Origin of the sequence: Solirubrobacter deserti, assembly GCF_027587175.1 — a bacterium.
GTDB lineage: Bacteria > Actinomycetota > Thermoleophilia > Solirubrobacterales > Solirubrobacteraceae > Solirubrobacter > Solirubrobacter deserti.
In genome coordinates, this window is record NZ_JAPCID010000019.1 from 57,672 (window position 1) to 110,970 (window position 53,299).

Below are 53,299 nucleotides of genomic sequence, written 5' to 3' on the forward strand. Positions count from 1 at the left end.
CGACCAGCTCATGTGCATCCGCGGCTCTTTGGTCTTGTACTCGATCGCCACCCGGACCTCGTCGTCCATCGCGGCGACCGCCGAGACGCCCTCCAAGCCGAGCCGCCAGACCTCGCGGTAGTCGACCTGCAACGGCAGGTCGAACCCGTCCTGGCCCGGCCACAGCTTCACCGTCGGCGCACCCAGCGCCTTCGCGACGCCGACCGCCTCCTCGCACAGCGCGAGCGCCTGCGCGCGGACCTTCGGGTCAGGGTTGCTGAACGCGCCGGCCCGGAAGTCCCGCGTGTAGATGTGCGGCGTGATGCACCACGCGTCGATGCCGTTCGCGCTCAGCGCGTGACGCACCTCGTCCACCGTCACGCCCTCGGTGAACGGGAAGTTGATGTCGAGCACCTCGATGTCGCCGACCCGGCCGGCGGCCTCGATCGCCTCGAGCGTACCTACAGCCGGCCCGTACGCGTCGGTCGCGTACCGGTCCACGAACTGCCCGAACAGCCAGATGCCCGCTCCGAACCGCATGGTCTCTCCTCCTGCGCTGCATAGATATTCAAGTACGAATGCAGCGTCCACGCATTTATATGCGGCAGTGGCGGGTGTGTCAAATACCAGGCCCGGTCACTCACGGGGCCCGGTCCGATCGCCTACCGCTGATCCATCCCCAGACCGCGGCGGCCCGTGGCGTTGAGGCGCTCGGGCCGGAAGCGGTCCGGCCACGTGCGCTCGTAGTGCTCCTCGGGGAAGTCGCTCGGGCTCTCCCCGGCCAGGAAGGCCTCACGGACCTTCGCTGCGTACCGCTCGTTGCGAGGGCACCACGGCGCCGCCGGGATGTACATGACGTTGCCCCAGCCCTGCTGGTCGGTGACCGGCGCGACGCTGTGGATCATGTCGCAGTGCCACCACACCGAGTCGCCGGCCTGCACGTCGGGGATGCCGACGAGCGCGCGCATCAGCAGCGGATGCCACCGCTCGATCGCCGGGAAGACCTGGTTGACGGTCGTCCCGCACATGTCGTCGTCGGCGACGTCGTCCAGCAACGGGCGCAGCATCAGGTAGGCCATCGCCTCCGGGATCGGGACGGTGTGCAGCACGCCCTGGTCACGCGCCATGTCCGACAGCGCCGTCCACCCCTGAAACGTGCGGAAGACCGAGCACATCGTCGTGCCCGGGTACTGCGGGCCCGCCGTGCGATAGGACGCGTCCCAGGGGTCGTACTGCTCGACGGAGCCGTCGAACAGGTGCCGGAACGCCTGCTGGTAGGCCTCCGTCATCCAGAGGTCGAGCGTGCCCGGATCGAGGTGGGCGCCGAGACCGCCCGAGTTCGCGCCGGGCGGACGGCGGCGGATGCGGTCCGGGTAGAGGCTGTCGCGGTCGGGGTCGAACCACTGCACGCCCTCGGACGCGTAGGTCCACAGGTGGTTGAGGAACGACTGCACGTTCGCCATCCGGTCGCTCTGACGCGCCTGCATCTGCGCGGATGACCAGTAGACGGGGAAGATCTCAGGCTTGGAGCCGACGCTGCCGAAGAAGTCGTCGCCCGGGCCGCGGTAGTGCTCGAAGAACCGGTTGCGCTCGACATAGTCGACGATGTCCTGATCCCACCGCAGCGCCTGCTCGCGGGGGAAGTGACCGCGGACGACGAGGCAGCCGCGCTGCTTGAGGTACGCGAGCTGCTCCGGCGTGACCGTGCCGTTCGCGATGTCGGCGTACTCGATCACCGGCCACACGTTCTCGCCGCGCGCGGTGGCCGCCTCGATCCCCTCGACGGCGACGGTGAGCCGCGCCGTGACCGCGTCCCAGACCGCTTCGACCGTCCTGCCGGACGCCTCGATGCGAGCGCGGATCGCCGCCTTGACCTCGCGCGTGGCCGCCTTCAGGTCGTCGGGCGGGGACTCCCAGTGGGGGGGCGATTGGACGGTCGCGGACACTTGTCTCTCCTTTGGAAAGGACTACTTACTAGAACTGCAAGGTAGCATCGTCGAAGCATTTAGGCAAGAGTCCTTCCTAGAATGGGGGTCGTGGAGACGACGAAACCGTCCCTGGAGCTGCTGCGGTCGCTGTCGGACGAGCACGTCCTGCGCACGCTGATGCGCGAGCGGCGGGCGACGAGGGCGGAGATCGCCGCCGCCACCGGGCTGTCGAAACCGACGATCTCCGAGAGCGTGAAGCGACTGAGCGCGTCCGGCGCGGTGGTCGACACGGGCGAGCGCACGACGGGGCGCGGCCGCGTCGGGACCTACTACGCGCTGCCCGCGTCGGGCCGGGCGCTGGTCGCGAGCCTCGCGTCGACGGGCGTCGTGGCGGAAGCGGTTGACGTGTACGGCGAGATCGTCGCCCGCGCCACCGCGCCGGGCGCGGACGAGCTGCACGGCGCCGCGCAGGAGGTCGCCGACGGGCCGTTCCGGCTCGCCGTCGTGAGCGCCGCCGATCCGGTCGACCGCCACACGGGCCGGCTGGTCGCGCTGCCCGACGCCCCGCTGGAGCTCGGAGCGCTCGACGTGCCGGCCGCACTCGCGCCGCTGGTCGACGGGCCGATCACCGTCGACAACGACGTCAATTGGGCGGCCCGGGCCGAGCCGCTGCGCGACTTCGCCTACCTGTTCCTCGGCGAGGGCCTCGGCTGCGCCGTGGTCAGCGACGGCGAGGTGCGGCGCGGGCACACCGGGGTGGCAGGCGAGATCGCGCACGTGGTCACCGTCGGACCGGACGGCGCCGCGATGCGGTTCACCGACGTGTTCGGCGCGCTCGGCCTGCGGCGCGCGCGATCCACCGCCATCGACGTGCCGAAGCTGCTCGCGTCCGACGCACACGAGACGCTGGCCGGTGCCGTCGCGGGCGTGCTGTCGGCGATCGTCGCGCTCGCCGACCCCGAAGTCGTGGTCGTCGGCGGGCCGTGGGGACGCGCATGGCTCGAGCCGATCGCCCACGCGTTCGCGCAGGCGCCACGCCACGTGCCGTTGCGCCCCGCCACGGTCGGCGACGAGCTGGTCGCCGCGCGCGCGACCGCGCTCGAGCAGCTCCGGGACGCGGTGGTCTCAGCTGCGACGCAGCGCTGAGACGTCGAAGCCCTCCGGCAGCTCGAGGTCGTGCGCGGCGAGCAGCTCGACGTCCGCGAGCAGGTCCAGGCACGGGCCGTCGGCGACGATCCGGCCGGCGGAGAGGATCACCGCGCGCGGGCACAGGCGGGCGGCGAGCGGAAGGTCGTGGGTGACGATCACCAGCGTTCGGTCGAGCTCCTGGAGCAGCTCCATCAGCTCGCGACGGGTGCGGGGATCGAGGTTCGCGGAGGGCTCGTCGAGCACGAGCACGCTCGGGTCCATGGCCAGGACGGTCGCGATCGCCACCCGGCGCTTCTGACCGAGGCTGAGCTGGTGCGGCGCGCGATCGGCGACGTCGCGCATGCGCACGGCGGCGAGGGCGGCGTCGACGCGGTCGTGCACGTCCGGCAGCTTGAGGTTGAGCGGGCCGAAGGCGACGTCCTCACGCACGGTCGGCATGAACAGCTGATCGTCCGGGTCCTGGAAGACGAGCCCCACGGCGCGGCGCAGCGAGTCCGCGCCGTCCACCGTGACCTCGCCGCCGCCGCCGCGCAGCAGCCCGTTGAGGTGGAGCATCAGCGTCGTCTTGCCGGCGCCGTTGGGACCGAGCACGGCGAGCCGTTCCCCGGCCGCGACGTCAAGGGTCACGCCGTCGAGCCCGACGACGCCATTCGGGTAGGTGAAGCGCAGGTCGCGGGCGCGGATCACGCCAGCAGCCGGACTGCGAGCAGGGGCACCAGCGCGCACGCGAACAGCGCGTCGGCCCGCGTGAAGGCCAGCGCTCCCAGGCGGGGCATCCGCTGCTCGAACCCGCGCGCGAGCATCGCCAGGTGCACGCGCTCACCGCGCTCGTAAGAGCGCAGGAACAGCGAGGTGGCGACGCGCCCCAGCGCCGCCGCCTGAAGCGCGTGGCGCGGCGCGTAGCCGCGGGCGAGCAGCGCGGCGCGCATGCGCCTCACCTCGCCCACGATCACGAACAGGTAGCGGTACATGAACGCGGCGATCAGGATCAGCACGCGCGGCACGCGCAATCGCTCGAGCGCGTGCAGCACGTCCGGGAAGCTCGTGGTGGCGCCGAGCAGCACCGCGGACACCGTGCCGAGCACGGCCTTCACGCCCGCGCTGGGCGTGAACAGCGCCACGAGCGCCACCGGCACGACGACGATCAACGCGCGCCGAGCGACCACGCCCGGCGGGACGCGGGCGACCACGGCGACGAGCAGGAGCGCCACCGCGCAGGCGGCCCACGCCGGCCAGGTCCGCGCCGTCACCGCGACGAGCGTGATCAGCGCGAAGCCGAGGACCTTCGTGCGCGGGTCCAGGCGGTGGATCGGGCTGCGCGCGTCCCCGGCGACGCTCGCCGCGTCCAGCGGGCGCTTCACGCCACCGCGCGCCGGCGCGCGAGCCGCGCGACCCCGTACCCGGCGCCGAACACGAGCAGCGTGCCGGTGAAGCCGGCCAAGCCGGTCGCGATCCGCTCGTCGGAGACCTCCGGGAACGCGTAGTCCGGGATCGGCGCGTCCTGTTGGATCGCGGCGAGCCGGCCGTCTTCGATGAACCCCTCATCCTGCGCGACCCGCTCGAGCCCGTCGGGGTGGCTGGACGCGAACGGGGACGCGGCCGTCGCCAGGCCGACGGCCACGGCGAGGGCGAGGACGGCGAACGCGCGCCGCAGCGCGATCGGGCGCAGACCGGGAGCCGCCGCGATCAGGTCCGGGCGCGTGGTCAGCACGGCGCTCACCGCGGCGACGGTCACCACCGCCTCCCCCACGCCGATCAGCGTGTGCACGCCGAGCATCGCCGGCATGACGGTGCCGAGCGGGACCGTGCCCGAGAGCGCGAGCTGCGCGGCCGTCGCCGCCGCGCCGGCCATCACGGCCAGCCACGCGCCGGCGCCGCTCACGGCCAGCAGCGTCGTCCGCCCTTCGCCGAACAGCCGGCGGGCGCCGTGCATCAGGCCGCCGACGAGCAGCGCGCCGATCACGCCCATGTTGAGCGCGTTCGCGCCGAGCGCGGTGATCCCCCCGTCGGCGAACAGCAGCGCCTGCACGCCCAGGACGACCGCCAGCACGAGGCAGGCGAGCCACGGGCCGAGCAGGATCGCCGCGAGCGCGGCGCCCATGAAGTGCCCGCTGGTCCCGCCCGCGACCGGGAAGTTGAGCATCTGCGCGGCGAACACGAACGCGGCGGTGACGCCGAGCAGCGGGACGCGGCGCTCCTCGAGGTCGGCGTCGGCGCGCCTGAGGGCCACGCCGACCGCGGCCGCCCCGGGCAGCGCGCACGCGACGGCGACCTCCGTGGTGAGAAAGCCGTCAGGGATGTGCACGACGCCCCGATCTCCAGCTACTGAGAGTGACTTGCAAGAGCGGGATTCTTGCAGCACTCGTACGATGGGCGCGTGACCCTCGCACCGCCCAGCGAGCCACTGCCGTTCCGCGACCTCGAGGACGTCGCCGCCGCGCTCCGGCGCGCGGGCAGCCGCCTCACCACGCCGCGCCGGATGGTGCTCGAGGCGCTGTTCGCCGCCGACGAGCTGCTCACCGCCGAGCAGATCGCCGACGGCAAGCTCGACCTCACCTCGGTCTACCGCAACCTCGAGAAGCTCGAGGAGCTCGGCGTCGTCCGCCACGTGCACATCGGGCACGGCCCGAGCGTGTACGGCCTGCTCGGCGACGGCGAGCGCGAGTTCCTCGTCTGCGAGCGCTGCGGCAAGGTGGTGGTGGCCGGCACGGACCAGCTGGACCGCGTCCGCGCCGTGATCCGGGAGCAGTTCGGCTACGAGGCGCGCTTCACGCACTTCCCCCTACACGGCCGCTGCCCCGACTGCATCAGGCGTTGAGCAGCTTGCGGGCCGCCTCGGCGTCGTCGACGAGCGGCAGGAATTCGCTCGCTCCCGCGAGCTCGAAGGCACGGCACACGCCCTTCTTGGACGGGCGCAGCATGATCAATCGGGTCTGCGCCACGCGCGCCTCCTGAGCGACGCCCGCGAGGGCGCGCAGGCCGGTGGAATCGCAGAACTGCAGCGGGGCGAGGTCGACGACGACCCCCTGATTGCACGCCTCGAGGCACTCCTCGATGCGGGAACAAAGCTCTGGGGCCGTCCACAGATCCAGCTCACCACCGACCTCGAGCACGGGGACCTCCCCGAGCTGGTGACGGGTGATCGCCACGCGGGTGGCGACCAGATGGTTCGACGTTGCGGACATGGGGTTCGCGTACCCGACCCACCGCCCGCGGATTGCGGCGCGTCAGCGCTCATACGAACCGTCGACCCAAGGTGACACCCCGCGGTCGCTTCCGGGGGTTCCCCCATGGTTGGCGGGCGCTCGCTCCAGGACCGTGCGCGGTGAGACCTCTCTCCCCCATCACACCGGAGGTGTGGCATGCAGCATCGCATCGTTCTCGCGGCCCTCGTGACGTCACTGTCGCTGGCCGTCGCCGTGCCCGCACAGGCCCAGGCCCAGGAGTTGCCCGAGTGGCCGCCGTGTGGCCCCGTCCAGGTCGTGATCAACGGCGACGGCCTGCCCAACAGCATCCCCGGCTTCGGGTCCAACGACCTGATCAACGGCTGGGACAACGACGACGAGCTGTGGGGCGCCGGCGGCAACGACATCCTCAACGGCGGGCGCGGCGACGACCTCCTCCACGGCAACGCCGACAACGACTGCCTCAACGGCGAGGAGGGCCACGACAAGCTCGAGGGCGGCGAGGGCCACGACCGGCTCAACGGCGGCGTCGGCAGCGACTCGCTGTCCGGCGGCAACGGCAACGACCGGCTCGCGGGCGGGCCGGGCGCCGACTTCATCGACGGCGGCCCGGGCTTCGACGTCTGCGACGTGGACGCCGCCGACGTCTGGGTCAACTGCGAAGTGCTGATCTAGCCGTACGCCGGCGCCGCGCGCGCTCGGGCGGTCGTGCTCCCGCGAGCCGCCCGAGCCGCGCGGCGCTCTGCGAGCCCGGCTCGGGGTGGAAGACCACGAGCGTCAGGCCGTCGGCGCCGTCGATCTCCAGCTTGGAGACGCCGAGGGTGAGCTCGCCGACCCGCGGATGGTCGATGCGGACGGGCTCGCTGCGCGGCGGGCGCACGTCGTGACGCGCCCACGCCGCGCGGAAGGCCTCGCTGGCACTCGAGAGCTCATCGACGAGCTCGGCGGCACGGGGATCGTCGACGAACCGGTCACGCAGCGCGGCGACGCAGTCATCCGTCCAGCGCGTCCAGTCGGGATGCAACGCCTGGTCGGCGGGATCGAGGAAGATCGACCGCAGCCGGTTCTCCCCCACCCGGACGGTCGGGATCAGCGCGGTCACGAGCGCGTTGACGGCGAGCACGTCGAGGCAGCGACCGGCGACGAACGCGGGCAGCCCGATCGTCTCGAGCAGCTGGAGCGTCGCGGGGGGGACCGCCTCGGGCGACGGCGGACGCCGGCGTCGCGGCTGCGGCCGGGCCAGCCGGTGCAGGTAGGCCGTGGCCGTGTCGTCGAGCTGTAGCACGCGGGCCAGCGAGTCCAGCACCGGCGGCGACGGGTTGCGATCGCGGCCCTGCTCGAGCCGCAGGTAGTAGTTCGCGCTGACTCCGGCGAGCAGCGCCACCTCTTCGCGACGCAGCCCAGGCACGCGCCGCCGCCCGCCGGCCGGCAGGCCGACGACCTCGGGTTGCACCACCTGCCGGCGCGCTCGCAGGTACTCGCCGAGCCGGTTGCCGTCGTCCATCCCCCGAGCGTAGAGGGCGCCGGGCCGCCGTCGGTGACCCTGTCACTCCCACCCTGCGCACGGTCCTTGAGGGCCGGCCGCGGGCGGCCCACGGTGCGGGCATGACGAACCTTGCAGGCGGCACCTGGACCATGGGCGATCTGACGGTCACGCGCTTCGGGTACGGCGCGATGCAGCTGGCCGGGCCGGGCGTGATGGGCCCGCCGGCCGACCGGGAGGAGGCGATCGCCGTGCTGCGCGAGGCGGTCGCGCTCGGCATCACCCACATCGACACCGCGGACGCGTACGGGCCCGAGCTCACCAACCGGCTCATCCGCGAGGCGCTCTCGCCCTACCCCGACGCGCTGCACATCGTGACCAAGGTCGGCGCGCACCGCGACGCGCAGGGCGGCTGGCCGCCCGCCCGCGAGCCGGCGCAGCTGCGCGCGGCCGTCGAGGCCAACCTCGCGCACCTCGGCCTCGACGTCCTCGACGTCGTCAACCTCCGGCTCGGCGACGCGTCCGGGCCGCAGCCGGGGTCGCTCGCGCGGGCGTTCGAGACGCTGGCGGAGCTCCAGCAGCAGGGCCTGATCCGGCACCTCGGCGTGAGCAACGCGACGCCCGAGCAGGTCGCCGAGGCGCAGTCGATCGCGCCGATCGTGTGCGTGCAGAACCGCTACAACCTCGCCTACCGTCACGACGACGACCTGATCGACGCGCTCGCCGGGCAGGGGCTCGCGTACGTCCCCTTCTTCCCGCTCGGCGGCTTCACCCCGCTGCAGTCCGAGACGCTGGCCGCGGTCGCCGCCCGCCTGGACGCGACGCCGCGGGCGGTCGCCCTCGCGTGGCTGCTGCGGCGGTCGCCGAACGTCCTGCTGATCCCCGGGACGGCGTCGGTCGCCCACCTGCGCGAGAACGTCGCCGGCGCCGGGCTCGTCCTCTCTGACGCCGACCTCGCCGAACTCGACTCGATCACCGGTGTCAGTGCCTAAGCTGGTGAGGTGGCCACTGAAGATCCGCGCCCGCTGACCGGCGAACCGCTTCCGCTCGACCTGCTCAACACGACCTGGATGACCGGCGACGGCCTGCGCGACCTGCTGGCCGAAGAGGCCGGCACGCGGCTCTGGCTCGACGGCCACGGCTTCACGGACGCGCCGGCCGACGCCGGCCCGCTGCGCGAGACGCGCGAGGCGCTGCGCGCGCTGCTGCTCGACCGGGGCGCGGTCGCCGGCGTGAACGCGGTGCTCGCGCGCGGTGGCGAGCGGCCGGTGCTGCGCGCGGGCGGCGCGGTCGAGCGCGCCGTCGACGCCGCGCCGGAGTGGCGCGTGCCGTGGGCGTGCGCGGCGCAGCTGGTCGGGCTGCTCGAGTCGCACGGGAGCCGCGTGCGGCCCTGCGCGAACGACGAGTGCGTGCTGTGGTTCCTCGACACCTCGCGCCCGGGCACCCGCCGCTGGTGCTCGATGGCGGCGTGCGGCAACCGGGACAAGGCGATGCGCCACGGGCGCGTTCGTCACCGTTAATTCGGGTGATACCGGTTAATTCGTGTATGGTGGTGAGCATGACCGCTCTCGCCACCACGTTCGCCACCGGCCACGTCGGCCTCAACGTCACCGACCTCGACCGCAGCGTCGGCTTCTACCGCCGCGTGTTCGGCTGGACCGAACGCGGGCGCGGCGACGGGTACGCCTTCCTCGGCGACGACGCGCGGCTGATCGTCACGCTCTGGCAGCAGTCGGCGGGCGAGTTCTCGGCGGCCGCGCCCGGGCTGCACCATCTGTCCTTCCAGGTCGACTCGGTCGAGGACGTGCAGGCCGTCGAGGCGCGGGTGCGCGAGGCCGGGCTGCACCTCTACCACGACGGGATCGTCCCGCACGCCGAGGGCGCGTCCAGCGGCGGCATCTTCTTCGAGGACCCCGACGGGATCCGCCTGGAGGTCTTCACCGGCGCCGGCGTGCACGGCGAAGCGCCGGCCGGCGAAGCGCCGACCTGCGGCTTCTTCTAGGCCGTGGGCTACCACGCCGGGGAGCTCGCCGTCCAGGCGCGCGCCGGGGTGATCGACCGGCCCTTCGGCGCCGAGCCGGCGATGCCGGAGGTCGCGCGCACGTTCCTGTCCGCCCAGCCGTGGATCGCGCTGGGCGCCGAGGACGCCGGCGGGCGCGTGTGGGCGAGCCTGCTCTACGGCGCGCCGGGTTTCGTCACCTCGCCCACGCCGGACGTCGTCCACGTGGCCGCGACGCCGCTCGCCGGCGACCCGCTCGCCGGGGCGCTGGACGGACCGGTCGGCGGGCTGGCGCTGGAGCCGAGCACGCGGCGCCGGATGCGCCTCAACGGCGAGGCTTCGAGCAGCGCCGACGGGACGACGATCCGGCTCGAGCAGGTCTACTCGAACTGCCCGAAGTACATCGCCACGCGCGAGGTCGAGGCGATCGTGCCCAACGCGGCGCCGGCCCGGGCCGCGAGCACCGCGCTCGACGCGCGCGCCACCGCGCGGCTCGCGGCCGCGGATACGGCGTTCGTGGCCACGCGCGGCCCGGACGGGTTCGACGTCTCCCACCGGGGCGGCCGCCCCGGCTTCCTGGCGGTGGATGACGAGCGCACGGTCAGTTGGCCCGACTATCAGGGCAACCGCATGTTCAACACGCTCGGCAACATCGCGGCCGACGGCGCCTGCGGCCTGACCGTCGTCGATCCGGAGGACGGGACGACGCTGTACGTGAGCGGGCACGCCGAGATCCTGTGGGAGCGGGCGCGAACCGTCCGGCTGACGGTCGCCGCCGTGGTCCGGCTCGAGCATGCGGCGCCGCTGCGCTGGCGGCTCGAGCGCCCCGCGCGCAATCCTCCGGTCGGCGCGGCATAGACCTCGGTCGGGGTGCGGCGGCCGGGGCGCGTGCTTCCCTGGCCGCCGTGCCCGCGACCGCCCTCGAAGACCGCGCGCTCGGCCCCGACCTCGCGCGCGGGCTGATGCTGTGGTGCATCGCGCTCGCGAACGCGCACCACTTCCTCGACGCGCCGCGCGTACTCGGCGGCTACCCGGTGCGCAAGAGCCCGGTCGACGAGGCGGTCACGTGGGTCATCGCGACGTTCGTGGACGGGCGCGCGTTCCCGCTGTTCGGGCTGCTGTTCGGCTACGGCGTCGCGCAGGTCGTGCGGCGCCACCCGCTGCGCGCGCGCAACGTGCTGTTCCGGCGCGCGCTGACGCTGATCGCGATCGGCTTCGCGCACGCAATCCTGCTCTACATCGGCGACATCGTCGCGGCCTACGGAATGCTGCTGGCGTTCGGCGCGTGGGTCGTGTTCTGGCGCGACCGCTGGCTGCTGCTGTGGGCGGCGGTCTTCTTCGTGCTCACGGCGCTGCCGGCCGGCGGCGCGCTCGAGTCCGCGCTGGAGGGACCGTCGGCCGCCGAGCTCCCGCCCGACGTCCCGACGCTGCTCGTCGAGCGCCTCCCCGCCCAGCTGGTGATCATGTTCCTCGGCCCGATCGGGTTCGCGTGCCCGTTCCTGATCGGCCTGTGGGCCGGCCGCCGGCGGTGGCTCGAGCGGCCGCCGCGCGCGCTCTGGGTCGTCGCGCTGGTCGGAATCGCCGCGGGTGTCCTCGGCGCGCAGCCGCTGGCGCTCGTCCTCGCCGGGTTCGAGCCAGTTCCGTCCGCGGGCGACTACGGCCTCATCGCGGCGCTGCACACGCTCACCGGGACGCTCGCCGGCGCGGGCTACGCCGCGGCCATCGCGCTGCTCGCGACGCGCGTGCGGCGCGGCCCGGTGATCGGCGCGCTCGCGGCCACGGGCCAGCGTTCGCTCACCGCCTACCTCGCGCAGTCGGTGGTGTGGGCGCTTGTGTTCACGCCGTTCCTGCTCGGCCTCGCGAGCGAGCTGTCGGTCGCCGCCACCGCACTGCTCGCGACGCTCACCTGGCTCGCCACCGTCGCGCTCTGCGTCCGGCTCACGCGCGCCGGCCGGCGCGGCCCGTTCGAGACGCTGGTGCGCCGGGCGACCTATGGTCGTGAGCATGACGCTGCGCGACCGCATGAAGGCGTACGAGCATGAGCACCGCACGGCGCTCCCGTCGCGCACCTGGACGGTCGTGCGGCTCGACGGCCGCGCGTTCAGCACCTGGACGGCCGGGCTCCCGCTCCCGTATTCGACGCGCCTGATCGGCGCGATGGGCCGCGGGATGGCCGAGCTCTGCCGGGAGCTGGCGGGCGCCGTGATCGGCTTCGCGCAGTCCGACGAGATCTCGCTGGTGCTCTCGGACTTCGCCCGGCCGGGCACACAGGCGATGTTCGGCGGCGGCGTGCAGAAGCTCGTGTCGGTGTCGGCGTCCATCCTCACCGCGCACTTCGCGCGCAGCTTCGGCGACCGCGAACCCGCCACGTTCGACGCGCGCGTGTTCACGCTCCCCGACCGCGACGAGGTCCGCAACTATCTGCTGTGGCGCCAGGCGGACGGGCGCAACAACGCGCGGCTGATGCTCGGGCAGCGCGGCGGGGACGTGCGCACCGCCGATCCGCGGTTCCTGCACGGGCAGGTGTGCCGGCGCGAGGAGGCGGGCTGGACCGTGCGCCCGGCGCCGACGCTCGACTGTCAGCCCGGCACGTTTCTCGACTCGGTCATACCTTCTGACCCGGTCGTGGCGTAGGGTCCCGCCGCGTGCGCAAACGCGACCTCAAGGACCGGGCGACGATCGAGGCGGCGGTGCAGCGCGTCGCCGACGAGTACCTCAAGGACCCGAACATCACGTCGGTCGGCGTCGGCTACAAGGTGGTCGACGGCCGGCCGACCGACGAGCTGGCGCTGCAGTTCACGGTCTCGACCAAGTTCGAGCCGCAGAGCCTGGAGGGCGCGACGACGCGGCCGATCCCGGAGACGCTGACCGTCAACGGGATCCGCTTTCCCACGGACGTCGTCGAGCGGCGCTACACGCCCAACCCGGTCGCGGTGGGCGCACAGGAGAAGACGGACCGCAAGCGGCGGCTGGACCCGATCGTGCCCGGCGTCAGCATCGGCGCGGAGAGGGTGAGCGCCGGGACGCTCGCGTGCCTCGTGCGCGAGACCGCGACCGGCGAGACGCGGATGCTGTCGAACTGGCACGTGCTGCACGGCGTCGGCGGCGAGCTCGGCCAGCGGATCGTGCAGCCGGGCGCGTTCGACGACAACCGCGTCGCCGACAACGGCTGCGGCCGGCTCGTGCGCTCGTTCCTCGGGCTCGCCGGCGACTGCGCGATCGCGAGCATCGAGGGCCGCGGCGCCGAGGAGCCGATCCTCGAGCTCGGCGTGCCCGTGCGGCGGCTCGGTGATCCGGAGCTCGGCGACCGTGTCGTCAAGTCCGGCCGCACGACGGCCGTGACGTACGGCGTCGTCACGCGGCTGCACACGATCACGCGACTGACCTACGGCGAGGGCGTGGAGGAACGGATCGGCGGCTTCGAGATCGGCCCGGACCCGGAGCAGCCGGCGGTCGGCGGCGAGATCTCGATGGGCGGCGACTCGGGCTCGGCGTGGATGGCGCTCGACGACGCCGGCAAGCCGACGGACATGATGCTCGGCCTGCACTTCGCCGGTGAGCCCGACAGCGACCCGGGCGAGCACGCGCTCGCCTGCTACGCGTCTTCGGTGTTCGGCAAGCTCGAGATCTCGCCGCTGGAGGCGCCCAAGGGCGATCCGGACGTGCGCGGCTTCTTCACCGTGCACGCGTCCGGCAGCGGCTACGACGCCGCGTTCCTCCCGGGGCATGCCGTGCCGGTGCCGGTCGCCACCGCGGACGTGGAGAAGGACTACGCGCCCGTGCAGGAGGGCGGCGAGGGCCCGGTGCGCCACCTCACGCACTTCTCGCTCGCGATGAGCGCCTCGCGGCGCTTCTGCCGCTGGGTGGCGTGGAACGTGGACGGCAACGCGCTCCAGCAGCTCTCGCGCACCGGCATCGACTTCAAGCGCGACCCCGCGTTCCGCGCCGAGCATCAGGTCGACGACGACCTCTACAGCCACAATCGCCTGGACCGCGGCCACATCGCGCGCCGCCGCGACCTGCTGTGGGGCACGCGCGAGGAGGCCACGCGGGCCAACGCCGACTCGTTCTTCTTCACCAACATCGCGCCCCAGCTCGACGACTTCAACCAGTCCGCCAAGCACGGCATCTGGGGCCAGCTCGAGGACGCCGTCTACGAGGACGTGTCGGTCGACGACCTGCGCCTGGCCGTCCTCGGCGGGCCGATCTTCAAGCGCAACGACCTCGAGTACCGCGGCGTGCTGGTGCCCCGCTCGTACTGGAAGCTGATCGCCTACGCCGAGGACGGCGCGCTCAAGGCCAAGGCGTACGTGCTCACGCAGGACGACCTCGAGGGCAAGCTCGAGTCGCTCGGCCTGGAGCCGTTCAACCTCTACCAGGTGGTCGTGCGCGAGCTGAGCGGCCTGACCGGCCTGGACTTCGGCCCGCTGACCGCGGCCGACACGATGGCCCCGCCGCCGGGCGGCACCGCCCAGGCCGTCACCGCGCGGCCGATCGGCGGGCGCTCAGAGATCGTGCGCTAGTTCGCGCGTGTCGTCGAGCACGCGGCAGAGCGCGTCGACGACGTCCGGGTCGAACTGCGCGCCCGCGTGGCAGCGCAGCTCGGCCAGCGCGAACTCGCGCCCGGGGGCGCGGCGGTACGGGCGGTCGGAGGTCATCGCCTCGAAGGAGTCGGCGACGAGGATGATGCGCGACTCGAGCGGGATCTCCTCGCCGGCCAGCCCGTCCGGGTAGCCGCGGCCGTCGATGCGCTCGTGGTGGTGGCGGACCCAGCGCGCCTGCTCGGGCAGGCCCGCGGACTCGACGATCTCGGCGCCCAGCACGGCGTGCTGCTTCATCACCTCGTACTCGGCTTCGGTGAGCGCGGCGCGCTTGTTGAGGATCGCGTCGGGGACGCCGATCTTGCCGACGTCGTGCAGCAGGCCGGCGAGGCGCATCCGCGCGAGGCGCTCGCCCTCGAATCCGAGCGCCTCGGCGATCAGCGCGCTCAGCTGCGACACGGTCTGGCAGTGACTGCGCGTGTAGGAGTCCTTGGCGTCGACGGCGTGCGCGAGCGCGGCCGCGAGCGTCTGCGTGTGGTGGTCGTCGACCGTGGGCGTGACCGTGCCGGGGTCCAGCTCCTGCGTGTAGACGAGCGCGCGCTGATGGGTGCGCTTGGCGGTCAGCAGCGCCATGTCGGCGTCGTGGATGAGCGCGTCGCGCGCGACCAGCGTCGTGGTCGCAGCGATGCCCGCCGTCGCGCCCGGGAAGGCCTGGTGCAGCCGCTGCGTGAACTCCAGCGCGCCCCACGTGTGCGCGTCCGGGAGCAGGACCGCGAACTCGTCACCGCCGATGCGGTAGGCGGTGTCCGTCGCGCGCAGCGTCTCGCGCAGCGCGTCGGCGAGCTCGCGGATCCGGCGGTCGCCCGCCTGGTGGCCGTGCGTGTCGTTGAGCGTCTTCAGGTTGTCCAGGTCGAGCAGGACGAGCGCGAGCGACGAGCCCGTCCGGCCCGCGCGCTGCAGCTCCCGCGCCAGGTCCTCGTGGAAGACCCGGTGGTTGCGCAGCCCGGTCAACGGGTCGCTCGACGCCATCTCGCTCAGGCGCTTGAGCTCCTGCCGCCGTGCCTCCTCGAGCCGGCGCCGGTGCTGGCGCAGCAACCACCACAGCGCGCCGAACACGAAGCAGGCGAGCACGATGATCTGCCGCCCGCCGTCCACCACGCGCTTCTCGCCGGCGTAGGCGCGGATGCCCAGCTGGTGCGCGCGCACGCCGGCGGCCGCGCTGCCCGCTTCCAGCGCGTGCTGGATGGAGCCCGCGAACGCCGCGGTGGGCTGCGCCTCATACGCTGCGTGCAGCTTCTGGATCCGCTCGACGCGCGCACGTTCCGCGGGATCGAGCGCGGCCGCCGCAACGAGCGCCTCACGCACCGCATCGGCCTTGGACGCCCGCAGCGCCGCCTGCGCCTGCTCGTAGACGGCGTTCACCTTCGCCGTGTCGAGCGCCTGCTTGGACGTCTCGGCGGCCCGGTTGAGCTCGACCACCAGCATGACCGCCCACGCCAGCACGACGAGGACGCCGGACCAGACGAAGAGCGACAGCGGGGAAAGGCGGCGAAGCACAGCCTCCGGGGAGATCGCCTGACCGGTCGGGATGCTGAGCGTCGAGGACCGAATGCTGACAACGGCGTCAGCGCACGTGCGGCAGCTCGTCGAGCTCGGGCAGCGTGACCACGCTCTCCTGCTCGTTCGGGTCCGTACGCGCGATCACGGCCTCCAGGGTCTCGTCGCTCCGATTCATGGGGAGGTGGGGCACGCCCGCCGGGATGTGGATGAAGTCGCCGGCCTCGACCACCGCGTGGTGCTCGAGGCGCTCGCCCCACCAGAACTCGCCACGCCCGCTGATGACGTAGATCGCCGACTCGTGGTCCTGGTGCAGGTGCGCGACGGCGCGCGCACCCGCGGGCATGCTCAACCGATGCAGGCACAACGCCTGCGCGGCCGTGTTCTCGTTGGAGATGCCGGCGCCGTACTCGAGGCCCTGGCGGCCGGCGTAGTCGCGCCGGGGCGCACCACGCTGCACTCGCTCGTGTCAACGGTCATGTCCGACCAGACGTCGCTCGGCGCGTGGGCATTCCTCAGGCTCGACGCAAGCTCAGTGGTCCTTCTTGCGCAGGTGCAGGACGGTGACGACGATCGCGCCGACGATGATGCCGAGGATCGCGGAGGCGATCGTGTTGGTCAGCCACCCGGCGACGCCGCCGAACGCGCCGAGGGCGTCGTGGACGTCCTCCTCGAGGTGGTGGACGAAGTCGTAGAGGAAGTGGACGCCGAGCTCGTCCAGGCCGACGAGCAGGATGTGGCCGCCGACCCAGAGCATCGCGATGATGCCGACCTTCGACAGCACCGAGAGGACGATCGGCATCGCCTTGACGAGCCCGCGGCCGAGCGACTCGGTGCCGCCGCCGCGCTGGGCGAGCTTGAGGCCGACGTCGTCCATCTTGACGATCAGCGCGACGACGCCGTAGACGCCGACCGTGATCGCGATCGCGACGAAGACCAGGATCAGCGCGCGCGAGACGAACGGCTCGTTCTCGACCTCGTTGAGCGCGATGACCATGATCTCGGCGGAGAGGATGAAGTCCGTCCGGATCGCACCGCCGACGAGCTTCTTCTCCTCCTCGGGGCCGACCTCGGCGGCCGGCGCGTCCTCCTCGTGCCCGTGCTCGTGCGGGTGCACCAGCTCCCACAGCTTCTCGGCGCCCTCGAAGCACAGATAGGTGCCGCCGATCATCAGGATCGGCGTCAGCAGCCACGGCAGGAACTGGCTGAGCAGCAGCGCCGCGGGCAGGATGAACAGGAGCTTGTTGCGCAGCGAGCCGACCGCGATCTTGCGGATCACCGGCAGCTCGCGGTTGGGCTTGAAGCCCTGCACGTAACGCGGGGTGACGGCGGCGTCGTCGACGATCACGCCGGCGGCCTTCATGCTCGCGCGGCCGGCGCCGGCGGCGACGTCATCGACGGAGGCCGCCGCGAGGCGGGCGATCATGGCAACGTCATCAAGGAGGGCAGCAAGTCCGGCGCTCATCGCGCTGCACCGTACCCGGTGGACCCCGCGGATGACTCACAGATCCCTCATCCGCCGCGTTGTCTGGGCATGGATCTGCAACTGAACGGCCAAGTCGCCGTCGTCACCGGCGCCTCGAAGGGCATCGGGCTCGCGATCACGCGGACGCTGCTCGCCGAGGGCATGCGCGTCGTCGCGGCTTCCCGCGGCGACTGTCCCGAGCCCGACGCGCTGCACGTGGCGGTCGATCTCACCGAGCCCGAAGCGCCCGCCCAGCTCGTCGCCGCGGCGCTGGACACCTACGGGCGCCTCGACGCGGTCGTCAACAACGCGGGCGGCCCGGTCCCCGGCAGCCCGCTCCCGCACGCCGGCTTCCTGAGCCGCGGCGACGACGACTGGCACGGCATCTTCGAGCTCAACCTGCACGCGGTCGTCCGACTCTGCCGCGCCGCGCTCCCGGTGCTGGTCGAGACCGGCGGCGCGATCGTCAACGTCTCCTCGGCCAACGCGCGTCAGCCGTCGCCGTTCAACGTCGAGTACTCGGCGGCCAAGGCGGCGCTCACGAACCTGAGCACGGCGCTGAGCGAGGAGTTCGCACCACAGGGCGTGCGCGTGAACACGGTCTCCCCCGGCCCCGTGCTCACGCCGTGGTGGACGGCGCCCGGCGGCGCGGCGGAGCGCTTCGGCGCGATGGTGGGCGCCGACGCCGAAGCGGTCCTGAGCACCGTCGGGCCGCAGATGATGTCGATCTCGACCGGCCGGCTCGCGGACCCGCAGGAGATCGCGGACGCCGTCGCCTACCTCGTCTCGCCGCGTTCGGCGAGCACCACCGGCACCGATCTCGTGGTCGACGGCGGCCTGCTCAAGACGGCATAGGTTCCCAGTAGGCCTCGACGATGTAGCCGTCGGGGTCACGGCACTTGACGCTGACGTAGTCGGGCTCGTCGAACGCCTCGACGAGCTCGACGCCGTCCGCTTCCAGCCGCGTCCGGTGCGCGAGGACCGCCGCGCGGCTGTCCAGCGCGACGCCGAAGTGCATCCACGTGGGCGGCTCGATCGGCCCTTCGCTCGGCCCGAGCGCGAGCGCGAACCCGTCGGCCGTGTAGAGCATCAGCACGCTGTCGTCGTACAGGCGCGCGGGGCGGGCGCCGAACCCGAAGTAGGCCTCGTAGAACCGTTGCGAGCGCGCCTGGTCGCGGACCGGGATCGCGAGGTGGTTCATGGCCGCAACGCTAACCGATCAGCGTCGAGCGTCGGAGCAGCGCGACCGCCGCACCCACCGCCGCCGCGGTGCCCGCCACGAGCGCGGCGGCCTCGAACGACGCGCTCTCGACCAGCGCCCCGCCGAGCGCGTTGCCGACCGCCATCCCGGCGACGATCCCCATCACCATCGCCGCGAACGCCTCGGTCACCGTGCCGGCGGGCGCGACGGTGTCCAGCAGCGTCGAGCCCACCACGGTCGTCGGCGCCATCAGCAGCCCGCACACGAGCAGCACCGCTGCCAGCACCACGTTCGAGTCCGCCACCGCGAGCAGCGCGAAGCCCCCTCCGAGCCCGAGCAGCAGCGCCGGGAAGCGGGCCGGCAGCGCGCCCGGCCACGTGCGCGCGCCGTAGATCAGCCCGCCCACGAGCGCGCCGGCCGACAGCGCCGCGAGCAGCACACCGCCCGTCTCCGCCGCCCCGCGCGCGTCCGCGTAGGCCGGCACGGCGACCTGCACGATCCCGACCGCCATCCCGAACGCGACCAGCACCGCGAACACGGTCCGCATCCCGGGCGCGCCGAGCGGGCCGAGCCACCCCACGTCGTGCGGCGTCCCGCGCCACCCCCGCGAAGCGCCCGTGCCAGTGAACGCGAGCGACGAGCCGACGCCCAGCCCGCCCGCCACCAGCACCGCGACTTCCGGCGAAGCGACCGCGGAGATCCCCGCCGCGACCGCGGGCGCCGTCACCACGGCCACCTCGAACACGACCGCGACCAGCGCGTACGCCGACGCCCGCAGCTCCGGGTCGGCCACCAGCATGTTCCACAGCGAGCGCATAGCGGCCGGCAGCTGCGGGAGCGTCGCGCCGCCGGACAGCGCCAGCAGCGCCAGCAGCCACACGGGCGCGCCCGCCGTGGCTGCGAGGACCAGCGCAGCCAGCGCCGGCAGATGCCCGGCCGCCGCCACCCGCAGCACGCCCGTCTGCCCGAAGCGGTCCATGAGCCGTCCCTGCGCGACGGCGCCGAACGCGTTGGCCAGGCTGAACGCGCCCACCACGAGCCCGGCCGCGCCGTACGAGCTGCCGGAGTCGCGCACGAGCAGCAGGATCGCCAGCCCGTACATGCCGATCGGGACCGAGCCCAGCGTGGAGGCCAGCAGCGGCGCGCGCACGCCGCGGATCGCGATCAGGGTCCGGTACCGGTTCAAGCGCCTTAGGATGGGACCTCATGCGGCGGCGCGTCATCACGTGGCTCGGCGCGCTCGCCGTGAGCGCGTGCATCGCGGCGTGCGGTGAGGAGCCCGCGCCCACCGACTCGTCCGCCCAGGCGCCGCCCGCCGACGCCGGCCCGGTCCACATCCACGGCCTGGGCGTAAACCCCGCCGACGGTTCCACACTGATCGCCACCCACACGGGCCTGTTCAGCGTCGCGCCGGACGCCGACCGCGCACAGCGGATCGGCGACTCCTCCCAGGACACGATGGGGTTCGCGATCGTCGGGCCGGACCACTTCCTCGGCTCCGGCCACCCAGACCCGTCGGACACCGACCTTCCGCCGTACCTCGGCCTGATCGAGTCCAAGGACGCCGGCCGCAGCTGGCAGCCGGTGTCCCTGCACGGCGAAGTCGACTTCCACGTGCTCGAGTCCGCGGGCGAGCGGATCTACGGCTTCGGGTCCGACTTCGCCACCCGTGAGCCGCGCTTTCTCACCAGCGCCGACGGCGGCCGCAGCTGGGACCCGCTGACCGCGCCGGAGCCGCTGATCTCACTCGCGCTCGCCCCGGACGACCCGCAACGGCTGATCGCCTCCGGCGAACGGGGCCTACACCGCTCCGGCGACGGCGGTCGCACGTGGGAGCCGGTCGAGGCGCCTGGCCCCGGCCACCTGGCCTGGACCGAGGACGGCGTGACGCTGCTCGACCTCGAAGGCCAGGTCCACCACGAGCGAACGGAGAACCGCTGGCGCCCGGCGGGCAACATCGGCGGCCAGCCCGCCGCGTTCGATCAGGGCGCACCGGGGGAGCTGCTCGCCGCGCTGCACGACGGCGTGGTCATGCACTCCCGCGACCGGGGCCAGACCTGGGTCGTGCGTTCGCGGCCCTGAGCGCCTCGAACGCCGCCTTGCGCTCCCACCCGTCCGCCATCACCTTCACCATCCCGAAGCCCGCCATGTCGAGGTCGCGCACCGGGTCCGGGTCATGCGGGAACTCCGGCATCACGAACGTGAAGACGAAGCTTCCGTGCACGCCGCTCGCGTCGAAGACGTCGAGCAGGTCGCGCAGATAGCGCGCCTGCACCTGCTCATCGCGGACGAGCCCGGCCTTCACCCGCGGCGGGGACCGGAACCAGTTGACGACCTGGAAGGAGCCGGGTCCGGCGAGCTCGGCGCCGCGGAAGCAGCCGCAGCCGAACTCCGTGATCACGACCGGCTTCTCCGAGCGCGCGACGAGCGCCCGTACGCGCGCGGCGTAGGCCTCCGCGTCCGGACCGATCCGGTACAGGTTGACCGCGACCACGTCGAACTCGGTCCAGTCCACGTGCTCCCACAGCGCGGCGGCGTAGGTCACCGGACCGCCGAAGGCCGCCCGCGCGACCGTTCGCGCCGCCGCGAGCCGCCGTCCCAGCCGGCGCGTGATCCGGCGCCGCAGCAGCGGTCCCGCGCGCAGGATGAGCCACAACCGTGCGAGCGTGAACGACCCGGGGACGATCCCGCGCGTGAGCAGTGAGTACTCGTTGCCGACGAGGAGCGTCACGCGCCCCGGATAGTGCACGCGCAGCCGCTCGGCTCCGACCGCCACCCGCTCGAGGTGCTCCAGGCCGTCGCGCTGGTTCTCCTGCTGGGCCTCGATCCACACGTCGAGCCCGAGCTCCAGCGCCACCGCGGCGGCCGCGAGCTGACGGTCGGCGTCGTTGGCCTTCAGCGACACCGCGTCGCAGAGCAGCTCTTCGCGGATCACGGTCAGGTCCCGGCGCACGTCCGCCTCGCGCACCTGGTCGGCGAGATAGGAGATGCCCCTCACAGGCGCAGTCTTGCAATCCGCTCCCGGTCGCTGAGCCCGTCGATGGCGACGATCCGGCCGGCGCGGATCGTGAACGCGAGCACCGCGACGGGCACGCCGTCCTCGGTGGCGACGAAGCCCGCGGCGCCGTCGACGATCGCGGGGTGCGCCTCGCGCGTGCCCGCGAAGAACGTCGCGCTCTCGGCGACCGCGTGCGCGCCCTCGAGCATGCGCAGCGCGCCGACGCCATCGTCCGCGCGCAGGACGACCTGGGGATCGAGCAGCTCCAGCAGCGCCGCGAAGTCGCCGTCGTGCGCCGCGGCCAGGAACGCCTCGACGATCTCCCGGTCGGCGGTCGGCGCGTCCGGGTCGGCGCCGTGCACGCGCCGCCGCGCCCGGGACGCGAGCTGCCGCGCCGCCGCCGGGGAGCGGTCCACGATCGGCGCGATGTCCTCGAACGGCACCGCGAACAGGTCGTGCAGGACGAACGCCAGCCGCTCCGCGGGCTGCAGCGTCTCCAGCACCACGAGCAGCGCCGCCCCGACCGCATCCGCGGCCAGCGCCACGCTCTCCGGGTCCGGCGCGCGTGTGATCACCGGGTCCGGCAGCCGCCCTTCCTCCAGCGCCTCCTCCCGCCGCCGCTTGCGCGAGTCGAGCATCGTCAGGCACACGCGCGAGACGACCGTCGTGAGCCAGCCGCCCACGTTGTCGATGCCGTCCGTGCCCGCCCGGTCGACGCGCAGCCACGCCTCCTGCAGCGCGTCGTCGGCCTCCGCCGGCGAGCCCAGCATGCGCGTCGCCAGGGCGTGCAGGCGCGGCCGGTGCGCTTCGAATTCGTCCATCTCGTCACATCCTCGCGATTCGGTCGGTCAAGGCCATGACCGAGCCCAACCCCACGATGTGACCAAGGAGCTCCCCATGCTGCTCACCGCCCGCATGATCAACCCGGCGTTCGCCGTCGAAGGCGCGATGGAAGGCCTGCAGGCCGTCTCGAAGGCGATCGACCGCGCCCGCCTGCCGATCAACCGCGAGCTCGTCCACCTGCGCGCGAGCCAGATCAACGGCTGCAGCGTGTGCGTGGACATGCACGCCAAGGCGCTGCGCAAGGCCGGCGAGAGCGAGGAGCGCGTGTGGTCGGTCGGCGCCTGGCGCGAGACCCGCGTGTTCAGCGACGCCGAGCGCGCCGCGCTGGCGCTGACCGAGTCGCTGACGCGCATGGCCGACAAGGCCGACCCGGTCCCGGACGAGGTCTGGGACGCCGCCGCCGAGCATTTCGACGAGACCCAGCTCGGCGCGCTCGTGCTCGACATCGCCTCGATCAACGTCTGGAACCGGCTCAACGTCGCAACGCGGCAGATCGTCGGCGACCAGAGCTGGTGAGCCTTGCGGGCCCGGCCTCGATCCGCGAGGCCGGGCCCGAAGCCTCGTCTAGAGCCTGGCCGCGGCGGCCTTGACCGCCTTGCGCGCGGACTTGCCGCCCATCGTGGTCCACTCCTCGCAGTTCTGGCCGTCGGACGTGCACACGAAGCCGGTCTCGAACGGCAGGCCGGCGCGGCTGATGCGCACGAGCCAGGTGTTGTCGCCGCGGCGCGAGTAGGTGGTCTTCGACCGGCCGTACTTGGACTGGGTCGTCACGTCGGCGCGGACGCCGTCCGCCTTCTCGATCTCGCGGAACGCGGTCTGCGGATCGCCGTTGAAGCGGATGCACTTCATGTCCTCCGGCTGCGGGTCCGTCCACTCGCAGGAGAGGGTCTTGACGGCGGTGCTGTCGGCGTCCGAGATGACGATCTCGGTCTGAACGGGCGAGTAGCTCGGCTCACGGGCGTCCGCGACGCCGGCCGAAGCGAGCAGAGCGGTGGCCGCGACGGCGGCAAGCGTGTGGATTCGCATGGCCCCCAGGTCGCCGCCCGATCGACGGCGGGTCGCGGGTTCAGAACATTTTCGAAGACGTGACACGTTGCGGCCGGCCGTGCGTCCTCCGGGTGGATGTCAGAGGACCATCGACACGACCGCAAGCTCGCGGCGCGGGCGGGCGCGGGCGATGAGCAGGCGTTCGCCGAGCTCGTGGCCCGCCACCAGGACCACCTGCGGCACTACGTGGCGCAACGCTTCCGGCCGCAGCTGGCCGAGGACGCGGTGCAGGAGGCCTTGCTGTCCGCGCACCGCGCGCTGGTCGGCGGCACGCGCCCGGCCGATGTGCGCGCGTGGCTGACGACGATCGCGTGGCGGCGCGCGTCCGACCTCACGCGCCGCGAGCGTCACGCCGTCCCGCTCGACGCGGCGGTCGCCGGCCGGCCGGGTGACGACCCCGCGGCGCGTGTGCTGCAGGCGCACGAGCTCGGCCGCGTGGTGAGGGCGATGCGCGAACTGCCCGAGCGCCAGCGCCAGGCGCTCAAGCTGAGCGTGCTCGAGGGCCGCTCGGCCGCGGAGATCGGCTCGGTGCTCGACGTGCCCGCCGACGTCGCCCGCACGATCGTCGCCCGCTCGCGGCGCTCGCTGCACCATCGGCTCGCGGCGGTGGACCTCGCCTGCGACGACGCGCGGGTCGAGATGGAGGCGGCGGCCGCGCGCGGCGTGCGCCTCTCCGGGCTGGTGACGCTGCACCTGAAGTCCTGTCGCCCGTGCGCGAAGCTGCACAGCTCGATCCGGCGCCACCGGCGCGTCGCGGTGTTGCTGCCGGTCGGCTTGATCATCCGCACCGCCGCGCTGCGCGACAAGCTGCGCGACCTGATCGCGTTCAACCCGGCGTGGGAGGCGCAGATCGGCGCGGCGAAGATGTGCGCCGCGGCCTGCATGACCCTCGGCGCGGGCGCGACGGCGAGCGCGCCGGTCATCACGGCCGCGCTGCCCTCGCTCGTCCCGACCGCGACGGCCACCCCGACGCCGACCGCGACCCCGCCCGCCAAGCGGGAGAAGCCGCGCAAGGCCTCCAAGCCGCGCAAACCGGAGCCCACGCCCACCGCCACGGTCGTCGCGCGGCTCACGCCCACGGGGACCGCCACGCCAGTGTGGACCGCCACGCCGTCACCGTCGGCCAAGCGCAAGCAGCAGCCGCGCGCGGAGATCTCTGACCTGGACGTACACGGGCACGGCGCGACCCCGGGTTACCTGTACGCGCCGATCATCCCCAAGAGCCAGCGGCAAGGCAGTGCCTCGCCGACGCCGACACCCACGCCGTCGCCGACCGTCGTCCCGCAGGGGTGAGCCTCAACCGCTGACGGCGACGGTCGCGCATACGAGATAGTCCGTGCCGTCCCGGAACGGCCACTGCCAGACGGCGCGGTCGACGACCTGCGCGCCCGCCGCCGCGAGCGCCGCCCGCCCGTCGCACCCGCGCGGCTGGCGGCCTCGTTCCATCAGCCCCAGCGGTTCCGGCGCAGCCAGCACCTCCTCGAGCGTGAACGGCTGGACGTGGCCTTCCCACCAGCCCAGCACGTCCTCGATCAGGACCACCAGCGCGCCGGCGATCAGCAGGTCGCGCACCACCGCGTTGGTCAGCGACTGGCCGTGCGCACGCAGCGCCGCGGCCTGGAAGCGACGGCTCAGCTGCGAGTCCGACAGCGCCGGATAGAGCAGCTGGCTCAGGAACTGGTCGGCGATCACGACGTCGTACGGCGGGCGTCCGATCGTCTGCGGCGCCGGCGGCACCCGCACCGACCGGCCCCCGACGACGGCGCGGACGATCGCCTCGGCCGCGCCGCCCGTCACGTCCTGCGTGATCGTCCGGGCGCGCACGCCGGTGAGCAACAGCCGGCGCTGGGTGCCGCGCAGCGCCGCGGCGTCCAGGTCGATCAGATCCAGGCGCCCCGCGCGGCGGCCGAGCCGGCGCAGCGGCAGGTCGTGCCCGTTGCCCGCGCCCACGACGGCCACCGTGGCGCCGCGGGCGACGTGGCGGTCGAGCAGCGTCCACGCGGCGTCGCGCGCCGAGCGCCAGCGCCACAGCCGGCGCAGCCCGCCGTTCGCGTTCCGGCGCGCGTTGGCGGCGAGCGTGCGATCCATGGGCGGCACATCCTCGCAGCGCCGTAAGGCGACGGGCGCGGCGTGCGTCTTGGGTCATGACCACCCGGCGAGAGGACCACCGTGAGGGCAGACCCCTGGCGCGCCGAGCGCGCGCGTGACGAGCAGCAGGAAGGGCGGACCGCGCCGCGGGGCGAGACGGCCGTGCTGGACCCGGTGCGCCCGGGGCTGGCGCCGCACTCGCTGCTCGCCCTCCAGCAGGGCGCGGGCAACGCGGCGGTGAGCCGGATGCTGGCGCGCTTCAAGGCGCCCGACGCCACGGCCAGCGTCGGCGGCGACGGCCGCGACGTGACCTACCTGCCCGGGCCCGCCGCCGCGGAGAACGACACGCTCGCGCCCGGCGACAAGGGCTGGACGCTGCAGATGCTGGAGGCGGTGCCCGCCGCCTCCGGCCGGTCGCTGGCCTACTACCAGGACTCCCATCTCTCGACCGTGCGTCCGCACGTGGCCACGCTGGACGCGCAGATCCGCACGCGTTCCGGCCACGAGCAGCAGGCGCGCGAGGAAGCCGGCGACGCCACGTTCCCGCACTTCACGCAGGTGTGGACCGAGCGCGCCACGGACTGCGGCAAGCACGTCGAGCAGCTGATCGGCGACCGCGCGACCGAGCAGCGCTTGTGCGAGCGGTTCAACGCCGGCGTGCCGCGCGCGAACCAGATGTTCGTCTCGCTGGCCCGGCTGGAGGCGATGCAGGAGATGCTCGGCGTCAGCTCGCCCGAAGCGATGAGCACGGCCGTGATCGACAGCCTCAAGGAGGCGCAGGCGGTCGCGGAGAAGACGCAGCTCAAGGGCAGCGCGGGCGCGCTCAGCGTGCCCGCGGCCGACCAGCAGGTCGCGGACGCGACCGGCGAGCTGACGGTGGCGCAGACCACAATGGCGGCCGCCTGGACGGGCGTGCAGCGCACGCTCGTGCTCGATCGCGCCGCCGAGGTCCAGCAGGAGGGTGCAGCGGACGCGCAGCGCCAGAGCCAGATCGAGACGAACATCGGTACCTGGAAGCAGGTCGGGCAGGCCATCGACGTGTCGATGGCCGTGATGGGCGTCGGGGTGACGGGCGCGACCGAGGGCGGCGGGTTGCGCGGCGCGATGGACGGCGTGGGCGCGCCCGGCGTCTCGCGCGACCCGCTGACCTTCTCGCTGACGGTCGGCGAGGGCGGCGTCCCGGCGGGCGCGCAGGAGGCGTACGCCGCGGCCTCCGGTGCGACCGGCCTGAGCGTCCCGACGAGTGCCGGCGACGTGATGGAGACCGCCGCGCAGATCTACTACTTCGACGAGCTCAAGAAGATCCGCAGGCACCTCCAGACGCTGGAGAACGAGGTCGCCGGCCACCGGGCCGTGGCGGAGTCGCTCGGCGTGTCGCAGGCGCTGCAGACATTCAGCGCCGCGGTCGACGCGTTCGAGCACCACGCCCGCGCGCTCAAGAACCGTCTGCACGCGCGCCAGGGCGCGTACCTGCTGCTCGGCCAGCAGCTCGACGAGGCCGCACAGCGCGACCCCAAGGCGGCGAGGTCGGCGCCCGGCAAGGGCAAGGAGCGGTTCGCCACCGTGATGACCGTGACCTCGGCCGTGCGCGAAGTGCTGGCGATGGGCAACGGCGCGCGAGCCGGCTTCGGGACCGACGCCGCGGGCCTGCAGCAGCAGGTCGCGCAGATCGTCGCCCACCGCGAGCGGCCGGTGCACGGCTACCAGCGGTTCCGGTTCCCGGACGAGGAGGCCGAGCCGCTCGTGAGCGCGATCGAGCAGCTCAGGACCTTCGAGGGCAACTTCGCGGCGCTGGAAGCCGCCCTGGGCGGGATCGAGACCCAGGCGCGGACGATGATGACCGCGCTGGGCCGCGGCGAGGAGTCAGCTGCCGCCTACTAGCGCCGGAGCTTGAGCGACTTGGTGACCGCTTCGCCGGTGGACGGCTTCAGCTGCACGGACACGGTCTGCGAGCGGCGCGAGCCCAGCGCTCGCCCGCCGCGCCGTGACGGCTTGACCGTGACCGTGCCGGACCTGCCGCCGGCGACGCGGTAGGCGCGCGAGCCGACGGTCGTCTTGCCGCGCTTGATGCGGAGCGTGCCGCGGCAGGTCGCGGTGCCCGTGCAGGCGACGCGCACGGCGATCTTCCCACCCCGGTAGCGCAGCGAGCTCGAGCGCAGCGCCGGCCCCACGACGGTCCGCGCCCCACCCCAGTGCGGGTAGGAGCCGGCCGCCAGCACGCGCTCGGTGCCCGCGCCGGTCAGGTCCTTGATCACGATCTGGCCGTCGCGGTCGAACGCGACGCGGTCGCCCTCGGGCGAGAACACGGGCGTCGTGTCCGTCGTGCCGGCGGTGACGTCGCCCATCGCCGCGCCGTTCGCGAGCGAGTAGCGGACGATCCTGCCCTTGATGCCGGTCCCCTCCCCCGGCGTGAGCACGGCCACGAGCTCGGTGCCGGCAGCGTTCGCGCCCGGGAAGCCGACGCCGCCGCGCGTGTCGGCCGCGATTGGCGCCACGCACGTGCCGGAGACCTGCGGCGCCTCGGCCGGGCTCGCCATCGTGCACACCTTCGACGGCTCGCCGGGGCGCGTGTCCGCGGGCAGCGCACCGATCGCGGTGTTGCCGAGCCAGCCGTGCGAGATCACGCAGTACGAGCAGAAGCCGACGCCCTCGCTCTCGGCCGCGCCGACCGTGAGCCGGCGCACCCACACCGCGTTGAGCCCGCCGAACCCGTCGGGGCCGTTGTACCACCAGAGGTAGCGCGAGCCGTCCGGGGACATCAGCGGCTGGTTGACCACCGATCCGTTGAAGCCGATCGGCGCGGGCGCGCCGCCCGCCACCGGCGCCTTGACGAGCGCGCCGGAGGGATCCACCCAGGACGCCGTCACACCGTCGCGCGTGACGCCCGCGACGCGGCCCGCGGGCGCGAGCTGGCGCGGCTTCTCACCCGTGTCCGGGTCGACGGCGCACACCGCCTCCGCGCACTGGAAGACGACGGTGGACGCGCTCGCGGGCGTGTGCCCGAGCGCGAACAGGCATGCGCCGCTCACCGCGGCGATCAGGATCGAACGGCCGCCCATGCCGCTCGAAGATAGCCGGGGGTGATGTCGGTGGACGCCCGCTGGGGTACGTGGGCGCCCACCGACATCGGTTACGGCGTCGTGGTCGAGAGCGTGAAGACCACGCGCTTGGCGTAGGCGCCGGCGCGCAGCGGGTCCTCGGCCGCGACGGGCTGGCGGAGGCTGATCGTCACCTGGTCGCCCGCGACCTGGGTCGGGTAGTGCAGCAGCGCCACCGGGCTTGCGCCGAGCGGGGCGAACGCGCCGCCGGGCTGCGCCGCGTTGGCCGCCTTGACCTCCAGCGGTTTGGGCAGCCGGTTGGCGCCGTTGGTGAGCTTGCCGCTGCCGTCTGACCCGTCGGCGACCGAGAGCGTCGCCTCACCCGCGGTGCTCGTGACGGTCGCCATGATCGACGCCTCGTACACGTTGCTCACGCCCGGGACGATCGCGCCGAGGTTGGCCGTCGTCGTCTTGAGGTCGAGCGAGAGGACGGTCGGGACCGTCGCGGTGAACGTGTGGTCGACCTCGGGGCCCGGCGTGGCCGTCGGGGTGACCGTCGGCGTGGCCGTCGGGACGACTGTGGGCGTGGCGGTGGGCGTGGCCGTCGGGGTCGCCGTGGGCGTCGCGGTCGGTGTCGCGGTCGGCGTCGGGGTGGGCGTGGCCGTCGGGGTCGCCGTGGGCGTCGCGGTCGGCGTCACTGTGGGCGTCGCGGTCGGCGTCGGCGTCGGCGTCGTCCCGGTCGTCACCACGACCGAGCCGACCATGCCGCCGTGCGCCGGGCAGAAGAACCGGTACGTGCCCTCGGCGGGAAACGTGCAGTAGCCCTCCCAGCCTGCCGGCTGCGGGAAGCCCGGCATCGGCGGCGCGCCGTCGGTGTCGAGCGGGACGAACTGCGCGATCACGGGATCGGCGGTCTTGACCGTCTGGTTGCACACCGACGGCTTCGGGCTTTCGGGATAGAAGTCGACGCTGTGCCCCTGGAGGTTGTTCGGGGCGACGGGCGAGCGCCACGTCACGGACTGCCCGGCGGCGATGTTGACGACGGTGTCGCCCGTCCCGCCCGCGGCGTCCTGGAAGAAGTCGTCGCCGAGCGTGAACGTCGCCGACGGCGTCGGGCCCGTCTGCGCGAAGGCGGGAGCCGGGAGGGCGACGAGCAACGCGCCGACCAGCCACGGCAAGTACTGCGGTCTCAAGTACGTCTCCTGTCGAAAAGTCGAGCGGGAGCCCCGCGCCCCGGCGGCAAGCCGGGACGCGGGGTTCACCGGGCTGCTACGGGGTGGTCGTCGACAACGTGAAGGTCAGCGTCTTCCCGTAGGTGCCGGCCCGCAGCGGGTCGGTCTCCAGGATCGACTGCTTCACGGTCACCGGCACGTCCTCGATCGAGGTCGGCGCGGTCCAGCTCTTGAGCAGGACCGGCGAGCCGCTGATCGGGCTGAAGGCCCCGCCCGCGGCGCTCACCTCGAGCGGCCGCGGCAGCGCCACGGACCCGTTGACCATGCGGCCGGCGTTCTCGCTCGCGCGATCGACGACCGACAGCGCGGCGTCGCCCGTGGTCACGGTCACCCGCGCCTTGGTCTCCGTCGCGTAGTCCTTGGTCACGCCCGGCGTGAACGCGCCGAGCGTCGTCGGCGCCGACAACGTCAGGCCGAGCACGGTCGGGACCGTGGCCGTGACGTTGCCCTCCACGTCGACCGGGTGGATGATGCTGAACGCGATCGTCTTGACCGCGCTGCGGTTGCCCGCCTTGTCGATCGCGCGGTACTCGATCCTGTACGCGCCCTGGCCCTCGATGCGCGCCGAGCCGGCGAACGTGTTGCCGCCCGCGGCGTTCGAGAGCGTCGTCCAATCGCCGGCGACGCCGTCCTTGACGCTGCGGTACTCGATGCCGGCGAGGCCGGAGACCGGGTTGGCGTCACCCTCGGCGGCGGCGTCCGTCGCGTTGAGCTTGACCGTGACCGGGCCCGGATAGGCGCGGCCCTCACCCGGCAGAGCCGGGTCGAGCTCGGCCGTGGCGCTCGGCGCCGTCGTCTCGTCGTAGACGTTGAACGAGATCTTCACGATCTGCGTCGGGATCGTGTTGTTGTTGCGGCAGCAGCCGACGGCGTAGCGGGACATGTACAGCGCGCCGTCGGCACCGAACTGCGTGCCGATCACCATGCTGTTGAGGCTGGCCGTGTCCGAGCCGGCCGCGTTGGGCGGCAGCCAGTCGTTGACGCGCAGCATCTGGTTGTTGTCCTGCCGCAGGCGGACTTCCTTCCAGAAGCCGTCGTTGGTGCCGCGGTTGTTGATCAGCCACGCGCCGTCGTAGTAGCGCGGGAACGCGCCGGCGGACGCCGAGGAGGCGTCGTAGCGGTAGATCGGGCCGGCGATCGGCTGCATGCCGCCCTTGCCGAGGTCACCGAAGTCGGCGGGGTTCTGCTTGCCGGCCGTGGCCTCGTCGTACTTCTTCCAGATCGTCGCCTTCTCGGGCTTGGGGATCTGGTGACGGCCCTGGAACGTGGCCGGCGCCGGAGCCTGGCCCTCGGGCGCCCAGTTGATGTCGGACGGGATCTGGTCGAGCGAGCAGTCGTACTTCTGGCCCGTCGAGCGCGCGTTCTGGTAGTCCCAGCGCGTCGCCGTGTTCGGGGCCGAGTTGTCGCCGGCGCAGAACGGCCAGCCGTGGTTCGCGGGCTTGTCCACCAGGTTCCACTCGCAGACGCCGGCGAAGCCGCGATCCTCGCGGTCGGTACGAGCGTCGTTGCAGTACTCGCCCACGCCCACCAGGCCCGGGTTCGCCGGGTCCGTGTGCAGCGTGAACGGCTGGCGGAAGCCCATCGCGTAGATCTCGGGCCGCGCGTTCGCCGAGCCGACCGGGAACAGGTTGCCCTCCGGCACGTCGTAGGTGGCGCCCAGCTCGGGCGCCGCGTCCGCCGCGATCTCGCCCATCTTCGGCGCGATGCGGAGCACCTTGCCGCGGAGGTCCGCGGTGTTGGCGGAGGTCTTGCGGGCGTCCCAGCGCTCGGCCGAGCGGTAGTCCATCGGCTGGAAGCGGTCGTGGCCCGTGGCGTTCGGGGACACGTCGTCACCGATGCCCAGGTACAGGTTGCCCGCCGAGTCGAAGTCCAGGCCGGCGCCGCCGACGTGGCCGGGGCCGCCGTTGGTCGGGCCGCCCGGGTGGCCGGACGGCGCGCCGACGATCTTGGCCTTGGGGACGCGCAGGATCACGCGCTCGGAGCCCGGCATGACCGCCGAGCCGTCCTCGGTGAGGGTGAAGCGGCTGATCTGGTTGTAGCCGACGACCTGGACGTTGCCCTCCATGGGCCATGCCGGGTTGCGCGGGGAGTAGTAGACGAAGACGTGCCGCTTGTCCGGCTTGGTGAGGTCGAAGCCGGGCTGCAGGGACATGCCGAGGACACCGTCCTCGGAGGAGCCGTGGTCGGCGCGCGTCGGGATCGAGGCGACCGTGGTCTTGTTGTTCGGCTCGCCCTTCGGGTCGTGCATCTTGATGTAGCCGGTGGACTCCAGGCCCATGGGCTGGCCGATCTCGGACCAGTAGACCTTGCCGTCCGGGGCCACGTCGATGCCGATCGGATTGATGGCGTCGGAGACGAGCACCTGGCGCGAGAAGCTCGACCACACGGTGCCCGAGCAGTCGGACTTGCGGCCCTCGCCGGCGACCCAGCGGATGCCGCCGACCATCATCTTGACCATGTCGTTGTTGCCGTCGTTCTCGGTGTACCGGATGCCGTTGTGGCCCATGCCGGTGACCCAGGTGCGACCGTCACGGTACGCGCGCGTGGTCGCCGTGCCGTCGTTGACGTTGCTGCCGTCGTAGAGCTTGCAGTACGTGATCGGGTGGTCCTGCCCACGGGCGTTGACGCCCGGGTCATACGTGCGCTCGTCGAGCGTGGCGAGCACGTGGTGTCCACCGCGGACGTTGTTGAGGTAGTTGTAGTGCTCGTCGCCGATCTGCCATGTGTCAGGCAGATCGCGCGTCGAGAGGTGGTTGTTGTCGGCCGTCTGCACCGTGGCGAGGTTCGTCGTGGTGCTGTTGCGTGAGTGACCGGGCATCGTGGTGCCGATCACCGAGTTCGGGCCGCCGTCCCACCAGTCCCACACCGATTTGCCGGCACCGGCGTCGGTCGCGTTGTGGATGGAGGCGATGCCACCGCCGTTCTGCACGAAGCCGATCAGCGCGTTCTTCTGCGCGTCCTGGTCGAGCAGCGGGCCGGGGTTGTTGGTGTTCCACGACCATGACATGTTCAAGAACACGATGGCGTCGTAGCGCGCGAGGTTCTCGGCGCTGAAGATGCGCGGGTTCTTCTGCGCGTGGTTGCAGTTGTTGGCCGTGGGCTCGACGCCCGCCGCCGACCGCGCGCTGCAGTCCTCCCAGTCGACCGTGTACCCGAGCTCGGTGAGCTTGGCCTGGATCACGGGCCGGCCGTTGTTGATGCCGTCGGTGTGACGGAAACCGGTGGTGCCCGTGTAGAGCATCACCCGCTTGCCGTCACCGGGGCCCTGTGCGTGTGCAGCTGACGGGGCGACCGCGGTCAAACCCGCGAGCGCCACCGCGCACGTAACGCCGGCACGCCGAAGCCGCGCGCCGGAAGCACGTCGTGTGACCATCCACTCTCCTCCTGGCCCAGGCCCTCGTCCTGGGGTTGAAAATCGCCGGCTGCCTTACGTCAGTCAGCCAGCAGTTAACCTAACACTTGACACACCGATGTCAACGACTTATGCCGGTCTTACGGCCATAAGATGACTTCTTTCACTACTTACCTGAATTCACCCTCGAAAGTGACACAGGGTGTCACTTCAGTCGGTGACTGAGAGAATGCACCGCCGCCAGCCGGGTGGTTCTGGAAAGCGTCTACCGAACTCGCGCTCAGGCCACCGCCACCGGGGTCACGAGCGCCTCGAGCTCGCGCGAGATCAGGGCCGTGGCCGCGCCCAGAACCGGCGCCTGGGCGCCCAGCGCGCCCGGCACGACCCGCGCTCGGGCCATCGCCGGGGAGATCGCGTCGCGCGCCAGCCCGGCGTCGATCGCGTCGAACAGGACCGGACCGCCGTCGGCGAGCTGCCCGCCCACGATCACGCGCGCCGGATTCAAGAGGTTGACCGCGGCCGCGATCGCGGTACCGACCGCCAGCCCGGCGTCCGCGAGCAGCCGACGCACATGGCGGTCGCCGTGCTCGCCGAGCGTCGCCCACGCGCCGCCCTTCACGCCGCGCAGCTCGTCCTCGAGCACCAGCGGGCTGGCAACGGTCTCCAGGCACCCGCGCCCGCCGCAGCTGCACAGCGCGCCGGCCGGCTCCACGGTCACGTGCCCGAGCTCGCCCGCGATCCCGCTCGCCCCGCGGTACAGGCGGTTGTCGAGGATCAACCCCGCGCCCACGCCGGGCGAGAGCCGCAGATACAGCAGATCCGCGCAGCTGCGCCCCGCGCCGAAGCGGTGCTCGGCCAGCGCCGCCGCGTTGGCGTCGTTCTCGATCGTGACGGGCAGGCGCAGCCGCTCCTCCAGCCCGCCGGCCAGATCCACGCCGTGCCAGTGCGTGAGGCTGACGTCGTCCACGAGGTGCCCGTCATGGTCGATCGGCGCGGCCACCGCGACCCCGACGCCGAGCACGTACGCCGTGGAGCCCGCGTTCTGCGCGAGCAGCTCACGCACCAGCGCCGCCGCGTCGTCGAGCAGCGCCTCGCCGTTCTCGCCCCCGCGCACGGGCAGGCGGGCGTGGGCCAGCAGCCGCCCGGAGATGTCGAACATGCCGGCGCCCAGCTCAGTGCGCGTGATCTCCAGGCCGACCGACGACGCCGCCGACCCGGCCAGGAAGACCCGCATCGGCGGGCGCCCGGTGCGCCGCTCGGTCGCCGACCCCGGCACGATCCGCTGCTCCAGGAACCCCCGGTCCTCCAGCAGCCGCAGCGCCGTGGACACGGTCGGCCGCGAGGCGCCCACGCCGGCCGCGATCTCCGCGCGCGTGAGCCCGGGATGCTGGGCGAGCGTGCGCAGGACGCGCAGCATGATCGTCGAGTCGACGGAGGGAACGGCTTGGGCTTCGTGCATGCTTGGTGGGTGCTGACCGAGAAGGAGCGCCAGGATGGCGCACCCCACCCAGATCGCGCGACAGAGGTGACACCGTTCCAACTGGGGGTTCGAAGGGATGTGTCTGGGGGGTCGCGTGCCTAGCGAGGCCTTCGTCGGGCGCACGACGGAGCTCGGCGACCTGGGCGCCGCGCTGGCGAGGTCCCGGGCTGGGAGCCCCCAGGTCGTGCTCGTCGCCGGAGCCGCCGGCATGGGAAAGACGGCGCTGCTGGACCGCTTTCTGCGGGACGCCGGCGACGCGATCCTGGTCCGCGCGGAGGGCGTCGAGTCCGAGGTGGAGCTCGAGTTCGGGATCGTCGACCAGCTGCTGCAGCGAGGCGTGGGCGGCGACCACCTCGAGGCCGGGCGCGAGTTGCTGGACCGGCTCGACCAGCTCGAGTCCGAGGCGCCGGTGATCCTCGCCGTCGAGGACGCGCACTGGGTGGACGCCGGCTCGCTGCGCGCGATCCTGTTCGCCGTCCGCCGACTGGTCGCCGAGCGCGTGCTCACCGTGCTGACCGTCCGCGCCGACGAGCTGGACCGGCTGCCACCGGCGCTGCGGGCGCTGGCCACCGGTGCGCGCGGATCCGTCGTGACCGTCGAGGCGCTGAGCGAGGCGGAGGTCGAGGCGCTGGCGGCGGCGAGCGGCATCACGCTCTCGCGCCGCGTGGCGCGGGCGCTGCAAACGCACACCGCGGGCAGCCCGCTGTACCTGAAGGCGCTGCTGGACGAGCAGCCGGCGGAGCGCTGGAGCGTGGACGACGGCACCTGGCCCGCCCCGCGCTCGTACGCCGCGCTCGTGCATCGGCGCGTCGCCGCCGCGCCCGCGCCGGGGCGCCGGCTGCTCGAGGCGCTGGCCGTCGCCGGCCCCGTACACGCGGCCGCGATCGCCGGCGTGGACGCGCTGGAGGCCGCGGACGCCGCGCTCGCCACCGGCCTGGTCACGTTCGCCGACCGCACGTTGCGCTTCGGCCATCCGCTCAGCCGCGCCGCGGTCTACCACGGCCTCGGCGTCGCGGAGCGCGCGCGGCTGCACGCGCGCGCGGCGGAGCTGGCGGACTCGCCCGCGATCGCGCTGCGCCACCGCGTGGCCGCGGCCGTCGGCACCGACGACGTGCTCGCCGAGGAGCTGGAGCGCTCGGCGGCGGAGGCGCGGGCGCGCGGCTCGTGGCCCGCGGTCGCGACCGCGCTCCACACGGCCAGCCGCTTGAGCGCGGACGCGGCCGCGCGCGAGCGGCGGCTGCTGGAGGCGACCGAGGCCACCCTCTACGGCTCCGACCGGCTGCGCGCGCGGCGGCTCCTCCCCCAGGTCGAGGCGCTGGAGCCGAGCGCGCTGCGCGACGGCGTGCTCGCGTTCGTGGCGATCGCGCTCGGGCAGGGCGACCAGGCCGAGGCGCTGCTCGCGAGCGCGTGGGCGCAGTGCGACACCGAGCGCGACCCCGTCCTCGCCGCCAAGCTCGCCGAGCGCCGCGCGTACCTGGCGGTACTGCGCATGCGTGGGCACGAGATCGTCGAGTGGGGCCGGCGCGCGCTCGCGCACGCGCCCGACAACGACGTCACGGTGCCGCTGGCGACCTGGAGCCTCGTACTCGGGCTCGACCTGACGGGGCGCGGCGAGGAGGCGTGGGCGGTCGTCGAAGCCAGCATCGCCCGCCTCGGGGCGCGGCTGGCCGGGGGCGGCTACCCGCTCGCGGACGTCACGGGCAGCCTGCTGCTCGCGTCCGACCGCGCCGCCGAGGCGCGCGAGCACCTCGCGGTCGCCGCGCCGCCGATGGTCCGGCACGGTCTGCTGACGCCCGGCGCGCTCACCTACGCCCGGCTCGCCCGCGCCCAGTTCCTGCTCGGCGAGTGGGACGAGGCCGTCGTCAACGCGGAGCTCGCGGTCGCGGTCGCCAACGAGGCGATGGACCCGGCGTCACAGGTGCACGCGCTGCAGGTCGCGATGCTCGTGCCCGCCGCGCGCGGTCAGCGGGACGAGGTGGAGGGGCACATGGCCGCGCTCGAGCAGGTCGAAGCGGTGTTCGAGAGCCACGTCGCCGCGCGGCGGATCGGGCTCGCCTACGGCGCCGCGGAGCCGGCGCGCGTGCTCGCTGAGCTCGAGCCGCTCGTGACCGCTCCGGGCTCCGGTGACGCCGACGACCCCGGCTACTTCCGCTGGCACGACGTGTACGTGGAGGCGCTGCTGGACACGGGCGCGCTCGACGCCGCCGCGGACTTCCTCGCAGTCTGGGAGCCGTCCGTCACCCGCGCGGGGATGCGCGCGAACCTCGCCCGGGCGCGCGGGCGGCTCGCGTGGCTGCGGCGCGACCGCGACGGCGCCCTGCGCGCGCTGGCGCAGGCGCAGGCGGTGATCGCTCCGCTCGAGTACCCGTATGAGCAGGCGCGGATCGCGCTCGAGCACGGCAAGGTGCTGCGCCGCGACGGGCAGCGGCGCGCGGCGACGGCGCAGCTGCTTGCGGCCAAGGCCGCGTTCGAGGCGCTCGGCGCCGCGCCGTGGATCGCCCAGTGCAACGTGGAGCTCGAGGCCTGCGGCGTGGCGCTCTCCCCCGACGGCCGGCGCGGCTCTCGCGACGAGCTCACCCCGCGCGAGCGCGCCGTCGAGCGCCTGGCGGCCGCGGGCCGGACGAACCGCGAGATCGCGGCCGAGCTGATGCTCAGCGTCAAGACGGTCGAGAACCACCTCACGCACGTGTTCGCCAAGCGCGGCGTGCGCTCACGCGCGGAGCTCTAGGACGCGCGTGATGGCGAGCGCGGACAGGACCGCGCACGCCGCGGCGGCGGCGAACAGCGCCGGGTAGCCGCTCACGAGCGCGACCGACGCGACCGCCGGCGCAAGCACCTGCGGGAGCCCGTTCGCGAGCTTGAAGACGCCGAGGTCGCGCGCCGCGTCCTGCTCGCGCGAGCGCAGCAGGTCGGTGATCAGCGCGAGATCGACGGCCGCGTAGGCGCCGAGCGCGAGCCCGGTGATGCTGACCGCGAGCACGAAGGCCGGGAACGAGTCCGCCGTCACCAGCACGCACGCGCCGAGTGCGAACGTGAGCCCGGCGGCGAGCAGGAACGGCTTGCGGCGGCCCAGCCGGTCCGAAGCGCGGCCGGTGACCAGGCTGGCGGCGATCACGAACGTCGTGTTGAGCAGCGTCGCGATCGCCATCAGCTGCGGCACGTCGTCGGGCGAGCGGCCGAGATCCTCGATCAGGAACAGCGCCTGGTAGTTGCCGATGATCACGACGCCGAAGAAGAACGCGAGCCGGCTCAGCCACGCCCAGACCAGCGCCGGCGTGGGACGCACTCGCGCGGTGCCGGCGGCCGCCGGGGCGGCGGGCACCGCGGACGGCAGGGTGGACGCGAACAGCGCGACCGCGACGACGGCGGCAAGGGGCGGGGGGAGGGACAGCAGCCGGGGCGAGTCGCCGAGCGCGTCGAGCAGCCAGGTGCCGAGCACCGCGCCGATCGGCGGGCCGACGCCCAGCAGCCCGGACACGACGCCGCGCCGCGCGGGCGCGACGGCGTCCACGAGCACCGCCATCAACGAGACGATCACCGTGTTGCACCCGATCTGCGTCAGGCACCAGCCCGCGAGCAGCGGCGCGATCGAGCGCGCCTCGCCCATCGTCAGCGCGCCCGCCAGCGCGACGAGCGCGCCGCCGAGCAGCCACGGGCGGCGGGTCCCGCGGGTGCGGTAGGTGCGGTCGCTGAGCCAGCCGAACACCGGGCTCGCGAGCGCGACCAGCCCGCCGACGCCGAGGATCAGCGAGAGCGCCTGCGAGGTGTCCTCCGGCTCCAGCGCCTCCACCCGGATCGGCAACGAGACGAGCACCGGGGCCAGCGCCGCCGCCCAGATCGCGGCGTGCGCAAGCACGTAGAGCGCGGTGCGGCCGCCGGCCAGCGCGGGCTGGTTCACGCGCGCAGGCTACGCGAGCCGCGGTAATTGGGACTCGATGTGCAGGCGCATCGCGAGTCATGCGCGGCGGGCGGCGCGCGCGTGCAGCGCGTCGCAGACGTCGTGGCCGGGCGGCGCGGTACGTCCGTACCGTATGGTGATACGGTACGGACGTGCCCGCCGACCATCGCCCCCGCCGCGCCGGCGGCGCCCGCCGCACGCTCGTGCTCGACCACGTGGTCGCGGTGCTGGCCGATCGCGGCTACGCGGGCACGCGGTTCGTCGACGTGTCCGAGGCGTCGGGCGTGGCCGTCAGCACGCTGCAGCACTACTTCGGCTCGCGCGAGGACATGTTGATCGAGGCGCTGCGGCAGGCCACGTCGGTCGCCGTGACGGCGATGGAGGAGCTCGCGGCGCCGTTCGACGATCCGTGGGAGCAGCTGGTCGCAATGGTCGATCGGGGCCTGTCCACGGACGTCGCGACGTGGCGGATGCTGATGGAGTTCTGGACCGCCGCGGCCCACGACGCCGAGTTGCGCGATCACGCCGCCGCGCTCGCCGAGCAGTACCGCGAGCCGTTCCTGGACGCGGTTCGGCGAGGCGTCGAGAGCGGCGCGTTCACCCCGCGCTTCGACATCGCGGCGATCGTCGAGGTCGCCGTGGCGCACATCGTCGGCCTGCTCTACCCGGTCGTCCTCGGCCACCTGAAGCCCGAGGACACCGACTACCGCGAGATCGTCCTCGCCCAGCTCGCGTTCGCGCTCGCCGCCGCTCCCCACAACGAAAGGTGACCCGCATGTCCCACACGATCGTCAATCCCGAGGGGCTGCACGACCCGGTCCCGTTCGGCTACAGCCACACCGCCACGATCCCCGCGGGATCGGAGCTGGTGTTCGTCGCCGGCCAGTACGGATCCGACGCGCAGGGCGCCGTCGTCTCCCCCGACTTCGCGCCGCAGGTGCAGCAGGCCTTCGCCAATGTCGGCACCGCGCTCGCCGCCCACGGGCTCGACCTCGGGAACGTCATCCAGCTCCGGACCTACGTCGTCGAGCCCGACTTCGAGAAGCTGGGCATCATCGGCGCCGCCGTGCGCGACGGTTGCGGCGACACGCCGCCTCCCCAGACCGTGATCGGCGTCGCGGGCCTGGCCATGCCGGACATCCTGTTCGAGGTGGAAGCCGTCGCCGCCCGGCCCGTGCCGGCCTGAGTCACCGCAGGCGGCGGGCGCGCAACACGTCGTCGTGCGTGAAGGCCGAGCCGTGCGGCGCGCCGCCGGGCCGCGGGCGCGTCTCGGCCACCTCGATCTCCCAGCGGTCGTCGAGGAACGCGCTGACGTCCTTGGGCAGCACGTAACCGTCGGGGTCGAACCCGCGCGCGAGCGCGGCTTCGCGCTCCAGCGGCGCGTGACCCACGTAGAGCAGCGTCCCGCCCGGCGTCACTGCGGCGGCGAGCGCTCGTAGGACGGTCCGGTCCGGCGTCTTCTCGAGCGCGGGATAGTGCGTGGTCACGAGGTCGAACGGGTCCAGCTCGGTCGTCGCGAAGTCCCCGACCAACCAGCGCACGTCCACGCCCGCTGCCCGTGCCGCGCCTTCGGCCCGCTGGACGGCGACCGCGGACACGTCGAGGCCCGTCACGTCCCAGCCGGCGCGCGCGAGCCAGATCGCGTCCGCGCCCTCGCCGCAGCCGATGTCGAGCGCCGTGCCGGGCGCCAGGTCCGCGACCTCGACGGCGAGCGTCCCGTTGACGTTGCCGCTGAACATGCCCTCCGGCGCGGCGAAATAGCGCGCGTCCCATTCGGCGTCCGTGCTCATGGGAGACACGGTGGCGTGCGCGCGGTTCGCCGACAAGGGGCGCGTGCCGACCTGGCAAAGCCGGTGCGGCGCTTCGCACTGCGACGAGCTACTCGCGCTGACGGCTCAGGTACAGCGCCCAGTAGGCGAGCATCGCCAAGACGTGCAGGACCACCAGCGCCACCGACCAGGCGATGCGCCCGGCGTCACCCAGGCGCGGGTTCGAGAAGACGTCCCACACGAACAGCCCGATGGTCCCCCACACGGCGACGATCACCGCGAGCGTGATCCCGAAGCTGGCGAGTCCTTCCGGGTCGATGAACGCGGGGCGCGGCAGCCCGAACGCCCGGACCCACAGGAGCATGTACGCCAGCGCCCCCAGCGCGACCGCGAGCGTCAGCACGCGCGCCACCAGCGGCCAGTGGCCCGGCGACCGGCTCGGCCTTCGCGCAGGAGCCATCCCGCTGTGCACGCGGGCCTGGGTACCCGCGTGCGCCGCCGCGCACTCGCTCGCTCTACGCGTCGGCGATGCGCGAGAACACGACCGCGCCGGTCGCCGTAGTCCAGGAACGCGCGCAGCACCCGCTCACGCTCGAAACCCGCAGCTTCGAGCAGGCGCAGCGACGGCTCGTCCCCGGGGTCCACGCGCGCGAACCCGGCCTGTGTGAGCGCCCACTCGGCCGCCACAGCAGCCCCACGGCCGCATCCTGCCCGACGCCGTCGCTCAGGTCGGGCCGTGGGTAGCCGAGCGCCACCGCGTCGCGATCAGGCCTGAAGCGCCTGCTCGAGGTCGGCCCAGAGGTCCTCGACGTCCTCGCACCCGACGCTCATGCGGATCAGCCCGTCCGGGATGTGCTCCTGGCCCGGGTGCACGCTGCGGCGCTCCATCGTCGTCTCGACCCCGCCGAGGCTGGTCGCGTTGTAGATGATCTTGATCGCGGCGCACGCGCGGTCGACGGTCTCCGCGTCGGCGAGCTCGAAGCTCACGACCGCGCCGAAGCCCGGGTAGCGCACGCGCTGCACGGCCGGGTGGGCCTCCAGCCGCGCGACCAGCTCGACCGCGCTCGCGACCGCCGTCTTGAGCCGCACCGGCAGCGTGCGCACGCCGCGGGTGGCCAGGAACGCCTCCAGCACGCCCGGCGTGGCGCCGTAGAGGCTGCGCGCCGTGATGAGCAGGTCGCGCTGGGTCTCGTCCTTGGCCACGGCGGCGCCCATGAGCAGATCCGAGTGCCCGCCGAGGAACTTTGTCGCGGCGTGCACGACGACGTCGGCGCCGAGCTTGAGCGGCTGCTGGAGCAGCGGCGTCGCGAACGTGTTGTCGACCACCACGCGCGTCCCGTCCTTGCGCGGAGCGGCGCAGATCGCGGCCACGTCGGCCACGTCGAGCAGCGGGTTGGTCGGGGACTCCAGCCACACCATGTCCGCCTCGAGCAGCTTGGCGATCCACGTGTCGGTGTCGGGCGCGGGCACGCGCTCGACCTTCCACTGGTGATCGCGCGCGCCCGCCTCGGCGATGCCCGCGACGCCCTGGTAGCAGTCGTCGGGGATGACGAGGTGCGCCCCGGTCGGAAGCTGGCTCAGCACGGCGTTGCACGCCGCCATCCCGGACGAGAACGACACGGCGTGCCCGCCCTCGAGCCCGCCGAGCACCTCCTCGAACGCCTCCCAGGTGTCGGTCGCCTCCGTGCGGCTGTACAGCCGCTCGGTGCCGAGCACGAAGTTGGACGCGGGAACGAGCGGCGTGTTCAGGGGCGCGCCGGGGACGCGTTCGGGCCGGCCACCCACGATGGCCCAGGTCTCTGGCTTCATAGGCCACAGAGACTGGCAGCTGGTCGATCGAGGACACTCATGCCGGAGCCCGTAGAGCCCGGGGCCGTGCGAGAGGGGCGCGACGTGCAGGATGCTGTCGGCCGCGCTGATCGGATCGACGTCCGCGTATGCGAGGCGCCTAACTGGGCGAGGCCGACCCGAACCGCGCGCGCATGCCCGGGTCCACCAGCTCGACCCACTCGGGATGGCGCTGGATGTACGCCGCCGTGAACGGGCACATCGGCAGCACCGTCTTGCCGCTCGCGCGGATGTGCTCGAGCGTTCCGCGCACGAGCTCGCTGCCGAGGCCTTCGCCCTCCCGCCGCGCGTCGATCTCGGTGTGCGCGACGATCACGCTCGCCCCGGCCGGCCGGTAGTCCGACCAGCCGACCAGCTCGCCGTCGACGTGCAGCTCGTAGCGGTTGCGCTCTGGGTTGTCCTCGACCGTCCGGCTCATCGCCCAACCGTACCGTGCGGGCCGGCCCGGCCGGCCGCGTACAGCACGTGCACTCTTGCCGGAGTCGACGCTGCCTCGGGTGCAGCGCTCACTGCGCATCCTCGAGCTGTTTCCGCTCGCCGGCCGCGCATTGACGGGGCGGTGGACAGGCGTGAGGTTCTTGATCGGGCCGTGGCCGTGGATGATCCTTCTGTACGCGCACGACGCCGAGGACGGCGCGGTGTATGTGGTTGCCGTGCACGACGGACGCAACTCCGCGGCGGCGACCCAGGATCGCGGCTGACGCCCACTGGTTGGGTCGACCGGTGATGTCCGCGACCCTGCGGGACACTCACCGGGCATGCACGATGAAGCGCAGCTCGAGAAGCTGCATCGCGAGCACGCCGGAGCGGTCCGGGCCTTCGTGCGCCGGCGCGTGGGCGACGAGGATGCCGACGATGTCGTCGCCGACGTGTTCGTCGTCGCGTGGCGCCGGCTCGGCGACGTTCCGGACGACCCGCGGACGTGGCTGCTCGGGGTCGCGCGCAAGCTGCTGGCCAACCGGTTCCGGACGGCCAAGCGGCAGCGGGCGCTGTACGAGCGGCTCGCGCGGGAAGCCGAGCGCCGACCCGCGTACGCCGACGGCCCTTCGATGGACGAGACCGGCACGCTGCTGCGCGCGCTCGCGTCGCTGCGCGCGCGGGACCGCGAGGTGCTCCTGCTGGTCACCTGGGACGGGCTCAGCCACGCCGAGGCGGCGCAGGTGCTCGGCGTCCGCCCCGCGACGCTGACCATGCGCGTGCACCGCGCGCGCCGGCGGCTCGAGCGAGCGATCGAGCCCACCGCGCCGCCCGACGCCGCGGCGCCGACCGCCACCCCCGCGATCCAGCCCTCCAGTTCCGGAGCTTGAACGAGATGACCACCGAATCCCCTGACCTGCTCGATCGCCTGCGCGCGGCCAACATCGCCGTGGGCGACGACCCCGCACCCGCCTGGGAGCACACGCGCCGGCGCATCACGGCCTCGCCGCGTCGCTCGCGTCGCCTGCTGCTGGCCGGCGGCGCCGCGGCCGCGATCGCGGTGACCGCTTCCTTCGTCGTCACGTCCCGCGAGGACAGCCCGCGCCCGCTGGGCGTGCTGGAAGCCGCTGCGGCGACCGCGGCGTCGAACCCGCAGTCCGCGCGCTTCTCGGGCTACACGGCCGAGACGCGCGTCGAGATCGGCGCTTTCGAGGACACGACGTGGCAGATCGTCCGCCCCGTCTCCAGCACCGAATTCGAAGGGCGGCTGGAGTCGGTGCGACCCGTGCCGAAGTCGGCGACGCCCAGGGTCTTCCCGCCGGTCGCGCCGATCGACGGCGTGGAGCGCTCCTCACAGCGCGAAGGCGACCAGATGCGCGACGTCATGCGCTGGCGCCAGCCGTACGGGACGATGTTCCAGGGCACGCCGAACTTCTTCGAGCCCGGAAGCACCGAGCGGCCCGTCACGGTCCCCACCGACCCGGACGAAGCGGCCGCGGCCGTCGCCGCCTGGGCCGAGGGCCGCGTCCCCGCCGGCGCCCACCCGCAGCTTGCCCGCCTGATCCGCGAGGCCGGCCGGTCCCCGATCGCCGAGACCCTGCTCTACGCCGAGAACGTGCTCACCGCGCCGCGCGTGAGCCCGGACGTCCGCGCCGCGGTCTACCGCGCGCTCAGCCGCGTGCCGGATGTGCGCGTCGACCCGACCGCGACCGACGCGCTCGGCCGCCCCGCCGCCGCGCTGATCGCGACCGACGACGACGGGCCGACGAACACGCGCACCGAGCTGCTGATCGACCCGGAGACCTCGCGCGTGCTCGGCGAGCGCCATGTGTTCACCGTCGACCCCGGCGCCAACGAGCGCCGTCCCGCCGACGAACCGCCCTACGGCGAGGGCTCGGAGGAGACGACCTACCGCTACGCCGACTGACGGTCGAGCACGGCGACCGCCTCGACCTCGATCAACGCGTCGGCGTACCCGAGGGCGGCGACCCCGAGCAGCGTGTCCGCGGGCTTGTGGTCGCCGAACACGGCCACGCGCGCGGCCTCGATCACGGGCAGGTGCTCGAGCGTGAGCCCGACGACGAAGATCTGCAGCTTGGCCACCTCGTCCGGGCGAGCGCCGGCGGCCGCCAACGCGCGACCGACGTTCGCGAACGCCTCCCGCGCCTGCACCGCCAGGTCACCCGCGCCGACGAAGTTCCCGTCCCGGTCCTCCGCGACCTGGCCGGAGATGAACACCAGGCGCCGCCCCTCGGCGATCATCACCTGCGTGTAGGTGTCGGGCGTCGCGAGCGTCGGCGGGTTGAGGCCTTCGAGTGACATGAGGAGACCGTACGCGACCAAGCCTCAGCGGATCAACGTGTTCTGCCGCGCCGCGATTCGCCAGCGGCCCGCCTCGCGCACGAACACGTACAGGGCGATCATCGCGTCCCGGGCGTCCAGCTCCGCCCCGGCGCGGTCGATCGCCCGCGCGGTCTTGTGCGCCACCGCGACGTCGGGCCCGAGGAACGTGACGTCGCCCAGTACGTAGCGGGCGCGCTCGTCCTTCAGCGGCCCGGTGAGCAGCTCGCGGCTCGCCTCGAGCATCGCCTCACGGCCACGCAGGAGCGCACCCATGACGTTGACGGCCGTGCCCTCGTCGGTGAAGTGCCCGACCAGCAGCTCGGGGTCGTTCTCGTTGAAGCCGGTCTGGACGTCGGCGATGATCGCGCGCAGCTCAGCGATGTCGGCCTGGTGCTGGATGGACATGCGGCGGACCCTAGGTGCGGGTCCGCCGACGGTCCATCGGCCGTTGGTCCTAGGCCGGGCTCAGCGGCCGAAGACCTTGCGACGCACGGCGACCGCGGTGTCCGGGTTGTCGGCGAACACGCCGTCGACGCCGAGCTTGAAGAACAGCTTGAGCTCCGCGGCCTGGTTGCCGCGGGCGCGCGGGTACTCGGGGCTCGCGGGGTCACCCTCGCGGTGGTCGGCCGAGAGGAAGTTGTTCTCCGGGCGGAACGTGTACGGGTGCACCTGCAGGCCGGCGCGGTGCGCGTCGTTCACGAGCGACGTGGGCGCCTGCAGCTTGCCCGCCGCGTCGCGCGGGACGATCTGGTTCTTCTCCGGCCCGAGGCCGTCGGCGTAGCGCGACACCCAGCGCAGGCCGCTCGCGGACGTCAGGTCGGCGTAGGTGCGCGGGTCACCCTTGGCGGTGAAGTCGTACGGGCGGCCGGCCGCGCTCGTGAGCTGGACGATCGGCACGCGCAGGTCACGCGAGAGCTCCTGCAGGTTGGAGACTTCGAACGACTGCACGAACACGTCGGCGTTCGGGCGATCGAGGCCGTTCGCGCGCAGCGTGCGGACGAGCGGCTCCTCGAGCGAGAGGTTGATCGAGTCGAAGTACGTCGGGTGCTTGGTCTCGGGATAGATGCCGACGTCCTCACGCTTGGCGAGGTCGATGACCTCCTGCAGCGTCGGGACCTGGTAGAGCCCGTTGAATGCCGTGTTGAGCGGACGCAGCTGCGGGATGCGCTCGATCGCGCGCAGCGTCTTGAGCTCGGCGAGCGTGAAGTCCTCGGTGAACCAGCCGGTGATCGCGGTGCCGTCGATCGTCTTCGTCGTGCGGCGGTTGGCGAACTCCGGGCGCGAGGCGACGTCCGTCGTGCCGGAGATCTCGTTCTCGTGGCGCGCGACCAGCACGCGGTCCTTCGTGGAGACGAGGTCGGGCTCGATGTAGTCGGCGCCCATGTCGATCGCGAGCTGGTAGGCCGCGAGGGTGTGCTCGGGCCGGTACGCGGACGCGCCGCGATGCCCGATGACCAGCGGCTCACCGCGATGACCGGAACCCCAGGTGCGGCTGGCTTCGGCCGCCGGCACGGCAAGACCAAGTGCGAGCACTCCGGCTACGGCGGAGGCGAGGACACGTCTGTGCATGCGCCGGACGCTACGACGGCGCCCGCGGCCGGAATGTCAATGCGTTGTGAAGCTTGTGCGCTTCTACGCGCCGCGACGCTTGAGGCGACTACGCCACGCGATAGCGCAACAGCACCAGCCCTGAGTCGAACCGGCGGGTCTCCACGGTCTCGAGCTGTCGGAGCTGCGTCCCGGACTCGAAGAGCCGCTGCCCGCCGCCCACGACGACGGGGTACAGGAAGAGCCGGTACTCGTCCACGAGGCCGCTGGGCACCAGATCCCGGACGAGCGTCAAGCTGCCCGTGACGACGATGTCCGCCCCGGGCTCGCCCTTGAGCGCCCGGACGTCGTCGAGCCCGCGCAGGATCGTCGTCGGCTCCCATCCGCCGGGGGCTTGGAGGCGGCCGGAGACGACATACTTGCGCACCCGGTTGAGATAGTCGCTGACGCCCGTCGTGTCGTCGGTCTGGCTGGGCCAGTAGCCGCGCATCTCTTCGAACGTGGTGCGGCCGACCAGGAGCGCGTCGGCACCTTCCCGTTGCTCGGTCTGCGCCTGGATCAGGTCGGAGTCGTCCCAGGCGTCGTCGCGGTTCGCGGGTCCGAACCAGTCGCCGGCGGCGTCGATGACGCCGTCGAGCGTGATGTTCTGCGTGATGACGAGGTTGCGCATACCTACACCGACCGGCTCACCGGTGGTGAGTCATCGCTCCGCCCGCCATAGAGCCCGTTCCGGAACCTTTCGAGGAAGCTCGAAATCCTCGCTTGCGGTGCTCGAAAGCGCGACCGTGGGAACCATGACGGACCTGCATCAAGGCTTTCGCGGCCCGACGGGCACGCCGGTGAACGAGCTCACCGCCTTCCTCCAGGAGGTCGACCGGCTACCGGGCATCCAGCTCGTCCGGCGGGCACTCGCGGCGGCGGTCCGCCCCGCTGCGGGTGAACGCGTCCTTGACGCCGGGTGCGGGATCGGGCTTCAGACGCGACGGCTGGCAGACGAGCACCCCGACGCGCACGTCACCGGCGTGGACCACAACGCCGAGCTGTTGGCGATCGCGGGTCGCGATCCGCGCCCGAATCTCGCCTGGGTGCGGGCGGACCTGAACGGGCTCGACCTGCCGGAAAGCTCCTTCGACGTCATCTGCACCGAGCGGGTGCTGATGTACCTGCCCGACAGCGCGCTCGACGGGCTCGTCCGCCTGCTGGTTCCCGGTGGGCGGGTGGCGTTGTTCGAGCTCGACTACGGCGCGACGATGCTGGCACCCGGCAGCGCGCGCGATGCCGTGGTCATGCGTGCGCAAGCCGCCCTGCACGCCGCGCTCCCGCAACCCTGGGCCGGGCGGCGGCTCCCGCGACTGCTGCGCGATCGCGGCTTCACGGACATCGCGGCCCGGCCCTTCTCGTTCACGGTCTCCGAGCCCGTGTGGCGCGGGATCGTCCTCGGCACGCTGCAGGACCTCGACCGCGAGCTGAACCTGTGGCTCGCCGAGCAGGCGGACGCCGCCGCGCGCGGCGAGTTCGTGGCCGCGTTCACGGGGATGCTGTGTACAGGGCGACGAGCTCGGTCCCACGCGCCGTCCGCCGCACGATGACGGCGCGGCCCTCGCGCACGCGGTTCACCAGGCCGGCACGCTCGAGCGCGCGGACGTGGTGGCTCGCCATGCTCGGCACGCCCCGCAGCAGGCGCGCGAGCTCCCCGGCCGAGGCCGGGCGATCGAGGTGCGCGAGGATGCGCGCCCGCGGCGGCCCGAGCAGCGCTTCCAGCGACGCGGGTGGCGGCACGTCGACCCCGGGGGCGGGCACGGGGTAGCGCACCGCGAGGCACACGCTGCCGTAGTCGTCCGTCCAGCCCGCGGCGGTATCCGGCGCGAGCAACGGCTGCAGCACGAGCGCGGGCCCGGCGCGCACGTCCCCCGGCGCGCCTGAGTGGCTCGGCAGCAGCACCGCTTCCGCCTCGACCGCGCTCTGCGGGAACCGCTCCGCGATCAACGCGCCGCCGGCGCCCCGCGCAAGCGCGACGCTCACGCGCTCGACCTCGCGGTCGAGCCGTCCGGCCGCCTGGACCCACATCGGCTCCAGCGCCGTCCACGCGCGGCGCACCGCGACCGCGTACGCCCGCAGCCAGCGCCCCGGGTCCGCGGCCGCGGCGCGCCAGGGCCCGACTGGATGCCCTGCCCGCTCCGCCGCCTCAACCCCGGCGGTGAACACGTCGGGATCCACCGCGATCACCGCTTCGAGCTGATCCGTCATCGAACTTCCGGGTGGGACGATCTCGTTCGGTCGCCCACCGCCGCCGTCGCCGCGCTCGACGGCGAGCAGCGGCAGCAGCGCCTCCACGTCCCGCGGGCGCAACTGGGCGAGCACCGTGCCGCGCAACTCGGGCAGGGAGCCGCGCAGGACGTGCGCGATCAGCGCGACCGCGGTCGGCAGCGGCGAGATGACCGGCGCGATCACCGCGGATTCCAGCTGGGCGAGCGGCAGGCGCTGGAAGGCCATCAACGCAGGCTACTCACCGCGTAGAGCGGTCGCGAAACGACGGGCATCGGCGATACGCGGCAGGTTGTTGAACATGACATAGGCGGTGCCGGTGGCCGGCAGCGCCGCCGCGATGGAGGCGAGCTCGTCGTCGGTGTAGACGTGACGGGCGCCGGTCAGTCCGTGCAGGCGGAGGTAGGTCTGCTCCGGCGTGACGGTGCTGTCCACGAACGGGTCGACGACGTGGACGAGGTCGAGCTCGCGACAGAGGTCCAGCACCAGTTCCGCCGGCCACGGGCCGCGCGGCTCCCACAGCAGGCGCACGCCAGCGGGGCGATCGACTGCGGCGAAGAACTGACGCATGCGGTCGGCGTTGTCAGCGGTCGGGCGAAAGCTTCGCGGGCATTGGAAGAGCACCGCGGTGGCGCGCAGCAGCCGCGTGCATTCCAGCGTCCGGTTCCAGGCGTCGAGCACCACGGGCGTCGTGCGGAAGCTGCCGCACTGGCTCCGTTCGTCGGAGCTGAGGGTGCGACGCAGACGGCGGTAGGTCGGACTTGACGCTTCGTGGGTGATCAGCTGCCAGGCCTTGAGCGTGAACTCGAAGCTCGGTGGCGCGCGGTGACGCCAGCGCAGCATCGTCGCGTCGGCGGGCGGCTCGTAGAAGGTCTGCTGGACCTCCACCACCGGGAACTCGCGCACGTAGTCGGCGAACGCCATCGTGAAACCGCACAGGCCGACACGGACCTCGGTCATGGCGGTCCGATCGGACGGGAGAACGTCAAGCTCTCGCCCGAGAGCGCGACTTGCAGCTCACGGATGATCGTGCCTTGGAGTCCCGAGGCCAGCAGCCCCGGCCCGAGCGGGCCGGACCGGTCCTCGCCGAGGAGCGGAAGGCATCGCAGCGCGGCCCTCACGCCCACCGACATGTGGTCCAGCTGCCAACGGATCTCCTCGGCGACCGCGGCGTCCTGGTCGGCCGCGGCCAGCCCGGCGGCCTTGGCGGCGTAGCCCGCAGCCCCCAGCGCATGTGCCCCCATGTGCGCGACCGCCGCGGCCTGTCCCGCCGCGCGGGCCGCGGCGACGGCGGCCGGCGCTGTCACCTCACGCGCCGCGCCGCCCCCGGCGAACCGCCGGCGGATCTCCTCGGCCGTGTTCAGCTCGCCGCGAGCGAACGCTCGAGTGCGCTCGATCGATGCGCGAGGGCGATGATCCTCTGGCGCGTCGGCCTCGAACACCCACAGCACCCGCTCAGCGCAGTCCGCGGCCCAAGCGGCCACGAGCCGCCGGTCGCTCTCGGTCAACGTCTGGGGAGACCTCACGGACGACATCGTCGCACCGCGCTCACGCGTCTCAGCGGATGTCCGCCGCGACGCGGTACAGCGCCGGGTCGGCGGCCGCGAGCGACACGGCCCGCTGGGCGTACGCCGCCGCCGCGGGGTCGCCTTGGGTGGCTCTCGCATCCTCCGCCCGTTCCCACTCGGTGAGGTTGATGACGCGCGCGCCGTCCAGGCCGGCGAGGATCGTCGAGCCGATGAATCCCGGGCGGTGGCGGATCACCTGCTGGACCCCGTCGATCAGCAGGTCGACGAGCTCCTGCTGGCGATCGGGGTCGACGTCGAAGACGTTGATGAAGGTCGTCATGCTCGGGAGACGGCGCAGCGCGTCGAATCGTCAGCCTGACGTTTCCTCGTGCTGGCTCGTCCTGAAGACATGAACGCGCGCGCTGTCGCCTACCGGCTGCTCGGATCGATCGGGGAGGCCGAGGACGCCGTCCAGGAGGCGCACGCTCGCTGGTACGCGCTGCCGGAGGCGCGCCGTCGCGAGGTGCGCTCGCGCGACGCCTGGCTCGTGACGACCGTCAGCCGGATCTGCCTGGACATCCTCGGCTCCGCCCGCGTCCGGCGCGAGCACTACGTCGGCGAGTGGCTGCCCGAGCCGGTCGGGACGTCCGAGGACCCGGCGGACCTCGCGGAGCTCGACGAGTCGCTGAGCATGGCGCTGCTCGTCGTCCTGGAGCGGATGACGCCCGCCGAGCGGGTCGCGTTCGTGCTGCACGACGTCTTCGGGTTCCGGTACGCGGAGATCGCCGAGATCGTGGGCCGCACCGAACACGCCTGCCGCCAGCTCGCCTCGTCCGGCCGGCGCCGCGCGGACGAGGCGCGCGGGCGCGCCGTCGACCCTGCTGTCGTGGCCGCGCTCAAGCGGGCGTGGGAAGCGCGCGACCTCGACGCGCTCGTCCGCCAGCTCGACCCGGCCGTGATCGCCTTCGTCGACGGCGGCGGACACGTCAGCGCCGCCCGGGATCCGATCGCGGGCGTGGTCCCCGTAGCGCGTCTACTGCTCTCGGTCCTGGATCGCCAGCCCGGACTCACGTTGCACATCGCGACCGTCAACGGCGCTTCAGGGCTCATCGCGCGTGCCCCGGACGCCACCGTGCTCGCCGTCACCTCGGTCACCACCACCGACGGGCGCGTCGACCGCCTGTGGTCCATGCGCAACCCGGACAAGTTGACGACGTGGACCTGATGCGGCCGCCGCGTGCGACGCTTACGCGATGCGCCGTACCCTTGCCGCCGCTCTCACCGTCGTCGCCGTGTCCGCCCCGGGCATCGCGCACGCCGCCGAGAAGTCCTATGTCCGCGACCCGATGACCGGCCGCCTCGCGCAGAAGCCGCGCAAGGTGGACTTCCGTGACGTCAACCTCACCGGCCTGCGCTGGATCCACTGGGGCTGGACGAAGGCGATCGCCCGCGGGAACGCGCGGGTGCTGGTGTGCGAGCCGAGCTGCGCCGACGGCTACGTCGTGCGCGGCAAGGTGCGGCTGGTCGTGCGCAAGCGGGTGGTCGAGGGCGACCGGCGCGTGTACCAGTGCATCGAGGGCCGGATCACGGGCGTGCCGCGCAGCGTCTCGCGGATCAGCTGGATGTGCTGAACGCCTCGCTCGTCGCCCCGACGTCACCACTACCGTGATGTCGCGATGAAGCTCTCTCAGCGCGCGCTCGAGGTCGAGCCCTTCCACGCCCTGGCGTTCGGTCAGCAGGCCGCGGCGCTGGAGGCGCAGGGCCATCACGTGGTCCGCCTCGGGATCGGCGAGCCGGACTTCGGCGCGCCGCCCGCGGTGCGGGAGGCGATGCGCGCGGTGATGGACGGCCGGCCGCTGCCGTACACGATCCCGATGGGGCTGCCGACGCTGCGCGAGGCGATCGCCGGGTTCTACAAGGACCGGCACGCCGTCAACGTCGATCCCGCCCGCATCATCATCACGTCCGGCGCGTCCGCGGGGCTGCTGGCCGTGACCGCCGCGACGACCGACCCCGGCGACGAAGTGATCCTCGCCGACCCCTCCTATCCCTGCAACCGCGCGATGGTGCAGAGCTTCGGCGGGACCGTCGTCGCGCTGCCCTCCACCGCCGAGACGCGCTACCAGCTCGCCGCGGCCGCCGTCGAGGCGGCCTGGACCGAGCGCACGAGCGCCGTGATGGTCGCGTCGCCATCGAACCCGACCGGTACGTCGATCACGAACGACGAGCTGGCCGCGATCTGCAATCTCGCGCGCGAGCGCGGCGCGTGGCGGATCGTGGACGAGATCTACCTCAACCTGTCCGACGACGCGCCGCAAAGCGTGCTCAGCGCCGACCCCGAGGCGATCGTCATCAACAGCTTCTCCAAGTACTTCGGCATGACGGGCTGGCGACTCGGGTGGGTCGTGCTGCCCGAGGTGCTCGTGCCCGCGGTCGAGAAGCTCGCCATGAACTACTTCCTGTGCGCGTCCACCCCGACCCAGCACGCGGCGCTGGCCGCGTTCACGCCGGAGTCGCTCGCGGTGTGCGAGGAGCGGCGCGCCGAGCTCGCCGCCCGGCGGGCGCTCGTCCTGGACGGGCTCGAGCGGATCGGGCTCCCCGTCCCCGCGCTGCCGGACGGCGCGTTCTACGTGTACTTCGACGTCGCCGGCACCGGCCTCAGCGCGTGGGAGTTCTGCGCCCGCGCGCTCGCCGAGCAGCACGTCGCGCTCACGCCCGGCACGGACTTCGGGAGCCATACCGCTGACACTCACGTCCGGCTGTCGTACGCAGCGTCCCGCGACGAGCTGCGCGAAGGGCTCGCCCGGCTCGAGCGCTTTCTGACCCGCTAGTCCGAGCCGAGCAGGAAGCGCTCGATCTCGTCGACGCCCTGCGCGGTGTAGCGGCTCAAGCCCTCCAGCGCGCCCGCCCAGCAGGCGACCGCCGCGTGCAGGACGGTCCGGCCGCGGCCGCGCTCCTCCCCGTCCCGGAGCAGGCAGACATACGGCTGCTCGGCGTCGTTGTCCACCACGATCCGCACGGCGCCGAACCCGTGCAGGGCGCTCAGAACGTCCTCCAGTGACAGGGACGCGACGCCGAGGTCACGGACCGCCGCGATCACGGCGGGTCGGCTGAGCAGGTGTTCGAGATCGGCGTCGT

The 53,299-nt window shown here is 73.1% G+C and carries 59 protein-coding genes (2 of these 59 only partly in view); 25 read left to right on the plus strand and 34 right to left on the minus strand.

Annotated features, from left to right (window positions below; all coding sequences use genetic code 11):
- Together OJ962_RS15055 and OJ962_RS15060 are read right to left on the minus strand one after the other, a co-directional pair.
- A protein-coding gene (locus OJ962_RS15055; protein ID WP_202953459.1) for a sugar phosphate isomerase/epimerase family protein crosses the window boundary here: on the minus strand, positions 1–519 show its 5' portion. 459 nt of this gene lie to the left of the window's left edge; only the first 519 of its 978 coding nucleotides appear in the window; it begins with the start codon at positions 517–519; its stop codon lies beyond the left edge, outside the window.
- Positions 520–641: 122 nt separating this feature from the next.
- Positions 642–1,925: a DUF1479 domain-containing protein gene (locus tag OJ962_RS15060; protein WP_202953458.1), complete on the minus strand. Its 1,284-nt coding sequence runs from the start codon at positions 1,923–1,925 to the stop codon at positions 642–644.
- Between the two features lie 81 nt (positions 1,926–2,006).
- Here OJ962_RS15060 and OJ962_RS15065 point away from each other — a divergent pair, with 81 nt between their 5' ends.
- Complete coding sequence (locus OJ962_RS15065; RefSeq protein ID WP_255525771.1) at positions 2,007–3,053, plus strand: ROK family transcriptional regulator; 1,047 nt, start codon at positions 2,007–2,009, stop codon at positions 3,051–3,053.
- Here OJ962_RS15065 and OJ962_RS15070 read toward each other — a convergent pair.
- From OJ962_RS15070 to OJ962_RS15080, 3 genes are read right to left on the minus strand one after another with little or no spacing between them, the layout of a single operon-like run.
- The gene (locus OJ962_RS15070; RefSeq protein WP_202953456.1) at positions 3,033–3,743 is read right to left on the minus strand and encodes an energy-coupling factor ABC transporter ATP-binding protein; all 711 of its coding nucleotides are present in this window, start codon (positions 3,741–3,743) and stop codon (positions 3,033–3,035) included. The two genes, OJ962_RS15065 and OJ962_RS15070, sit on opposite strands and share 21 nt — an antisense overlap.
- On the minus strand, positions 3,740–4,417 hold the full coding sequence (locus OJ962_RS15075) for an energy-coupling factor transporter transmembrane component T family protein (protein ID WP_202953455.1): 678 nt from the start codon (positions 4,415–4,417) through the stop codon (positions 3,740–3,742). The genes OJ962_RS15070 and OJ962_RS15075 overlap by 4 nt, the downstream gene beginning before the upstream one ends.
- Positions 4,414–5,361 (minus strand): energy-coupling factor ABC transporter permease, encoded by a 948-nt coding sequence (locus OJ962_RS15080; RefSeq protein ID WP_202953454.1) that lies wholly within the window; start codon positions 5,359–5,361, stop codon positions 4,414–4,416. The genes OJ962_RS15075 and OJ962_RS15080 overlap by 4 nt, the downstream gene beginning before the upstream one ends.
- 72 nt (positions 5,362–5,433) lie before the next feature.
- Here OJ962_RS15080 and OJ962_RS15085 point away from each other — a divergent pair, with 72 nt between their 5' ends.
- Positions 5,434–5,874, plus strand: a complete 441-nt coding sequence (locus OJ962_RS15085) for a Fur family transcriptional regulator (protein WP_202953453.1) — start codon at positions 5,434–5,436, stop codon at positions 5,872–5,874.
- Here the strand turns inward: OJ962_RS15085 and OJ962_RS15090 are convergent.
- A complete protein-coding gene (locus tag OJ962_RS15090) occupies positions 5,864–6,241 on the minus strand; it encodes an STAS domain-containing protein (protein ID WP_202953452.1) in 378 nt (125 codons plus the stop codon). The two genes, OJ962_RS15085 and OJ962_RS15090, sit on opposite strands and share 11 nt — an antisense overlap.
- A 177-nt stretch (positions 6,242–6,418) precedes the next feature.
- Here OJ962_RS15090 and OJ962_RS15095 point away from each other — a divergent pair, with 177 nt between their 5' ends.
- Positions 6,419–6,916, plus strand: coding sequence for a calcium-binding protein (locus OJ962_RS15095; RefSeq protein WP_202953451.1), 498 nt, complete (start codon positions 6,419–6,421; stop codon positions 6,914–6,916).
- Here the strand turns inward: OJ962_RS15095 and OJ962_RS15100 are convergent.
- Positions 6,894–7,745 carry a helix-turn-helix domain-containing protein gene (locus tag OJ962_RS15100; RefSeq protein WP_202953450.1) on the minus strand — a complete coding sequence of 284 codons (852 nt, stop codon included), beginning with the start codon at positions 7,743–7,745 and terminating at the stop codon, positions 6,894–6,896. The genes OJ962_RS15095 and OJ962_RS15100 overlap by 23 nt on opposite strands.
- A 101-nt stretch (positions 7,746–7,846) precedes the next feature.
- On the opposite strand from OJ962_RS15100, the gene OJ962_RS15105 reads away from it, so the two are divergent.
- From OJ962_RS15105 to OJ962_RS15135, 7 genes are read left to right on the plus strand one after another with little or no spacing between them, the layout of a single operon-like run.
- Entirely contained in the window at positions 7,847–8,716 is an 870-nt protein-coding gene (locus tag OJ962_RS15105; RefSeq protein WP_202953449.1) for an aldo/keto reductase family oxidoreductase, read from the plus strand.
- Between the two features lie 9 nt (positions 8,717–8,725).
- Positions 8,726–9,244: a CGNR zinc finger domain-containing protein gene (locus OJ962_RS15110; RefSeq protein ID WP_202953448.1), complete on the plus strand. Its 519-nt coding sequence runs from the start codon at positions 8,726–8,728 to the stop codon at positions 9,242–9,244.
- Positions 9,245–9,282: 38 nt separating this feature from the next.
- Positions 9,283–9,726, plus strand: coding sequence for a VOC family protein (locus OJ962_RS15115; RefSeq protein ID WP_202953447.1), 444 nt, complete (start codon positions 9,283–9,285; stop codon positions 9,724–9,726).
- A 3-nt stretch (positions 9,727–9,729) separates the two neighbouring features.
- Entirely contained in the window at positions 9,730–10,581 is an 852-nt protein-coding gene (locus OJ962_RS15120) for a pyridoxamine 5'-phosphate oxidase family protein (protein ID WP_202953446.1), read from the plus strand.
- A gap of 47 nt (positions 10,582–10,628) precedes the next feature.
- A complete protein-coding gene (locus OJ962_RS15125) occupies positions 10,629–11,765 on the plus strand; it encodes a DUF418 domain-containing protein (protein WP_202953445.1) in 1,137 nt (378 codons plus the stop codon).
- On the plus strand, positions 11,728–12,357 hold the full coding sequence (locus OJ962_RS15130; RefSeq protein ID WP_202953444.1) for a tRNA(His) guanylyltransferase Thg1 family protein: 630 nt from the start codon (positions 11,728–11,730) through the stop codon (positions 12,355–12,357). Before OJ962_RS15125 ends, OJ962_RS15130 begins: the two co-directional genes overlap by 38 nt.
- A gap of 11 nt (positions 12,358–12,368) precedes the next feature.
- A complete protein-coding gene (locus OJ962_RS15135; protein ID WP_202953443.1) occupies positions 12,369–14,246 on the plus strand; it encodes a DNA/RNA non-specific endonuclease in 1,878 nt (625 codons plus the stop codon).
- On the opposite strand, the gene OJ962_RS15140 is transcribed toward OJ962_RS15135, so the two are convergent.
- The 3 genes from OJ962_RS15140 to OJ962_RS15150 all read right to left on the minus strand — a co-directional run bounded on the left by OJ962_RS15140 (position 14,229) and on the right by OJ962_RS15150 (position 17,286).
- Positions 14,229–15,821, minus strand: a complete 1,593-nt coding sequence (locus OJ962_RS15140; RefSeq protein ID WP_202953442.1) for a diguanylate cyclase — start codon at positions 15,819–15,821, stop codon at positions 14,229–14,231. The genes OJ962_RS15135 and OJ962_RS15140 overlap by 18 nt on opposite strands.
- Before the next feature lie 67 nt (positions 15,822–15,888).
- Positions 15,889–16,281 (minus strand): cupin domain-containing protein, encoded by a 393-nt coding sequence (locus OJ962_RS15145; protein ID WP_202953441.1) that lies wholly within the window; start codon positions 16,279–16,281, stop codon positions 15,889–15,891.
- 72 nt (positions 16,282–16,353) lie between these two features.
- On the minus strand, positions 16,354–17,286 hold the full coding sequence (locus tag OJ962_RS15150) for a DUF808 domain-containing protein (protein ID WP_202953440.1): 933 nt from the start codon (positions 17,284–17,286) through the stop codon (positions 16,354–16,356).
- Positions 17,287–17,355: 69 nt separating this feature from the next.
- On the opposite strand from OJ962_RS15150, the gene OJ962_RS15155 reads away from it, so the two are divergent.
- Positions 17,356–18,141 (plus strand): SDR family NAD(P)-dependent oxidoreductase, encoded by a 786-nt coding sequence (locus OJ962_RS15155; RefSeq protein ID WP_202953439.1) that lies wholly within the window; start codon positions 17,356–17,358, stop codon positions 18,139–18,141.
- Here the strand turns inward: OJ962_RS15155 and OJ962_RS15160 are convergent.
- The gene (locus OJ962_RS15160; protein ID WP_202953438.1) at positions 18,128–18,487 is read right to left on the minus strand and encodes a VOC family protein; all 360 of its coding nucleotides are present in this window, start codon (positions 18,485–18,487) and stop codon (positions 18,128–18,130) included. The two genes, OJ962_RS15155 and OJ962_RS15160, sit on opposite strands and share 14 nt — an antisense overlap.
- 10 nt (positions 18,488–18,497) lie before the next feature.
- Complete coding sequence (locus tag OJ962_RS15165; RefSeq protein ID WP_202953437.1) at positions 18,498–19,673, minus strand: MFS transporter; 1,176 nt, start codon at positions 19,671–19,673, stop codon at positions 18,498–18,500.
- Positions 19,674–19,693: 20 nt separating this feature from the next.
- Between OJ962_RS15165 and OJ962_RS15170 the strand changes: the two genes are divergently transcribed.
- On the plus strand, positions 19,694–20,569 hold the full coding sequence (locus tag OJ962_RS15170; RefSeq protein WP_202953436.1) for a F510_1955 family glycosylhydrolase: 876 nt from the start codon (positions 19,694–19,696) through the stop codon (positions 20,567–20,569).
- On the opposite strand, the gene OJ962_RS15175 is transcribed toward OJ962_RS15170, so the two are convergent.
- Together OJ962_RS15175 and OJ962_RS15180 are read right to left on the minus strand one after the other, a co-directional pair.
- The gene (locus OJ962_RS15175) at positions 20,517–21,485 is read right to left on the minus strand and encodes a hypothetical protein (protein ID WP_202953435.1); all 969 of its coding nucleotides are present in this window, start codon (positions 21,483–21,485) and stop codon (positions 20,517–20,519) included. The genes OJ962_RS15170 and OJ962_RS15175 overlap by 53 nt on opposite strands.
- Positions 21,482–22,306 carry a sigma-70 family RNA polymerase sigma factor gene (locus tag OJ962_RS15180; RefSeq protein ID WP_202953434.1) on the minus strand — a complete coding sequence of 275 codons (825 nt, stop codon included), beginning with the start codon at positions 22,304–22,306 and terminating at the stop codon, positions 21,482–21,484. Before OJ962_RS15180 ends, OJ962_RS15175 begins: the two co-directional genes overlap by 4 nt.
- Positions 22,307–22,382: 76 nt before the next feature.
- Here OJ962_RS15180 and OJ962_RS15185 point away from each other — a divergent pair, with 76 nt between their 5' ends.
- Entirely contained in the window at positions 22,383–22,844 is a 462-nt protein-coding gene (locus OJ962_RS15185) for a carboxymuconolactone decarboxylase family protein (RefSeq protein ID WP_202953433.1), read from the plus strand.
- Between the two features lie 48 nt (positions 22,845–22,892).
- Here the strand turns inward: OJ962_RS15185 and OJ962_RS15190 are convergent, their stop codons facing one another.
- Positions 22,893–23,354: a hypothetical protein gene (locus tag OJ962_RS15190; RefSeq protein ID WP_202953432.1), complete on the minus strand. Its 462-nt coding sequence runs from the start codon at positions 23,352–23,354 to the stop codon at positions 22,893–22,895.
- A gap of 96 nt (positions 23,355–23,450) precedes the next feature.
- Between OJ962_RS15190 and OJ962_RS15195 the strand changes: the two genes are divergently transcribed.
- Positions 23,451–24,668 carry an RNA polymerase sigma factor gene (locus OJ962_RS15195; protein WP_202953431.1) on the plus strand — a complete coding sequence of 406 codons (1,218 nt, stop codon included), beginning with the start codon at positions 23,451–23,453 and terminating at the stop codon, positions 24,666–24,668.
- Between the two features lie 3 nt (positions 24,669–24,671).
- Here OJ962_RS15195 and OJ962_RS15200 read toward each other — a convergent pair whose 3' ends face one another.
- Positions 24,672–25,463, minus strand: a complete 792-nt coding sequence (locus OJ962_RS15200) for a hypothetical protein (protein ID WP_202953430.1) — start codon at positions 25,461–25,463, stop codon at positions 24,672–24,674.
- A gap of 81 nt (positions 25,464–25,544) precedes the next feature.
- Here OJ962_RS15200 and OJ962_RS15205 point away from each other — a divergent pair, with 81 nt between their 5' ends.
- Positions 25,545–27,344, plus strand: a complete 1,800-nt coding sequence (locus OJ962_RS15205) for a hypothetical protein (RefSeq protein ID WP_202953429.1) — start codon at positions 25,545–25,547, stop codon at positions 27,342–27,344.
- Here the strand turns inward: OJ962_RS15205 and OJ962_RS15210 are convergent.
- The 4 genes from OJ962_RS15210 to OJ962_RS15225 form a co-directional block, all read right to left on the minus strand.
- A complete protein-coding gene (locus OJ962_RS15210) occupies positions 27,341–28,522 on the minus strand; it encodes a TolB-like translocation protein (protein ID WP_202953428.1) in 1,182 nt (393 codons plus the stop codon). The two genes, OJ962_RS15205 and OJ962_RS15210, sit on opposite strands and share 4 nt — an antisense overlap.
- A 71-nt stretch (positions 28,523–28,593) precedes the next feature.
- Positions 28,594–29,694 carry a hypothetical protein gene (locus tag OJ962_RS15215; protein ID WP_270006444.1) on the minus strand — a complete coding sequence of 367 codons (1,101 nt, stop codon included), beginning with the start codon at positions 29,692–29,694 and terminating at the stop codon, positions 28,594–28,596.
- Between the two features lie 76 nt (positions 29,695–29,770).
- Positions 29,771–33,034, minus strand: a complete 3,264-nt coding sequence (locus tag OJ962_RS15220; RefSeq protein WP_270006445.1) for a ThuA domain-containing protein — start codon at positions 33,032–33,034, stop codon at positions 29,771–29,773.
- A 331-nt stretch (positions 33,035–33,365) separates the two neighbouring features.
- On the minus strand, positions 33,366–34,544 hold the full coding sequence (locus OJ962_RS15225; protein WP_202953425.1) for an ROK family transcriptional regulator: 1,179 nt from the start codon (positions 34,542–34,544) through the stop codon (positions 33,366–33,368).
- A 115-nt stretch (positions 34,545–34,659) separates the two neighbouring features.
- Here OJ962_RS15225 and OJ962_RS15230 point away from each other — a divergent pair, with 115 nt between their 5' ends.
- Complete coding sequence (locus tag OJ962_RS15230) at positions 34,660–37,293, plus strand: helix-turn-helix transcriptional regulator (protein ID WP_202953424.1); 2,634 nt, start codon at positions 34,660–34,662, stop codon at positions 37,291–37,293.
- On the opposite strand, the gene OJ962_RS15235 is transcribed toward OJ962_RS15230, so the two are convergent.
- On the minus strand, positions 37,276–38,463 hold the full coding sequence (locus OJ962_RS15235) for an MFS transporter (RefSeq protein ID WP_270006446.1): 1,188 nt from the start codon (positions 38,461–38,463) through the stop codon (positions 37,276–37,278). The two genes, OJ962_RS15230 and OJ962_RS15235, sit on opposite strands and share 18 nt — an antisense overlap.
- Before the next feature lie 152 nt (positions 38,464–38,615).
- On the opposite strand from OJ962_RS15235, the gene OJ962_RS15240 reads away from it, so the two are divergent.
- Together OJ962_RS15240 and OJ962_RS15245 are read left to right on the plus strand one after the other, a co-directional pair.
- Positions 38,616–39,233: a TetR/AcrR family transcriptional regulator gene (locus tag OJ962_RS15240; RefSeq protein ID WP_202953422.1), complete on the plus strand. Its 618-nt coding sequence runs from the start codon at positions 38,616–38,618 to the stop codon at positions 39,231–39,233.
- A gap of 5 nt (positions 39,234–39,238) precedes the next feature.
- On the plus strand, positions 39,239–39,649 hold the full coding sequence (locus tag OJ962_RS15245) for a RidA family protein (protein ID WP_202953421.1): 411 nt from the start codon (positions 39,239–39,241) through the stop codon (positions 39,647–39,649).
- Between the two features lies 1 nt (position 39,650).
- On the opposite strand, the gene OJ962_RS15250 is transcribed toward OJ962_RS15245, so the two are convergent.
- The 4 genes from OJ962_RS15250 to OJ962_RS15265 form a co-directional block, all read right to left on the minus strand.
- A complete protein-coding gene (locus OJ962_RS15250) occupies positions 39,651–40,253 on the minus strand; it encodes a class I SAM-dependent methyltransferase (RefSeq protein ID WP_202953420.1) in 603 nt (200 codons plus the stop codon).
- An 88-nt stretch (positions 40,254–40,341) separates the two neighbouring features.
- Complete coding sequence (locus OJ962_RS15255; protein ID WP_270006447.1) at positions 40,342–40,644, minus strand: hypothetical protein; 303 nt, start codon at positions 40,642–40,644, stop codon at positions 40,342–40,344.
- 353 nt (positions 40,645–40,997) lie between these two features.
- Entirely contained in the window at positions 40,998–42,041 is a 1,044-nt protein-coding gene (locus OJ962_RS15260) for a trans-sulfuration enzyme family protein (RefSeq protein ID WP_202953417.1), read from the minus strand.
- Between the two features lie 139 nt (positions 42,042–42,180).
- A complete protein-coding gene (locus OJ962_RS15265; RefSeq protein WP_202953416.1) occupies positions 42,181–42,498 on the minus strand; it encodes a GNAT family N-acetyltransferase in 318 nt (105 codons plus the stop codon).
- Between the two features lie 79 nt (positions 42,499–42,577).
- Between OJ962_RS15265 and OJ962_RS15270 the strand changes: the two genes are divergently transcribed.
- The 3 genes from OJ962_RS15270 to OJ962_RS15280 are packed head-to-tail and all read left to right on the plus strand — an operon-like array spanning position 42,578 to position 44,424.
- Positions 42,578–42,781 carry a hypothetical protein gene (locus tag OJ962_RS15270; protein WP_202953415.1) on the plus strand — a complete coding sequence of 68 codons (204 nt, stop codon included), beginning with the start codon at positions 42,578–42,580 and terminating at the stop codon, positions 42,779–42,781.
- 57 nt (positions 42,782–42,838) lie between these two features.
- Complete coding sequence (locus OJ962_RS15275) at positions 42,839–43,387, plus strand: RNA polymerase sigma factor (RefSeq protein ID WP_202953414.1); 549 nt, start codon at positions 42,839–42,841, stop codon at positions 43,385–43,387.
- Between the two features lie 5 nt (positions 43,388–43,392).
- The gene (locus OJ962_RS15280) at positions 43,393–44,424 is read left to right on the plus strand and encodes a hypothetical protein (protein ID WP_202953413.1); all 1,032 of its coding nucleotides are present in this window, start codon (positions 43,393–43,395) and stop codon (positions 44,422–44,424) included.
- On the opposite strand, the gene OJ962_RS15285 is transcribed toward OJ962_RS15280, so the two are convergent.
- The 4 genes from OJ962_RS15285 to OJ962_RS15300 all read right to left on the minus strand — a co-directional run bounded on the left by OJ962_RS15285 (position 44,412) and on the right by OJ962_RS15300 (position 47,058).
- Positions 44,412–44,819 (minus strand): RidA family protein, encoded by a 408-nt coding sequence (locus OJ962_RS15285; protein WP_202953412.1) that lies wholly within the window; start codon positions 44,817–44,819, stop codon positions 44,412–44,414. The genes OJ962_RS15280 and OJ962_RS15285 overlap by 13 nt on opposite strands.
- 24 nt (positions 44,820–44,843) lie before the next feature.
- Positions 44,844–45,245, minus strand: coding sequence for an SgcJ/EcaC family oxidoreductase (locus OJ962_RS15290; RefSeq protein ID WP_202953411.1), 402 nt, complete (start codon positions 45,243–45,245; stop codon positions 44,844–44,846).
- A 60-nt stretch (positions 45,246–45,305) separates the two neighbouring features.
- Positions 45,306–46,409 carry a glycerophosphodiester phosphodiesterase gene (locus OJ962_RS15295; RefSeq protein ID WP_202953410.1) on the minus strand — a complete coding sequence of 368 codons (1,104 nt, stop codon included), beginning with the start codon at positions 46,407–46,409 and terminating at the stop codon, positions 45,306–45,308.
- 88 nt (positions 46,410–46,497) lie between these two features.
- A complete protein-coding gene (locus OJ962_RS15300; protein WP_202953409.1) occupies positions 46,498–47,058 on the minus strand; it encodes a dihydrofolate reductase family protein in 561 nt (186 codons plus the stop codon).
- Between the two features lie 124 nt (positions 47,059–47,182).
- Here OJ962_RS15300 and OJ962_RS15305 point away from each other — a divergent pair, with 124 nt between their 5' ends.
- Complete coding sequence (locus OJ962_RS15305) at positions 47,183–47,977, plus strand: methyltransferase domain-containing protein (protein ID WP_202953408.1); 795 nt, start codon at positions 47,183–47,185, stop codon at positions 47,975–47,977.
- On the opposite strand, the gene OJ962_RS15310 is transcribed toward OJ962_RS15305, so the two are convergent.
- The 4 genes from OJ962_RS15310 to OJ962_RS15325 are packed head-to-tail and all read right to left on the minus strand — an operon-like array spanning position 47,916 to position 50,501.
- Positions 47,916–48,881, minus strand: a complete 966-nt coding sequence (locus OJ962_RS15310) for a winged helix-turn-helix domain-containing protein (protein WP_202953407.1) — start codon at positions 48,879–48,881, stop codon at positions 47,916–47,918. The genes OJ962_RS15305 and OJ962_RS15310 overlap by 62 nt on opposite strands.
- Positions 48,882–48,890: 9 nt before the next feature.
- Entirely contained in the window at positions 48,891–49,577 is a 687-nt protein-coding gene (locus OJ962_RS15315) for a DUF72 domain-containing protein (RefSeq protein ID WP_270006448.1), read from the minus strand.
- Positions 49,578–49,609: 32 nt separating this feature from the next.
- Positions 49,610–50,179, minus strand: a complete 570-nt coding sequence (locus tag OJ962_RS15320) for a putative immunity protein (protein ID WP_202953405.1) — start codon at positions 50,177–50,179, stop codon at positions 49,610–49,612.
- A 31-nt stretch (positions 50,180–50,210) separates the two neighbouring features.
- Complete coding sequence (locus tag OJ962_RS15325; protein ID WP_202953404.1) at positions 50,211–50,501, minus strand: antibiotic biosynthesis monooxygenase family protein; 291 nt, start codon at positions 50,499–50,501, stop codon at positions 50,211–50,213.
- A 69-nt stretch (positions 50,502–50,570) separates the two neighbouring features.
- On the opposite strand from OJ962_RS15325, the gene OJ962_RS15330 reads away from it, so the two are divergent.
- The 3 genes from OJ962_RS15330 to OJ962_RS15340 are packed head-to-tail and all read left to right on the plus strand — an operon-like array spanning position 50,571 to position 52,992.
- On the plus strand, positions 50,571–51,386 hold the full coding sequence (locus tag OJ962_RS15330) for a sigma-70 family RNA polymerase sigma factor (protein WP_202953403.1): 816 nt from the start codon (positions 50,571–50,573) through the stop codon (positions 51,384–51,386).
- A 28-nt stretch (positions 51,387–51,414) separates the two neighbouring features.
- On the plus strand, positions 51,415–51,792 hold the full coding sequence (locus OJ962_RS15335) for a hypothetical protein (protein ID WP_202953402.1): 378 nt from the start codon (positions 51,415–51,417) through the stop codon (positions 51,790–51,792).
- A 45-nt stretch (positions 51,793–51,837) separates the two neighbouring features.
- Positions 51,838–52,992: an aminotransferase class I/II-fold pyridoxal phosphate-dependent enzyme gene (locus OJ962_RS15340; protein WP_202953401.1), complete on the plus strand. Its 1,155-nt coding sequence runs from the start codon at positions 51,838–51,840 to the stop codon at positions 52,990–52,992.
- Here OJ962_RS15340 and OJ962_RS15345 read toward each other — a convergent pair.
- A protein-coding gene (locus OJ962_RS15345) for a hypothetical protein (RefSeq protein ID WP_202953400.1) crosses the window boundary here: on the minus strand, positions 52,989–53,299 show its 3' portion. It continues 4 nt past the right edge of the window; the window shows 311 of its 315 coding nt (coding positions 5–315); its start codon lies off the right edge, out of view — the gene reads right to left on this strand; the stop codon is at positions 52,989–52,991. The genes OJ962_RS15340 and OJ962_RS15345 overlap by 4 nt on opposite strands.

What these genes read in the sequence shown, in the direction of transcription:
- OJ962_RS15285 (WP_202953412.1), bottom strand. Translation starts at nt 44,819, where the DNA reads ATGTCACTCGAAGGCCTCAACCCGCCGACGCTCGCGACGCCCGACACC.
- OJ962_RS15115 (WP_202953447.1), top strand. Translation starts at nt 9,283, where the DNA reads ATGACCGCTCTCGCCACCACGTTCGCCACCGGCCACGTCGGCCTCAAC.
- OJ962_RS15260 (WP_202953417.1), bottom strand. Translation starts at nt 42,041, where the DNA reads ATGAAGCCAGAGACCTGGGCCATCGTGGGTGGCCGGCCCGAACGCGTC.
- OJ962_RS15340 (WP_202953401.1), top strand. Translation starts at nt 51,838, where the DNA reads ATGAAGCTCTCTCAGCGCGCGCTCGAGGTCGAGCCCTTCCACGCCCTG.
- OJ962_RS15105 (WP_202953449.1), top strand. Translation starts at nt 7,847, where the DNA reads ATGACGAACCTTGCAGGCGGCACCTGGACCATGGGCGATCTGACGGTC.
- OJ962_RS15325 (WP_202953404.1), bottom strand. Translation starts at nt 50,501, where the DNA reads ATGACGACCTTCATCAACGTCTTCGACGTCGACCCCGATCGCCAGCAG.
- OJ962_RS15180 (WP_202953434.1), bottom strand. Translation starts at nt 22,306, where the DNA reads ATGGACGAATTCGAAGCGCACCGGCCGCGCCTGCACGCCCTGGCGACG.
- OJ962_RS15185 (WP_202953433.1), top strand. Translation starts at nt 22,383, where the DNA reads ATGCTGCTCACCGCCCGCATGATCAACCCGGCGTTCGCCGTCGAAGGC.
- OJ962_RS15200 (WP_202953430.1), bottom strand. Translation starts at nt 25,463, where the DNA reads ATGGATCGCACGCTCGCCGCCAACGCGCGCCGGAACGCGAACGGCGGG.
- OJ962_RS15275 (WP_202953414.1), top strand. Translation starts at nt 42,839, where the DNA reads ATGCACGATGAAGCGCAGCTCGAGAAGCTGCATCGCGAGCACGCCGGA.
- OJ962_RS15245 (WP_202953421.1), top strand. Translation starts at nt 39,239, where the DNA reads ATGTCCCACACGATCGTCAATCCCGAGGGGCTGCACGACCCGGTCCCG.
- OJ962_RS15330 (WP_202953403.1), top strand. Translation starts at nt 50,571, where the DNA reads ATGAACGCGCGCGCTGTCGCCTACCGGCTGCTCGGATCGATCGGGGAG.
- OJ962_RS15280 (WP_202953413.1), top strand. Translation starts at nt 43,393, where the DNA reads ATGACCACCGAATCCCCTGACCTGCTCGATCGCCTGCGCGCGGCCAAC.
- OJ962_RS15095 (WP_202953451.1), top strand. Translation starts at nt 6,419, where the DNA reads ATGCAGCATCGCATCGTTCTCGCGGCCCTCGTGACGTCACTGTCGCTG.
- OJ962_RS15065 (WP_255525771.1), top strand. Translation starts at nt 2,007, where the DNA reads ATGGGGGTCGTGGAGACGACGAAACCGTCCCTGGAGCTGCTGCGGTCG.
- OJ962_RS15250 (WP_202953420.1), bottom strand. Translation starts at nt 40,253, where the DNA reads ATGAGCACGGACGCCGAATGGGACGCGCGCTATTTCGCCGCGCCGGAG.
- OJ962_RS15305 (WP_202953408.1), top strand. Translation starts at nt 47,183, where the DNA reads ATGACGGACCTGCATCAAGGCTTTCGCGGCCCGACGGGCACGCCGGTG.
- OJ962_RS15155 (WP_202953439.1), top strand. Translation starts at nt 17,356, where the DNA reads ATGGATCTGCAACTGAACGGCCAAGTCGCCGTCGTCACCGGCGCCTCG.
- OJ962_RS15335 (WP_202953402.1), top strand. Translation starts at nt 51,415, where the DNA reads ATGCGCCGTACCCTTGCCGCCGCTCTCACCGTCGTCGCCGTGTCCGCC.
- OJ962_RS15290 (WP_202953411.1), bottom strand. Translation starts at nt 45,245, where the DNA reads ATGTCCATCCAGCACCAGGCCGACATCGCTGAGCTGCGCGCGATCATC.
- OJ962_RS15195 (WP_202953431.1), top strand. Translation starts at nt 23,451, where the DNA reads ATGTCAGAGGACCATCGACACGACCGCAAGCTCGCGGCGCGGGCGGGC.
- OJ962_RS15295 (WP_202953410.1), bottom strand. Translation starts at nt 46,409, where the DNA reads ATGCACAGACGTGTCCTCGCCTCCGCCGTAGCCGGAGTGCTCGCACTT.
- OJ962_RS15190 (WP_202953432.1), bottom strand. Translation starts at nt 23,354, where the DNA reads ATGCGAATCCACACGCTTGCCGCCGTCGCGGCCACCGCTCTGCTCGCT.
- OJ962_RS15090 (WP_202953452.1), bottom strand. Translation starts at nt 6,241, where the DNA reads ATGTCCGCAACGTCGAACCATCTGGTCGCCACCCGCGTGGCGATCACC.
- OJ962_RS15310 (WP_202953407.1), bottom strand. Translation starts at nt 48,881, where the DNA reads ATGGCCTTCCAGCGCCTGCCGCTCGCCCAGCTGGAATCCGCGGTGATC.
- OJ962_RS15265 (WP_202953416.1), bottom strand. Translation starts at nt 42,498, where the DNA reads ATGAGCCGGACGGTCGAGGACAACCCAGAGCGCAACCGCTACGAGCTG.
- OJ962_RS15210 (WP_202953428.1), bottom strand. Translation starts at nt 28,522, where the DNA reads ATGGGCGGCCGTTCGATCCTGATCGCCGCGGTGAGCGGCGCATGCCTG.
- OJ962_RS15100 (WP_202953450.1), bottom strand. Translation starts at nt 7,745, where the DNA reads ATGGACGACGGCAACCGGCTCGGCGAGTACCTGCGAGCGCGCCGGCAG.
- OJ962_RS15225 (WP_202953425.1), bottom strand. Translation starts at nt 34,544, where the DNA reads ATGCACGAAGCCCAAGCCGTTCCCTCCGTCGACTCGACGATCATGCTG.
- OJ962_RS15150 (WP_202953440.1), bottom strand. Translation starts at nt 17,286, where the DNA reads ATGAGCGCCGGACTTGCTGCCCTCCTTGATGACGTTGCCATGATCGCC.
- OJ962_RS15170 (WP_202953436.1), top strand. Translation starts at nt 19,694, where the DNA reads ATGCGGCGGCGCGTCATCACGTGGCTCGGCGCGCTCGCCGTGAGCGCG.
- OJ962_RS15160 (WP_202953438.1), bottom strand. Translation starts at nt 18,487, where the DNA reads ATGAACCACCTCGCGATCCCGGTCCGCGACCAGGCGCGCTCGCAACGG.
- OJ962_RS15130 (WP_202953444.1), top strand. Translation starts at nt 11,728, where the DNA reads ATGACGCTGCGCGACCGCATGAAGGCGTACGAGCATGAGCACCGCACG.
- OJ962_RS15315 (WP_270006448.1), bottom strand. Translation starts at nt 49,577, where the DNA reads ATGGCGTTCGCCGACTACGTGCGCGAGTTCCCGGTGGTGGAGGTCCAG.
- OJ962_RS15300 (WP_202953409.1), bottom strand. Translation starts at nt 47,058, where the DNA reads ATGCGCAACCTCGTCATCACGCAGAACATCACGCTCGACGGCGTCATC.